This is a genomic window from Bradyrhizobium sp. Unk1, assembly GCF_059512345.1.
Genome location: NZ_JCAMOP010000003.1, coordinates 280,086 through 337,178, shown reverse-complemented (window position 1 = coordinate 337,178; position 57,093 = coordinate 280,086). Strand labels below are relative to the sequence as shown.

Genomic DNA, 57,093 nt, shown 5'->3' with positions numbered 1-57,093 from the left:
CTGCTGCCGAAGGGCACGGTGCTGATCACAGGCTCGGTCCGCGCCCCCGACCTGCCGCGGGGCACGCCGATCACGCGCGCCTACAACTCGATCTACGTGATCGATCACGACGGCAGCGTGCTCTCGGTCTACGACAAGCTGCACCTCGTGCCGTTCGGCGAATTCCTGCCCTACCAGGACCTGATGGAGAAGCTCGGCTTCGAGCAACTCACGCGCGTGCGCGGCGGCTTCATTCCCGGCAGCGTGCGACATGCGCTAGCGGTGCCCGGCGCGCCGCCCGCGCTGCCGCTGATCTGCTACGAAGCAATTTTTCCAGGCGAGGTCGCCGCCCGCAACGAGCGTCCGGGCTGGATCGTGAACCTCACCAATGACGGCTGGTTCGGCATGTCGACCGGCCCCTATCAGCATCTCGAGCAGGCCCGGATGCGTGCGATCGAGCTCGGATTGCCGCTGGTCCGGTCCGCCAATACCGGCGTGTCAGCGGTGATCGATCCGGTGGGACGAACCGTTGCCAGCCTCGGCCTCGGCGTCGAAGGCATTTTGGATGCAAACCTGCCCGCCGCAATTCCGCCGACCGTCTATGCGCGGGTGGGCGACGTGCCCGCAGCCATGCTCGTTGCGCTGGCCGTGATTCTGGCGGTCCGCCGACGTGTTGCCAAACGGCACCCCTGATCACGCTCTCGCCGCCGCCGCGCCCGGAATCCTTTGACAACCGTAGTCCCACGGTTGACAGACTGCACAGGGGTTCCTCATTCTGCACCTGCTGCGAAAGACAGTGGGCGTTGCTAAATTTCTCCGCAATGTTTCCCAATAACAGGGTTTGATTTTGACGATGCTGGCACCGGAGGCATTCTTGTGATTGCGCCGAAGGTGATGTTTGGAGGCTGAGGAAATGTCGAAAGCGCCCAACCCTGTTGACAAATATGTCGGCAGCCGCGTGCGTATGCGCCGCATCATGTTGGGCATGAGCCAGGAAAAGCTCGGTGAAGCTTTGGGCCTGACTTTCCAGCAGATCCAGAAGTACGAGAAGGGCACGAATCGCGTCGGCGCGAGCCGCATCCAGCAGATCGCCGAGATTCTGCAGGTGCCGGTGTCGTTCCTGTTCGAGGGCGGGCCGAGCGGCGTGGCCGGCCCGGATGGCTTCGCCGAAGGCGCCTCGCCTTCCTATGTCTCGGACTTCCTCGCGACCTCCGAAGGTCTCGCCTTGACCAAGGCGTTCACCCGAATCACTGATTCGAAGATGCGCCGCTCGATCGTCGATCTCGTCGAGCAGATCGCCGCCCGCGAAGGTCCCGACAAACGGTGACGCGACGGCTCAATCCGATTTGAGACTGCGCCAAATCTGGCCTATGTCGTCATTTGCGGCCGCGCCCTGATGCGCGTGCTATCAGATGATGCGGTTCAAAGGCACAGATGCGTTCATGACCAAGTCCAATTGGTTCGATTCACAAACTATTCTCGATGGCATCCGCCGCTGGGTGGAGATCGAGACGCCGACGGACACACCTGAACAGGTCAACAAGCTGATCTCCGTGGTCGCGGAGCAATACCGCGATCTGCCGGTTACGCTCGAGCGCGTCGCCGGCGTCGATGGTTGCGGCAATCATCTCGTTGCACGCTCGACCTGGGGCCAGGACCGGCCGGGCATTTTGGTGCTGAGCCACCTCGATACCGTTCATCCCATGGGATTCATCGAGCGCCTGCCGTTCAAGGTCGAAGGCGACAGCGCGTTCGGTCCCGGCATCTACGACATGAAGGGCGGCGCCTATATCGCCCATCACGCCTTTCGCGCGCTCTGCGCCGCCGGCGATCGCTCGCCGCTCGGCATCACCCATTTGTTCACCTCCGACGAGGAGATCGGCAGCCCGACCTCGCGCAAGCTGATCGAGGCGGAAGGGCGCAAGGCCAAATACGTGCTGGTGACTGAGCCCGCGCGCGACGGCGGCAAGATCGTCACCGGGCGCAAGGGCGTCGGACGATTCGAAGTCTTCATCAAGGGTGTACCCGCACATGCCGGCACGCGGCCCCAGGATGGCCGCAGCGCGATCCGCGAGCTTGCCAACGTCATCCTGGCGCTGGAAGCGATGAATGATCTGGCACGCGGCGTTACGGTGAATGTCGGCGTGGCGCGCGGCGGCACGCGCCCCAACGTCACGCCGGAAGAGGCCTATGCCGAAGTCGACCTGCGCGTGCCGAGCTTTGCCGACGCGGAAGAGTTCGTCGGCAAGATCCTCGGGCTGACGTCGAAGACGGATGGCGTCACGGTCAAGGTCACGGGCGGGCTCAACCGTCCACCCTACGAGAAGAGCAACGCAGGCGCCTCGCTGTACGAGCATGCGAAGTCGCTTGCCACCGAGATCGGCTTCGAGTTGATCGACACCCACACCGGCGGCGGCTCGGATGGCAATTTCACCGCCGCGCACACCGCAACGCTCGACGGACTCGGCGTCGACGGCAAGGGCGCACACACCCATTATGAGCAGATCTACGTCTCGTCGCTCGAACCCCGCGCGCGGCTGCTCCATCGCCTGTACCAGACGCTGCGATGAGCGAACGAAAATCAGATCCCGATCGCGATGACAGCGAGCGCGCCTTCTTCGGGCGCCGCAAGGGCCACAAGCTCAGGCAGCACCAGGCCGAGCTGATCGATCATCTGCTGCCGCATCTTTCGCTCGACATCGAGGGTGAGAAGCCGGCGAACGCCAACGATATCTTCGATCACGCGGCCGACGATGTGCGGCTCGAGATCGGCTTCGGCGGCGGCGAGCATCTTGCGGCCGAGGCCCAGAACTTCGCCACGACCGGCTTCATCGGCTGCGAGCCCTATGTCAACGGCATGGCAAAAATCCTCGCACAGATCGAGGCCGCCAACATCGGCAACATCCGCCTGTTCGCGGGCGATGCCACCGAGCTCCTGGCCTGGCTGCCGCCGGCATCGCTGTCGCGGATCGACCTGATCCATCCCGATCCCTGGCCGAAGCGGCGGCACTGGAAGCGGCGCTTCGTCCAGGACCGGACCATCGCCGCGATGGCACGCGTGCTGAGGGCGGGCGGCGAATTCCGTTTCGTGTGCGATATCGACGATTATTGCGCGTGGACGCTGATGCATCTGGCGCGATCGACGGATTTTCAGTGGCTCGCCGAATGCGCCGACGATTTCCGTCGGCCATGGGACGGCTACACCATGACGCGCTACGGCCGGAAGGCCACGCGCGAAGGGCGCAAGACGACGTATCTGCGGTTCAGGCGGCGCTAGATCGTCTGCCGGTTGCGCCAGAATTTCACGACGCGCTCGGCCGTTGACGGCATCAGGCGCGTGAAGTTCACGCGCGCCTGCTCGAGATCGGCATCGGCCGGCGTGCGATGCGGGCCGTACCACATCAGGATCAGCGCGCGCACCGTGGGCCAGCCGAGATTGAGCATGCGACCCAGGATCAGGATCGGATCGTAGCGGTCGCCCGCGACCAGGCGATCGAGGATCGAGAGGCGGACGCCGGACATCGCCGCAAGCGAGGCGATCGATTCCTCGTATTTGAGCGCCTTGGCGAAGCCGAGCAGTGCGCTCTCGCCGAGATGACCCTCGCGATGCAAGGTCAGCACCGTGCGCTGTGCAGCCGAGAAATCGCGGCGCGGCCCCGGCGGCAGCGCGGCCTCCTCGATCGCCGCCATGGCGTGCTTGATCTCGACCTGGCGCACGGGATTGACCACGCTCGAGAGGCGGCGGCGGATGACGTCGAGCGTGCCGTCGAGCAGCTGTTTCAGGTGCTCGCCCGAGAGATCGTTGCGCTGGCCGATCCTGAGCGTCAGCACGCCGTCCTGCGACGCACGCTTGATCAGCTCGGAATAGCTGCCTTGCGAGAACACCGCGCCGGCATTGCCCGCGGCGCGACGCACCACGTCACGATCGCCGCGCTCGACCAGCACGTCGGTGACGGCAACCGACAGCGCGGGGCGCTCGGTCATCGCCAGCAGATGGCCCTGGCCCTTCAGCCGCGCGATCTCGACGAGAGCGGCGTCGTCGAGCACCGGCGAGCGGCGCAACACCGGGCCCGCCACCATGATCTCGTTTTCGCGCGCGAGCTGGCTCACCAGATGCGGCGGCGCATTGTTCAGGCGCGAGAAGCGCTCGGCGAGGTCAACCCGCGAGGTAAGCTCGGCATGCGGAACGAGGTCGATCAACAGATTGTCGAAGAGATCGACGAGATCGGGACGGAGCTTCTCGGCGTCCTGGAAGAACAGCTGGGCGATGGCGCGCGCGATCTCGCCGCGACGCCGGGGGTCGCCGCGTTTGACGATATCGTCCAGTCCGGGAATGAGCGACGTGGCAGCGGTCATGAAAACGCAACTCGTACAGGGCACGCCGCGGGTGCGCCCTTGGTCCAAGCCGCCCCACAATCAGGGAATTTAGGCCTCCTAGATGAAGGAAGCGTTGCGCGGGGGGCCACAGGCCGGGCGCAAAAAGCCTCGTCTTTCCCGCGATGGGCCTTGTCCGGGAGGACGGAAAGGGCTATATCAGCGCCAATTCATCTTCTCATACGATCCGCGTAGTGAGAGTGGGCCCGAAAGGACCCGCTCTTTTTTATTACCTGAACGCGGCTTGGTGGAAGATATGCGGCCCGGCGAGCTGCCGGGATAAAGGGTTCCGAAACAGGCTCTGCAACCGAACCTGTTCAAGTCTTTAACCAAGCCTTAACCATCGAGCGCCTTGACCCCTGATATGACCGAACCGAACACTGGTTCCACGGATGCCGAGTTGCTGGCCGAGCCGAGGCTCGTGGTCGAGCCGGGCGTGGCGGCACGTGTGTCCGCGGTCGCAGGTCCGGTGCTCGAGGGCATGGGCTACCGCCTGGTGCGGATCCGCATTTCCGGCGAGGCCGGCTGCACCGTGCAGATCATGGCCGAGCGGCCGGACGGCTCGATGCAGCTCGAGGATTGCGAGGCGATCTCGCGGGCGCTGTCGCCGGTGCTCGATGTCGCCGACCCCATCGATCGCGCTTACCGGCTGGAAATCTCCTCGCCGGGGATCGACCGCCCGCTGGTGCGCCGGTCGGATTTCGAACGCTATTCCGGCCATCTGGTGAAGATCGACATGGCGGTCGCCCATGAGGGGCGGAAGCGGTTCCGTGGCGTGCTTGGTACCGTCGAGGGCGACCGCGTGCATCTGCACCGCGACGACGCCAAGGCGGCCGACGCTGCCGACGTTCTCCTGACGATGGAAGATATCGGCGAGGCACGTCTGGTGCTGACCGATGAGCTGATCGCGGAATCTATGCGCCGCGGCAAGGCCGAGGAGCGCCAGATGCGCCGCGATCTCGGCATCGAGCCGCCGGCTGCACCGCACGCGGAAATCAGTGCGAAGATCACCAAGAACACCAAGCCGCAAAAAAAGAAGCCGGCACCGACCAATACGAAGAAGCACCGCCTGGCCGCCGAACGCGCGCGACGGGGCGAGATCGAGCCTGACGAAGGAGACTAGCCATGGCAGTCAGCGCCAATCGACTTGAATTGCTCCAGATCGCCGATGCCGTTGCGCGCGAGAAATCGATCGACCGCGGCATCGTCATCGCGGCGATGGAAGACGCCATCGCCAAGGCGGCACGGGCACGTTACGGCAGCGAGACTGACGTTCATGCCGAGATCGACCCGAAGAAGGGCGAGCTGCGGCTGTCGCGCCACATGCTGGTGGTCGAGAAGGTCGAAAATCATTCCAACCAGATCTCGCTGGTGGATGCCCAGCGCGCCAATCCCGGCGCCCAGGTCGGTGACACCATCGCCGATACGCTGCCGCCGCTGGAATATGGCCGCATCGCCGCGCAATCGGCCAAGCAGGTGATCGTGCAGAAGGTGCGCGAGGCCGAGCGCGACCGGCAATATCAGGAATTCAAGGACCGCATCGGCGACATCGTCAACGGCGTCGTCAAGCGCGTCGAATATGGCAGCGTGATCGTCGACCTCGGCCGCGGTGAAGCCATCATCCGCCGCGACGAGATGCTGCCGCGCGAAGTGTTCCGCAACGGCGACCGCGTCCGCGCCTACATCTTCGACGTCCGCCGCGAGACCCGCGGCCCGCAGATCTTCCTCTCCCGCACTCATCCGCAATTCATGGCGAAGCTGTTCGCGCAGGAAGTGCCGGAAATCTATGACGGCATCGTCGAGATCAAGGCGGTGGCCCGCGATCCCGGCTCGCGCGCGAAAATCGGCGTGATTTCCCGCGATTCCTCGGTCGATCCGGTCGGCGCCTGTGTCGGTATGCGCGGCTCGCGCGTGCAGGCGGTGGTGAACGAGCTGCAGGGCGAGAAGATCGACATCATTCCGTGGTCGCCCGACATCGCGACCTTCGTGGTCAACGCGCTGGCGCCGGCCGAAGTCTCCAAGGTCGTCATCGACGAAGACCGCGAGCGCATCGAGGTCGTCGTACCCGACACCAACAACCAGCTCTCGCTGGCGATCGGCCGCCGCGGCCAGAACGTGCGTCTGGCCTCGCAGCTCACCGGCTGGGACATCGACATCCTGACCGAGCAGGAGGAATCGGAGCGCCGCCAGGCCGACTTCGAGAACTCCACCCGCGTCTTCATGGAATCGCTCAATGTCGACGAAGTGGTCGGCCAATTGCTGGCGTCCGAAGGCTTCACCTCGGTCGAGGAACTCGCGATGGTGGACCTGAAGGAACTCGCCGGCATCGAAGGCTTCGACGAGGAGACCGCGCAGGAGCTCCAGAACCGTGCCCGCGAATATCTCGAGCAGCAGGAGGCCGAGATCGAGGCCAAGCGCAAGGAGCTCGGTGTCGAGGACGCCGTCAAGGACGTGCCCGGCGTCACCTCCAAGATGCTGGTCAAGTTCGGCGAGAACGACATCAAGACGGTCGAGGATCTCGCCGGCTGCGCCACCGACGATCTGGTCGGCTGGACCGAGCGCAAGGAAGGCGGCGAGCAGACCAAATATCCGGGTGCGCTCGACGGTATCGAGATCTCCCGTGACGATGCCGAAGCCATGATCATGCAGGCCCGCGTCAAGGCCGGCTGGATCACCGAAGCCGATCTCGCCAAGCCGGCCGAGGAGGCCGAGGCGACCGAAGATCAGCCGGCTTAAGGACGAAGGAGAATGTCGCCCGGATGCTCGCAGATACCGACCACGATCTCGACCATGGACCGCGGACCGAAAGGTCCGCGACCATGCGGATGTGCGCGGTCAGTCGCGAGGTCCGGCCGATCGACGAGCTGATCCGCTTCGTCATTTCGCCGCAAGGCGACATAGTTCCCGATCTCAAGCGCAAGCTGCCCGGACGCGGCATGTGGGTCACCGCCTCGCGCGAGGTGGTTGCGGAAGCCGTGCGGCGTCACCAATTTAGCAAGGCCTTCAAGCGCGAGCTGCGCACTCCCCAGACGCTTCCCGCCGACATCGAGGCGCTCCTGGTTCGGAGTGTGACGGAAGCCCTTGGGATTGCCGCCAAGGCGGGCCAGATTGTGGCTGGCTTCGGCAAGGTCGAAAGCGCCCTGCGGGAAGGCACGGCCGAGGTCCTGATCCATGCCAGCGACGGGGCCGCGGACGGAATCCGCAAATTGGACATGCTGGCACGTCAAAATGACGGAAATCGCGGTGCCAAGCCGCAGATTCCCGTCGTCACTGCGCTGAAATCGATAGAATTGGATTTGGCACTTACCCGGTCAAATGTGATACATGCTGCCCTGCTCGCGGGCCCGGCGAGCAAGTCATTCCTGTCACGTAGCCAGATGCTGGTCCGATACCGGATGGCGGACGCTGACAAGACTGCTGAAAAGCCCGGCCAGGATTTCTGAGAGACAACGACCACCCGATAGGACGGTGCGGCAACGCACAACACTGATAAATCAGGATTAGGACTGCTGAATGGTTGATACCAAGACCCCTGACGACAAGAAGCTGAGCGTTCCGAGCAAGACGCTATCGCTCAAGCCGCGCGTCGAAACGGGCACTGTGCGCCAGAGCTTCAGCCATGGCCGCAGCAAGCAGGTCGTGGTCGAGAAGCGCGGCAAGCGCCGTATCGACGGCAGCCCTGAGCCGCAGGCACCCACCGTTGTTGCAAAGCCGGCGCCAGCTGCACCTGCGCCCACCCCTTCACGCCCGGCGCCGCCGCCGCGCAATGCCGGCTCCGGCGTGGTGCTGCGCACGCTGACCGAGGACGAACGTTCCGCCCGCGCCAGTGCGCTGGCCGATGCCAAGGTGCGCGAAGTCGAAGAACGCCGCCATGCCGAGGAAGAGGCCCAGCGCCGCGCTGTCCGCGAAGCCGCCGAGCGCGCCGACCGCGAGGCCGCCGAATCTCGCCGCAAGGCCGAGGAAGAGCGCCACCGTCACGAAGAGGAAGCCAAGCGCAAGGCCGAAACCGAGGCCAAGAAGCGTTTTGGCGAAGGCGAGCAGCCCGCGTCAGCCGCGCGCCCTGCAACTGCCGCCCCGGCCGCTCCCGCGCCGCGTCCTGGCGCGCCCGCAGCGCGCCCCGGCACCACCACGACCACAGCACGCCCGGGAACAACGACCGCGCGCCCTGGAACGACCACCGCGAGGCCGGGAGGCGGCCCGTTGGGTCGCGCTCCCGCGGTCGCGGCCGGACCGGACGAGGACGATGGTCCGCGTCAGATCCGTCGCGGTCCCGGCGGCGCCGCGCGTCCCGTGGTAGCCCCCAAGCCCACCCACAAGCCCGGCCCGCAGAAGGAGCGCGGCCGCCTGACCGTCGTGACCGCATTCAATGCCGACGACGTGCGCGAGCGCTCGATTGCCTCGTTCCGCCGCCGGACCCAGCGCCTGAAGGGCCATGCCGCGAACGAGCCGAAGGAAAAGCTCATCCGCGAGGTGGTCATTCCGGAAGCGATCACGATCCAGGAGCTCGCCAACCGCATGGCCGAGCGCGCGGTCGACGTCATCCGCATGCTGATGAAGCAGGGCGCGATGCACAAGATCACCGACGTGATCGACGCCGACACCGCGCAGCTGATCGCGGAAGAACTGGGTCACACCGTCAAGCGCGTTGCCGCGTCGGACGTCGAAGAGGGTCTGTTCGACCAGGTCGACGATTCCACCGACACCGAGACGCGTTCGCCGGTGGTGACCGTGATGGGTCACGTCGACCACGGCAAGACCTCGCTGCTCGACGCGCTCCGCCATGCCAACGTCGTCTCCGGCGAGGCCGGCGGCATCACCCAGCATATCGGCGCCTATCAGGTGCTGTCGCCCGAAAGCGGCAAGAAGATCACCTTCATCGACACGCCCGGCCACGCCGCGTTCACCGCGATGCGCGCCCGCGGCGCCAAGGTGACCGACATCGTCGTGCTGGTGGTTGCTGCCGATGACGGCGTCATGCCGCAGACGATCGAAGCCATCAACCACGCCAAGGCGGCGCGGGTGCCGATCATCGTTGCCATCAACAAGATCGACAAGCCCGATGCGAAGCCCGAGCGCGTGCGCACCGAGCTGCTCCAGCACGAGGTGCAGGTGGAATCTTTCGGCGGCGAAGTCGTCGACGTCGAAGTGTCCGCCAAGAACAAGACCAATCTCGACAAGCTGCTCGAGATGATCGCGCTCCAGGCCGACATCCTCGACCTCAAGACCAATTCGGATCGCCCGGCCGAAGGCACCGTGATCGAAGCCAAGCTCGATCGCGGCCGTGGCCCGGTGGCGACCGTGCTGGTCCAGCGCGGCACGCTCCGTGTCGGCGACATCATCGTCGCCGGCGCCGAGATGGGCCGCGTCCGCGCGCTGATCTCGGATCAGGGCGAGACGGTGCAGGAGGCAGGTCCTTCGGTGCCGGTCGAGGTGCTCGGCTTCAACGGTCCGCCGGAGGCCGGCGATCGTCTCGCGGTGGTCGAGAACGAAGCCCGCGCCCGCCAGGTCACCAGCTACCGCGCGCACCAGAAGCGCGAGAACGCGGCTGCCTCGATCTCCGGCATGCGCGGCTCGCTCGAGCAGATGATGTCGCAATTGAAGACGGCGGGCCGCAAGGAATTCCCGCTGATCATCAAGGCCGACGTGCAAGGCTCGCTGGAAGCGATCCTCGGCTCGCTGGAGAAGCTCGGCACCGACGAAGTCGCAGCCCGCATCCTGCATGCCGGCGTCGGCGGCATCTCGGAATCGGACGTGACGCTCGCGGAAGGCTTCAACGCCGCGATCATCGGCTTCTCGGTTCGTGCCAACAAGGAGGCGGCTGCGGCCGCCAAGCGCAACGGCATCGAGATCCGCTACTACAACATCATCTACGACCTCGTGGACGACGTGAAGAAGGCGATGAGCGGCCTGCTCGCGCCGACCCTGCGCGAAACCATGCTGGGCAATGCCGCGATCCTGGAGATCTTCAACATCTCCAAGGTCGGCAAGGTCGCCGGCTGCCGCGTCACCGACGGCACCGTGGAACGCGGCGCCAATGTGCGCCTGATCCGCGACAACGTCGTCGTGCACGAAGGCAAGCTGTCGACGCTGAAGCGCTTCAAGGACGAAGTGAAGGAAGTGCAGTCCGGTCAGGAATGCGGCATGGCCTTCGAGAACTATCACGACATGCGTGCCGGTGACGTGATCGAGTGTTATCGCGTGGAGACGATCCAGCGCTCCCTGTAAGTCCAAATCTTACCGAAGCGCCCGGATCTTTTTGAGCTGAAATTGCGGGAGTGCGATGGCCGGATTTATTCCGGCCATCGCACCGCATTCGTTTCAACAGGACAAATGACAATGCTCGTGTCCCAAACGCGGGCACGACGAGGTGATTTTCAACCATGCCCCGCCACCATCAGAAGAAAAGTTCCGCGCCGGGCGGCTCGCAACGCCAGTTGCGTGTCGGCGAGCAGGTTCGCCACGCGATGGCCGAGATTCTGGCGCAAGGCAATGTGCATGATGATGACCTCGAAGGTCACATCATCACCGTGCCGGAGGTGCGGATGTCGCCCGACCTGAAGCTCGCGACAGTCTATGTGATGCCGCTCGGTGGCCGCGACACCGAGGTCGTCATCGCTGCGCTCGAGCGCAACAAGAAGTTTCTGCGCGGCGAAGTCGCGCATCGCGTTAACCTGAAATTTGCACCTGATCTTCGCTTCCGCGTCGACGAACGATTCGACGAAGCGGAACGGATCGAGAAGCTTTTGCGAACACCTGCGGTGCAGAAGGACCTGGAACAGGATCCGGATTCGGATCGGGAAGAAGAGTGATGACGATGGACCCGGCTCACGGCACGATCGGCGGCGAAGAGACCGATCAGCGCGACGTGCAGAAAAATAATTTTGCGGATCTCGGCGGCGATCCCCAGCCGCATCAGGAGCCGCGCCGCGTCAACAACGATCCCCGCGCCAACAAGCAGAAGGGCAACCAGCCGCGCCGCGACCGCCGCGACGTCCATGGCTGGGTCGTGCTCGACAAGCCGATCGGCATGACCTCGACGCAAGCCGTCGCCGTGCTCAAGCGCCTGTTCAACGCCAAGCGCGCGGGACACGCCGGCACGCTCGACCCGCTCGCCTCCGGCGGCCTGCCGATCGCGCTCGGCGAGGCCACCAAGACGGTTCCCTTCGTGATGGACGGCCGCAAGCGCTACCAGTTCACCGTGTGCTGGGGCGAGGAGCGCGACACCGATGATATCGAGGGCCGGGTCACCGCGACCTCCGACCAGCGCCCGACCCGGGAGGCCATCCTGGCCCTGCTGCCCCGCTTCACCGGGGTGATCGAGCAGATCCCGCCGCGCTATTCCGCGATCAAGGTCCAGGGCGAGCGCGCCTACGACCTCGCCCGCGACGGCGAGGTCGTGGAACTGGCCCCCCGTCCGGTCGAGATTCACCATTTAACCCTTGTGGATCAACCGGATAACGACCGGGCGGTGTTCGAGGCGGAGTGCGGCAAGGGTACCTATGTCCGGGCGCTGGCCCGCGATATGGGCCGGATTCTCGGCACTTACGGCCATATCTGCGCGCTGCGGCGGACCCTGGTCGGCCCATTTGACGAGAACGACATGATTCCGCTGGATCAGTTGGAGGCTTTATGCGATAGAGCCGCGTCCGGCGAGGGCAGCCTCGCCGACGCGCTTATGCCCGTTGAGACCGCGCTGGACGACATCCCGGCACTGGCCGTCACTCGGGCTGATGCGGCAAGGCTCCATCGGGGCCAGGCCGTTTTATTGCGCGGACGGGATGCGCCCACTAGTAGCGGCACAGTCTATGTCACGGTGGCAGGCCGTCTATTGGCGCTTGCTGAAGTCGGCAACGGCGAAATCATCCCCAAGCGTGTGTTCAACCTGACCGGTCTGACTGCCAGCACCGGTCGCAACGAGAGAAATTGACGATGTCGATTGCCGCAGAACGCAAAGCGGAAGTCATCAAGACGAATGCCAACAAGGCCGGCGACACCGGCTCGCCGGAGGTTCAGGTCGCGATCCTGTCGGAACGCATCAACAACCTCACCAACCATTTCAAGACCCACGTGAAGGACAACCATTCGCGTCGCGGCCTCTTGAAGCTGGTTTCGACCCGCCGCTCGCTGCTCGACTACCTCAAGAAGAGGGACGAGGCGCGTTACAAGGCGCTGCTCGAGAAGCACAACATTCGTCGTTAAGTGTTCCTGCGCGCGCCACTGGCGCGCGTTTTCGTGCGCGGTTTCGAGCGAAAGCGTTTGTTTAAAGGTTTTTGATCGAGGCTGCGTGCGCGTCGGGTGCGAGCCCAAAGCGCGATAAGAATCGCACTTTGGATTGTTGTTTGAGCATGATCTTTTCGGAAAACCGCTTTGCACTTTTCCGGATCATGGTCGAGTGACGGCTAGCATCCGGGGCACGATGGGCGAGGACCGAAAATCCGGTGTTCGCGTTCGTGCCGACTGACAGTCCAGCAGCAATCCGGCGGCTGGGCACAACGGGCAAGGCGCCCGTATGACCCGAAAGGATGGACGCCATCCGAAATCCGAAAACCATGGCAGGATCGCAGGACGCTGATCGCCCGCTTCGATCAACGTCCCGCAATCTTGCGCATGGTTTTTGTTTTTCGGGCCGTCCTTCTTTCGAGAACCCATGAAAGAAGACCTCTATGTTCAATAAGCATTCAGTCGAGATCGACTGGGGTGGACGCCCTCTCAAGCTCGAAACCGGCAAGATCGCGCGTCAGGCCGACGGCGCCGTCGTCGCCACCTATGGCGAGACCGTGGTGCTCGCCACCGTCGTCGCGGCGAAGGCGCCGCGCGAAGGCGTCGACTTCCTGCCGCTGACGGTCGACTACCAGGAGAAGACCTACGCAGCCGGCCGCATTCCCGGCGGCTATTTCAAGCGCGAGGGTCGTCCGACCGAGAAGGAGACGCTGGTCTCCCGGCTGATCGACCGTCCGATCCGTCCGCTGTTCGTCGACGGCTGGCGCAACGAGACCCAGGTGATCGTCACCGTGCTGTCGCACGACATGGAGAACGACCCTGACATCGTGGCGCTGGTGGCCTCATCGGCCGCGCTGACCCTGTCCGGCGCGCCCTTCAAGGGCCCGATCGGCGCAGCGCGCGTCGGCTTCGCCAATGACGAGTTCATTCTCAACCCGACGCTCGACGAGATGGTCGATACCCAGCTCGACCTCGTCGTCGCCGGCACGGCCGACGCCGTGCTGATGGTGGAATCGGAAGCCAAGGAGCTCAACGAGGACATCATGCTCGGCGCCGTGATGTTCGGTCACCGCCATTTCCAGCCGGTGATCAACGCCATCATCGAGCTCGCCGAGAAGGCCGCCAAGGAGCCGCGCGAAGTCACGGTGATCGACAATTCGGCGCTCGAGAAGGAAATGCTCGGCCTCGTCGAGCAGGAGCTCCGCGCCGCCTACGCCATTCCGGTCAAGCAGGATCGCTACGCCGCGGTCGGCAAGGTCAAGGAAAAGGTGATCGCCCATTACTTCCCCGAAGGGCAGGAACCGAAATACGACAAGCTGCGCGTCTCCGGCGTGTTCAAGGAGCTGGAAGCCAAGATCGTTCGCTGGAACATCCTCGACACCGGCAAGCGCATCGACGGCCGCGATAGCAAGACCGTGCGCAACATCGTCGCCGAAGTCGGCGTGCTGCCCCGCGCCCACGGCTCGGCGCTGTTCACCCGCGGCGAGACCCAGGCGCTGGTCGTGACCACGCTCGGCACCGGCGAGGACGAGCAGTATATCGACGCGCTGTCCGGAACGTACAAAGAGACGTTCCTGCTGCACTACAACTTCCCTCCCTACTCGGTCGGTGAGACCGGTCGCCTCGGCGGCACCAAGCGTCGCGAGATCGGCCACGGCAAGCTGGCCTGGCGCGCGATCCACCCGGTGCTGCCGCCGCATCACGAATTCCCCTACACCACGCGCGTGGTGTCGGAGGTCACCGAGTCGAACGGCTCGTCCTCGATGGCTTCGGTCTGCGGCGCGTCGCTCGCGCTGATGGATGCCGGCGTGCCGTTGAAGCGGCCGACCGCGGGTATCGCGATGGGCCTGATCCTCGAAGACAAGCGCTTCGCGGTTCTCTCGGATATCCTCGGTGACGAGGATCATCTCGGCGACATGGACTTCAAGGTGGCCGGCACGGAAGCGGGCATCACCTCGCTCCAGATGGACATCAAGATCGAGGGCATCACCGAAGAGATCATGAAGGTGGCGCTCGGTCAGGCCAAGGATGGTCGTATCCACATCCTCGGCGAAATGGCCAAGGCGCTCACCAACGCCCGCGCCGAGCTCGGCGAATACGCGCCGCGCATCGAGACCTTCAAGATCGCCACCGACAAGATCCGCGAAGTGATCGGCACCGGCGGCAAGGTGATCCGCGAGATCGTCGAGAAGACCGGTGCCAAGGTCAACATCGAGGACGACGGCACCGTGAAGGTCGCCTCCAGCGACGGCGAGGCGATGAAGGCCGCGATCAAGTGGATCAAGTCGATCGCGTCCGATCCGGAAGTCGGCCAGATCTATGACGGCACCGTCGTCAAGGTGATGGAGTTCGGCGCCTTCGTGAACTTCTTCGGCTCCAAGGACGGTCTCGTCCACATCAGCCAGCTCGCTTCGGCGCGCGTGCAGAAGACCTCCGACGTCGTCAAGGAAGGCGACAAGGTCAAGGTCAAGCTGCTCGGCTTTGACGATCGCGGCAAGACCCGGCTGTCGATGAAGGTGGTCGACCAGACCACCGGCGAAGACCTCGAAGGCAAGGGCGGCGACGGCGAGAAGGCCCCGCGCGAAGCCGCCGGCGAGTAATCGACCCGCACATCAGAAACACGAAGGGCGGCCTCTCGGCCGCCCTTTTTGTTTGTCGCTTGCTTAGACCCTTGGATCAGGCCGCGAGGTCGTAGCGGTCGAGGTTCATCACCTTGGTCCAGGCCTTGGCGAAGTCCTGCACGAACTGCTGCTTGGCGTCCGACGAGGCATAGACCTCGGCGAAGGCGCGGAGCTGCGAATGCGCACCGAAGATCAGATCGGCGCGCGTGCCGGTCCACTTCACCGCGTTGGTCTTGCGGTCGCGGGCCTCGTAGGTGCCGTCAGCCGCCGGCGTCCACTGCGCGCTCATGTCGAGCAGGTTGATGAAGAAGTCGTTGCTCAGCGTTCCGACCTTCGAGGTCAAGACGCCGTGCTTCGAACCGCCCGCATTGGCGCCGAGCACACGCAGACCGCCGACGAGCGCGGTCAGCTCGGGACCGGAGAGCTTCAACAGCTGCGCGCGATCGACGAGGGCTTCTTCCTGGTGCAGGAACTGATGCCGCTTGCCGATATAGTTGCGGAAGCCATCGGCCCGCGGCTCGAGCGGCGCGAAGGACTCCGCGTCGGTCTGCTCCTGCGAGGCATCCATGCGACCCGGCGTGAAGCCAAGCTTCACGTCCACGCCGGCATCCTTCGCAGCCTTCTCGACCGCGGCAGAACCGCCGAGGACGATGAGGTCGGCGAGCGAGACCTTCTTCGCACCGGCCGATGCGTTGAAGTCCTTCTGGATCGCTTCGAGCTTGCCGAGGACCTTGGAGAGCTGAGCCGGCTGGTTCACCTCCCAATCCTTCTGCGGGGCAAGACGGATGCGCGCGCCGTTGGCACCACCGCGCTTGTCCGAGCCGCGGAACGTCGAGGCCGACGCCCAGGCGGTCGAGACCAGCTCGGAGACCGAGAGGCCCGAAGCCAGGATCTTGGTCTTGAGTGCGGCGATGTCCTGGTCGCCGACCAGCTCGTGGTCGACCTTCGGAATCGGATCCTGCCATATCAGCGTTTCCTTCGGCACCAGCGGGCCGAGATAGCGCTGGATCGGACCCATGTCGCGATGGGTGAGCTTGAACCAGGCGCGGGCAAAGGCGTCCGCGAACTGATCCGGGTTTTCCAGGAAGCGACGCGAGATCTTCTCGTAGGCCGGATCGAGGCGCAGCGAGAGGTCGGTCGTCAGCATCGTCGGCCGGTGCTTCTTCGACTTGTCGAAGGCATCGGGAATGATCGCGTCGGCACCCTTGGCCGTCCACTGATTCGCGCCGCCCGGGCTCTTCGTCAGCTCCCATTCGTACTTGAACAGGTTCTCGAAGAAGTTGTTGCTCCACTTCGTCGGCGTCGTCGTCCAGGTCACCTCGAGACCGCTGGTGATGGAATCGCCCGCCAGGCCCGAAGCGTGCTTGCTCTTCCAGCCGAGGCCCTGATCCTCGAGCGCGCCCGCTTCCGGCTCCGGACCGACCAGCGACGGATCGCCCGCGCCGTGGGTCTTGCCGAAGGTATGGCCGCCGGCGATCAGTGCGACGGTTTCCTCGTCGTTCATCGCCATGCGGGCGAACGTCTCGCGGATGTCCTTTGCCGCGGCGACCGGGTCAGGCTTGCCGTTCGGGCCTTCCGGATTGACGTAGATGAGGCCCATCTGCACCGCGCCCAGCGGTTCGGCGAGCTGGCGCTCGCCGCTGTAGCGCTCGTCGCCCAGCCACGTGCCTTCAGGACCCCAATAGAGCTCCTCCGGCTCCCACACGTCGGCGCGGCCGCCCGCGAAACCGAAGGTCTTGAAGCCCATCGATTCCAGCGCGACGTTGCCGGCGAGCACCATCAGGTCGGCCCAGGAGATCTTGCGGCCGTATTTCTGCTTGATCGGCCAGAGCAGACGGCGTGCCTTGTCGAGGTTGGCGTTGTCGGGCCAGCTGTTGAGCGGCGCGAAACGCTGCTGACCGGCGCCGGCGCCACCGCGGCCGTCCGTGGTGCGATAGGTGCCCGCGCTGTGCCAGGCCATGCGGATCATGAGGCCGCCATAGTGGCCGAAATCGGCGGGCCACCATTCCTGCGAGTCCGTCATCAGAGCCGTCAGGTCCTTGATGACGGCATTCAGGTCGAGCGACTTGAATTCCTTGGCATAGTCGAACTCCTTGCCCATCGGGTCGGACAGGGTGGAATTCTTATGCAGCATCTCGATGCTGAGCTGGGTCGGCCACCAGTCGCGGTTCACGCGCGTGGGTTTTCCGCCCGAAAACGGGCACTTCGAAGTGTCATCCATGAATACCTCCTCTGGTGGCGTCGAACTCGCGCCTTTGACCAGGTAGAATTACTCTAGGCTTCGCATTCGATCAGGGGAAGTTGACTTTAATGATCGCTGCGATAGGATTTTCTGATGGCCAACGTGACGATGCGCCAGCTCAGATATTTCGACGCGCTGGCGCGTCACGGCCATTTCGGCCGCGCCGCGGAGGCAAGCTCGATCTCCCAGCCGGCCCTGTCGATGCAGATCAAGGAACTGGAGGAGGCGCTCGGTGGCCTGCTGCTGGAGCGCAGCGCCCGTCAGGTGGCGCTGACCCGGTTCGGCGAGGAGCTCGCACCGCGCGTCCGCGACATCCTGCGCTCGGTCGATGAGCTCGGCGATTTCGCGCGCGCCTCGCAGGACCGCTTTGCGGGCCGGCTGCGGATCGGCATGATCCCGACGATCGCGCCCTATCTGCTGCCGAAGATCACCAAGAATCTGACGCGCATGCATCCGGAGCTCGACATCCGCGTGCGCGAGACGATGACGCCGCGGCTGATCCAGGAACTGGTGGAAGGCCGGCTCGACACTGCCATCGTTGCACTGCCGGTGTCCGAGCCTTCGCTCACCGAAGTCGCGCTGTTCGACGAAAAATTCCTGCTGGTGCGGCCGGGCTCCGACGAAGGCACGCCGGTGCCATCGCGCGAGATGATGCGCGAGATGCGGCTGCTGCTGCTCGAAGAGGGGCACTGCTTCCGCGATCAGGCGCTGTCGTTCTGCAACATGCAATCGGCGCCGCCGCGCGAGATGCTGGATGCGAATTCGCTCTCGACGCTGGTCCAGATGGTCAGCGCCGGCATCGGCGTCACCTTGATCCCGGAAATGGCCGTGCCGGTCGAGACGCGCTCCGCTTCCGTCTCGCTGTCGCGCTTCCGCGACCCCGAGCCCTCGCGCACCATCGGCATGGTCTGGCGCAAGACCAGCCCGCTGGCGCGCCAGCTTCTGCAAATCTCCGAAGTGGTGTGCCTGTCGGCCGGCAAGGTGCGCGCACGACCATCCGTGCGCAGTCAGCGTGACTGAAGCCTCGATGTCGCATCCCGTCATCCGCCCCGCCCGCACTGAGGAATATGACGAGGTCGGCCGCGTCTGGATGGAAAGCTGGGTCTCGACCGGCCTCGCCGAGGCGAGTGAATTCCTGCTGGCAAATCTGCGCGCACGCATCAGGCGCGAGGTCGGGAACGGCTGGAGCCTGTTCGTCGCCGACGACAACGGCACGATCGCTGCGATGCTGGCGCTGCATCTGCCAAAACTCTATCTCGACATGCTTTTCGTCGGGCCCGCCTACCAAGGGCAGTCGCTCGGACGACAATTGCTCGCCTTCACGCGCACGCACATGCCAGATGAAATGTACCTGCGCTGCGTCCGTGAAAACGAAAAAGCCTGGCGCTGGTACGAGCGCGAAGGTTTCGTGTTCGAGAAGGAAGAGATCGAGCCGTCGAATGGGTTTATGATGAAGTATTATCGGTGGAGGCGGCCGCGGCTCACCGGATAGACGGCGACCTTCGGGTGCAGCTTGCGGTTGTCATGATCCCAACCTAGTGTGGCATGTCCGATGACCTCATGTCCCATGACCTCCTGCCGCTGATCCCCTGGAATCCATGTTTCGATTTGCTGCCTCAGTGCTCGTCCTGCTGCCCTTTCTGGCTCCGGCAGCAGCGCAAACCCCTCCCGCAACCACCGCATCCCCCGCTCAGACCGCGACACCGGCAAAACCGGCGGCCAAGAAGGCAGCGAAGCCTAAGGCGCCAGCCAAGCCTGCGGAGCCGGCGACTGCCGGTCCTTGCGGCGTCGGCGTGATTGCGGGGACCGGGGACATCTTCGTCGTCCAGAAGATCGGTCTGACCGTGTTCGGCAACGACTATGCAGAAATCCCGGTATCCTGGGGCCTTGACGATCTCGTCTTTGCGCGGGCGCGGGCCGCCGCAGGCAACACGCCGGTGCGACGGATCACTTACGCCAAGGGCGCACTCGATTCCTACTACCACCCCAAATCCGGCCTGTTCCGCAATCAGCGCGAGGAATTGTCGAACCTGATCCGGCAAGTCGCGGGCAATGCCGGTTGCGAGCGCTATCTCGTCGTCATGCGCAGCGAAGGACAGCTTGACGGGACCAATCAGTCGCTCAGCGGCGTCGGCATCTTCAGCCGGGGTGTCGGTCTCATCTCCTACGCGTATGTCTTCTCCTATATCGGCGTGACGTGGGTCGACGGCCGCACCTTCGAAATCATGAAGGGCCCCGCCGTGACGTTCGAAGGTGTCATGAAGCATATGGCAGACAACTTCGTTTCGAACGAGCTTTTGCAGAAGGTGGACAAGTCCATGTTTCCGGAGACGGCCGCGGACTCCGCCAACAACACCACCCTGCGCGACACCACCCGCGACTTTCTGACAAAGCGACTGGACAAGATCCTACCGCCGTATTTCGCGCAGTGAAGCGAGGTGAACAGCTACGACGACCCGCATATCCCGCGCCGCTCTGATTGAAGGCGTTCGGTCAACCCGCAGACGGATTTCGCATTGACCAAGATGTCGGTTAACGAAAGCGGCATCCTCCCAGACGTAGTGCGTTGCGAATTCGGAGCAGACACGCAATGAATAGGCTCTCCCCGCGCCTCCCACCGATGAAAGGTCCGCTGCCATGATCAAGCTCCATTGGTCGCCACGCTCGCGCTCGTTCACGACGCTCTGGCTGATGGAAGAGAGCGGCCTGCCCTATGAGCGCGTGCTGACCGACATCTCGACCGGTGCGCAGAAGGCGCCGGATTATTTGAAGGTTAATCCGATGGGCAAGGTGCCGGCGCTCAGCGACGGCGATGCCGCGCTCGGCGAAGCCGCTGCGATCTGCGCCTACATCGCCGACCGCTATCCCGAAGCGAAGCTCGCGCCCGCGGTGACCGATCCGCGTCGTGCGCGCTATTTGCAATGGCTGTTCTTTTCGCCAGGCTGCATCGAGCCTGCCATCATCCAGATCTTCACCAAGATCGAGATCCCGACCTCGACCGCGGCCTGGGGCAGCGCCACGCAGGTCTTCGACGTGCTGGAAGCTGCACTCGCGAAGGGGCCGTGGATCCTCGGCGAGGAATTTTCCGCCGCCGACGTCACGATCGGCTCCGGCCTGAACTTCGCGGTGCGGCTGTTCAAGATGGTGCCGTCGCGCCCAGCCTTCGATGCCTATCTCGCGCGCTGCATGGCGCGACCGGCGTTCCAGCGCGCGGAGCTGATCGCAGCGGGTTAGGGCAAGCTGAGAACTTGTAGGGTGGGCAAAGCGGAGCGTGCCCACCATTCGTCTCGCAACTGTTGAGAGATGGTGGGCACGTCGCTTGCGCTCCTTTGCCGACCCTACGGAGTCGTGTCTATTCCGTCTTCAAATCGTCCGGCCTTGGCATCAGGACGATGTTGTAGCCGGAATCGACATAGTGGATTTCGCCGGTCACGCCGCCGGAGAGATCCGACAGCAGATACAGCGCCGAACCGCCGAGCTCGTCGAGCGTGACGCCGCGGCGGAGCGGCGAATGTTTTTGCATGAAGCCGAACATCGCGCGTGCCTCGCCGATGCCCGAGCCGGCGAGCGTACGGATGGGGCCTGCGGAGATCGCGTTGACGCGGATGCCGCGCGGTCCGAAATCGGAGGCGAGGTAGCGCACGGAGGCCTCCAGCGCCGCCTTGGCCACGCCCATCACGTTGTAGTTCGGCATCGCGCGCTCCGAGGCGCCGAAGGTCAGCGTGATCATGCTGCCGCCCTCCGTCATCAGCTCGGCGGCGCGTTTTGCGACCTCCGTGAACGAGAAACAGGAGATCACCATGGTGCGCGAAAAATTCTCGCGGCTGGTGTCGGCGTAGCGGCCCTTCAGCTCGTTCTTGTCGGCAAAGCCGATGGCGTGGATGACGAAATCGAGCTTGCCCCATTTCTCGCGCAGCACGGCGAAGGTCGCATCAACGCTGGCGATGTCCTCGACGTCGCAAGGCAGCACCAATTCCACGCCGAGAGACTCCGCCAGCGGCTTGACGCGCTTGCCCAGCGCCTCGCCCTGGAAGGTGAAGGCAAGCTCGGCACCGTGGGCATGCAACGTCTTCGCCATGCCCCAGGCGATCGAATGATCATTGGCGATGCCCATGATCAGACCGCGCTTGCCCTTCATCAGTCCTTCCATTGCAGCCGTCGCTCCTATTCTCGACGTCATCGCCCGCCTTGTGCGCCTTGCGCACTGGGGCGGGCGATCCAGTATTCCGAAACAGTCATGATAATCGCAGGGCCGCGGCGTACTGGATACCCCGCCCCCGTGCGCAATTGCGCACTAGGCGGGGCATGACAGCATGCTGGGCTCACACATCCAGCCGGCTGAACACCAGCGTGGCGTTGGTGCCGCCGAAGCCGAAGGAGTTCGACAGCACGGTGCCGATCTTGACGTTGTCAATGCGCTTGCGCACGATCGGCATGTCGGCGAACACGGGATCGAGCTCCTGGATGTGAGCGCTCTCGCAGATGAAGCCGTTGTTCATCATGAGCAGCGAGTAGATCGCCTCCTGCACACCGGTCGCACCGAGCGAATGGCCGGTCAGCGCCTTGGTCGCCGAGATCGGCGGGCACTTCTCGCCGGCACCGAACACGCGACGCAGCGCGTCGATCTCCGGCGGATCGCCGGCCGGCGTCGAGGTCGCGTGCGGATTGATGTAATCGACCCTGGTCTTCACCGTCGACATCGCCATGCGCATGCAGCGCTCGGCGCCTTCACCGGAGGGCGCCACCATGTCGTAGCCGTCCGACGTCGCGCCGTAGCCGACGATCTCGCCGTAAATGCGCGCGCCGCGCGCCTTGGCATGTTCGAGCTCTTCCAGCACCAGCACGCCGGCACCGCCGGCAATCACGAAGCCGTCGCGGTTGACGTCATAGGGACGCGAGGCGGTGGCGGGCGTATCGTTGTATTTCGAGGACATCGCGCCCATGGCGTCGAACAGCACCGAGAGCGACCAGTCCAGTTCCTCGCAGCCGCCGGCGAAGATGACGTCCTGCTTGCCGATCTGGATCGTCTCATAGGCGTTGCCGACGCAATGGTTCGACGTCGCGCAGGCCGAGGAGATCGAATAGTTCACGCCCTTGATCTTGAACCAGGTCGCAAGCGTCGCCGAGGCCGTGGACGACATCGCCTTCGGCACTGCAAACGGTCCGACGCGCTTCGGTCCCTTGGTGCGGGTGATGTCGGCGGATTCGACGATGGTGCGGGCGGACGGGCCGCCGGACCCCATGATGATGCCGGTGCGGATGTTGGAGACTTCGTCAGGCGACAGACCGGAGTCCTGGATCGCCTGCTCCATCGCGATGTGATTCCAGCCGGCGCCCTGGCCGAGGAAGCGCATCGCACGCCGGTCGACGACCGTCGCAGGATCGATCGTCGGCGCACCTTGCACCTGCGAACGAAAACCGAGTTCGGCATATTTCTCAGCCCGCGAAATGCCCGACTTCGCCTCGTGGAGGCTCGCAAGCACTTCCTGGGTGTTGTTTCCGATCGACGAGACGATACCCATCCCGGTGACCACAACCCGCCTCATGACAGCCTCGCCTTAATCGTTGTCTTCGTGGTGATGCGCTCAGCTCAGGTTCGTGCCCTGCTTGAACAGGCCGACCTTCAGATCCTTCGCGCGATAAATAATCTGGTCATCGACCGAAAGCCACCCGTCGGCGATGCCGAGCACGAGCTTTGAACGCATCACGCGTTTGATATCGACGTTGTACACAACCTTGCGGGCCTCAGGCAGCACCTGGCCGCTGAACTTTAATTCGTTCAGGCCCAGCGCGCGGCCGCGACCTTCACCCCCGGTCCAGCCCAGAAAAAAGCCGACCATCTGCCACAGCGCATCGAGACCGAGGCAGCCGGGCATGACGGCATCGTTCTTGAAGTGGCAGCCGAAGAACCAGAGGTCGGGCTTCACGTCGAGCTCGGCCCGCACCACTCCCTTGCCGAACTCGCCGCCATTGTCGCTGATATCCGTGATGCGGTCGAACATGAGCATCGGCGGCAGCGGCAGCTGGGCATTGCCCGGGCCGAACATCTCGCCGCGGCCACATGCCAGCAGATCTTCGTATTCGTAACCGTTGCGCCTGTTCAGCATGCGGAAGCCTCTGTTCTAACCCCGATTGAGCGGCGTTTCTGGCGAAAATGGGCCCCGTTTCGTTCGGAAAGCCGCGCCAATTACCGTCGTCAGGCGCGACTGCCACAAGCCAGGATGGACTGCGGGCCGGGCCTCAATGCCCGGCTGCGCCATAATCGGCCAAGCGGAACCGCGGGCTCTCTAACACAGGCATTTCAGGTGGCAAAGCAATCTCATGAAGGTAAAGTGACGACGTGTTCGCCCGGTTCCACTTCTCATTAGAACCTCTCTAGTTGCGAGAAACTTGCATCTGCATCTATCTGTCCATATATTGCATGCAGATGCAGTGTCCACGCGTGCCCGAAATCTGGAAATGAGCGAGAATCCCGCGCCCCATCACGACGACGACGTCCATTCCGCCGCCCTCCTGTCCGGCCGCCAGCCGGCCTTGACCGGCTGCCCGTGGCACGACGTCAACGAAATGCTCCAGTCCGCGGGGCTTCGTCCGACGCGCCAGCGCATGGCGCTCGGCTGGCTCCTGTTCGGCAAGGGTGCTCGCCACCTCACGGCTGAAATGCTCTATGAGGAGGCGACGCTGGCCAAGGTGCCGGTGTCGCTCGCGACCGTCTACAACACGCTGAACCAGCTGACCGATGCCGGCCTGCTGCGTCAGGTCAGCGTCGACGGCACCAAGACCTATTTCGACACCAACGTCACCACCCACCACCATTATTACCTCGAGAACAGCCACGAGCTGGTCGATATCGAGGATCCGCATCTGGCGCTGTCCAAGATGCCGGAGGTGCCCGAGGGTTACGAGATCGCGCGCATCGACATGGTCGTGCGCCTGCGCAAGAAGCGCTGAGTTTCAGTTCTAAACTGCTGATTTAGTCGTCATGGCCGGGCTTGTCCCGGCCATCCACGTTTTGGGGCTGGCGAGAAGTACGTGGATGCCCGGGACATAGGCGAGCGGAAGCGACGCCGTCCTTCGGACGGCTATGCCCGGGCATGACGCCGGAGCAAATAGCTCGCTTCTATCGCGTCAATTCACCTGCTCGTCCGAATAGACGCCCCAGAGGCGCTCCTGCTGGATCCAGCCGTCAAAACCGTTGCCGGTGACACGGCACCAGTTTGCAGTGCACTTCTTGACCTGCGTGACGACGCCGGCCTGGAGCTTGGCCGCAACCGCACTGTCGATATCGGCGCGGTCGTAGATCGGCGCCAGGTCGTCCTTGTGCTTCATGGTGACGACCGCGGTGCGGCGGCCCGACAGCAGCGAATGATAGACCCAGCCCTCGGCGCCTTCGGAATCGCGCACCCGGCGCCAGTTCTCGAACTCGGCGGTGATTTCGACCGGCAGGCCGGAGCGGGTGTAAACCCAGGCCACATCATTGTCCTTGGTCGGGCCGGCGCGGACATTCACGTGATCCGATTTGAGGCTGACATAACGCGGCACCGGGAGGCCGCTCGCGGTCTGGGGGGTGGTGTCCTTCGCTGAGTGACCGGGGCTGACCGACGCGCTCAACCAGGTGCAAACGAGCGCCATCACCGAACAAAAACGCCCCAACGCCATCAACCCGTCTCCTGTCGAGGACCCCGCCGAGCCGGGCCCTCACCCAAAATTCCAAACTTGCCGCGCAAGCCCCCTCTCTCGTGTTCCCGAAGCCTTGACCCTGGTTCTTGTCTTGGCCCGGCCTTCTGCTAGAGAGGACGGACACGTGAACAACCAGTTTGCCCCGATTTTCCGGTCGGAAATGTCGGGAGAGCTTGAAGGAAGCGCCGGGGACGACACGGCAAAGGCAGTGTCGAACAACCGGGTTAATGAGGCCTCAACGGCCGGCCTTTGGCGACAGAGGCGGCTTGCGGCGCCTCATGAGGGCATGACATGTCGGTGAAGAAAAAGCCCCTCGTGGTGGTGACGCGCAAGCTGCCGGACTCGATCGAGACCCGGATGCGCGAGCTATTCGACGCGCGGATCAATCTCGAGGACACGCCGATGTCGGCCGAGCAGATCGCCGAGGCCGCGCGTACCGCCGACGTGCTGGTTCCGACCGTCACCGACCACATCACCGCCGACATCGTCAACCAGCCCGACTGCAAGCTCCGCCTGATCGCCAATTTCGGCAACGGCGTCGACAATATCGATGTCGAGGCCGCGCATGCCCGCGGCATCACCGTCACCAACACGCCAAAGGTTCTGACCGAAGACACCGCCGACATGACCATGGCGCTGATCCTGGCCGTGCCGCGCCGGATGATCGAAGGCGCCTCGATCCTGACCGAAGGAAAGCCCTGGCCCGGCTGGTCCCCGACCTGGATGCTCGGCCACCGCATCGGCGGCAAGCGTCTCGGCATCATCGGCATGGGCCGCATCGGCCAGGCGGTCGCGCGCCGCGCCCGCGCCTTCGGCCTCCAGATCCACTACCACAATCGCCGCCCCGTGGCGCCGAAGATCGCCGAAGAGTTAGGGGCGACCTATTGGGAGAGCCTCGACCAGATGCTGGCGCGGATGGACATCATCTCGGTGAACTGTCCGCACACGCCGGCGACCTATCATCTGCTGTCGGCGCGGCGGCTGAAGCTGATCCGCAAGGACGCCTACATCGTCAACACCGCGCGCGGCGAGGTCACCGACGAGGACACGCTGATCAAGCTGATCGAAGGCGGCGAGATCGGCGGCGCCGGCCTCGACGTCTACGAGCACGAGCCCGCAGTCAATCCAAAGCTGGTGCGGCTCGCCAAGGCCGGCAAGGTGGCGCTGCTGCCGCATATGGGCTCGGCAACGATCGAGGGCCGCGTCGAGATGGGCGAGAAGGTGATCATCAACATCCGCACCTTCCTCGACGCGCACAAGCCGCCGGACCGCGTGCTGCCGAGCATGCTCTAGAGGCGCGGCGCGCTAGCGCCGCACTCATACGCGGCAAAGATCGTCTTGATCCCAAAGTGGCCGTAATGCCTTGCGGTCGACCAAATATGGTTTGCCCGCTGAACCGTGTCGTAAGCTGGCGACGTTTCACAAAATTGACGAGACGCCGGTACCATGGACTTCGATAAGGCAGCAGCGCTTGCAAGCGCTTGGGTGGACATTCTTTGCGAGGGACAGGCGTGCATTGTGCGTGAACTCACAATCGCGAAGCCATACGGCTGGGTATTCTTCTATGAATCCAGAGAATTCCTCGATGATGGCAATCCTTCAGCGGTGCTCGTCGGGAACGCTCCGATCATTGTGAACAGGAACACGTCTGAGCTGCGCGTAACGGGAACGGCCAAGCCGCTGGAGCACTATTTGACGGAGTACGAGAAGACGCTCCCTCCAATATGGCTTCAACAAACGCCGCAACTTCCAACTTGGTGAGCACACGCAAAGCTAGAGGAAAGGTATAGCGTACAATCGCTCGGCCCAGCGCCGACATGCTGGCCATATCGGCTTCAAAGTCGCCTTCTAAGAGCAACGCGGACGGTGAATTTACCCCGCTATTCGCGGTGGATGCTCAGGTCGTCGAACACAGGCCCATCGCCATTGAGCGGATTGGCCGGATCGCGCGCGTAGCGCAGCGTTTCGAAGCGCATCGCGCGCGCATCGATCATCAGGAGGCGGCCGACCAGGCCGTCGCCGAAGCCGACGATCTCGCGGATCGCCTCCAGCGCCATCATCGAGCCCATCACGCCAGCAAGCGCGCCCATGACGCCGGCCTCGGCGCAGGCCGGCACGGTGCCGGGCGGCGGCGCTTCCGGAAACAGGCAGCGATAGGTCGGATTGAACACGCCCTGCTCGTTCTTCTCATGCGCGCGGATGGTGGTGAGCGAGCCGTCGAAGGTGCCGAGCGCCGCCGTGATCAGCGGCCGCTTCGCGAAGAAGCAGGCGTCCGAGGCCAGATAACGCGTCGAGAAATTGTCGGAGCCGTCGAGCACGAGATCGTAGTCTCCGATCATGCTCAGCGCATTGTCGGCATTGAGCCAGGTGGCATGGCCGACGAAGCGGACATGCGGATTGAGCGCGGAGATCCGCTCGGCCGCGCTCTCGACCTTGTGTCGGCCGATATCGGGCGTCGTATGGATCACCTGGCGCTGGAGGTTTGACAGCGAGACCACGTCGTCATCGACCACGCCGAGCGTGCCGACGCCGGCGGCCGCCAGATACATCAGCGCGGGCGCGCCGAGCCCGCCGGCGCCGATCACCAGCACGGAGGCCCGCTTCAGCGCAGCCTGGCCCGGCCCGCCGACATCGCGCAGCACGATATGCCGGGCATAGCGTTCGAGTTCGTCCGGGCTCAGCATCGTCGTCCTTCGTTCTCTCAAACCCTCATGGTGAGGAGCGCGGAACGCGCGTCTCGAACCATGAAGGCACCGATCTCGCCTGCGGCCATCCTTCGAGACGCGGCCTTCGGCCGCTCCTCAGGATGAGGGCCTGAGTTCGTGGCCCCTACACCAACTGAACCACCCCAACATTGTTCGCGACCAACGAGATGTGCTTCAATGGCAGCACGTTCAATGGGCTGGCTGGATTTGTCATGAGATCGATGCTTGCGGCAACACTGATGTTTGCGGCTGCCACAGGCGCGAGCGCCCAGATGACGACGTCAGAGGTCCCCGGCACCAAGCCGAAGCCGGTCCAGACCGTGCCGATCCGGCCTCCCGCACTGCAGACGCCGTCGGCCACGGCTGATGCGATGGCGCAGGCGGAACGGCTGTCGCTCCAGTCCGACCTCGCCTGGGTCGGCCAATATAACGGCGCCATCACCGGTGACGTCAGCGCGCGCATGGTCGAGGCGATCAAGGAATATCAGAAGGCCAAGGGTGGCAAGCCGACCGGCGTGCTCAATCCGCAGGAGCGCGCCGCGCTCGCCGAGACCGCGCGGCGCAAGCAGGAGAGCGTCGGCTGGAAGATCGTGATGGAGCCGGCCAGCGGCGCCCGGCTCGGCATCCCCGGCAAATTGGTGCCGCAGCAGGCGACCGATGCCAACGGCTCGAAATGGACGTCGCCGACCGGCACGGTGCAGGTGCTGCTGAGCCGCCGCAAGGAAGCCAATCCGACCACGGCGAAACTCGCCGAGCTGGAGAAGGAACCGTCTGGGCGCAAGGTCGACTACACCGTGGTGAAGCCCGACTTCTTCGTGCTGTCGGGATTGCAGGGCCTCAAGAAATTCTACGTGCGAGGCACCTTTAAGGGCGACGAAGTCCGCACCATGACGATCCTCTACGACCAGGCGACCGAGAACACCGTCGAGCCGGTCGTGATCGCGATGTCGAGCGCGTTCAATGCATTTCCGACGGGACCGCAGGCCGGGCCGCCGCCGCGCAAGACCGTCGAATATGGCACCGGCATCGTCGTCAGCGACGATGGTGCGATTGTCACGGACCGCCTCGTCACCGATAGCTGTCTTGCGATCACCATTGCCGGCTATGGCAGCGCCGACCGTCTCGCCGAGGACAAGGAGCACGATCTCGCGTTGCTGCACATCTACGGCGCGCGCGGCCTGAAGCCGCTCAGCCTCACCGGCGGCACAGCGAAGACGAGCGTCGATGTCATCGGCATCGCCGATCCGCAGAGCCAGGGCGGTGCGGCCAGTGTATCAAGCCTCAAGGGCGCGCTGGCGCCGGTCACCAGCAGCGACTCGGCACTGTCGCCGCCACCGGCGGTCGGCTTCTCCGGTAGCCCGGCCATCGACGGCGACGGAAAATTCGCGGGCGTCGCGCTGTTGAAGCCGGCGATGGTCGCGGGCCCTGCGACATCGGTGCCGGCGTCGCAGGCGGTGATGGTGTCTGCAGAGACGGTGCGTGATTTCCTGAAGGCGAACGGTGTCACGGCGAACGGCACGTCGACGGACGCGAAGGCGGCGGTCGTTCGCGTGATCTGCGTGCGGAAGTAACAATCAGTTCAACCTGAACCGCACACCGCTGCGCGCGAGGCCGCCGGAGATCCCGACCGGCGTGCCATCCGCGCGCCAGCAGGCGGCGCCGGTCATGGTGCCGTCGTCGTGGAAGGCAATGCCGTTCATGCCGCCCGCCACGGTCGCAACGGGCTGGACCTTGTGGCCGAGACCCGCAAGCTTCGCGCGCACGGCCTCCGGCACCTTCTGCTCGACTTCGAGCGCGTTGCCTTCGGTCCAGATGCGCGGCGCCTCGACCGCTTCCTGCAGGCTCATGCCGTGGTCGATCAGATTGACCAGCGCCTGCATCGCGCTGGGGAAGATGCGTTTTCCCCCGGGCAGGCCGAGCGCGTAGCGGAGCTTGCCGCCGCTCAGCGCCATCATCGGCGACATCGAGGTGGTGACGCGCTTGCCCGGCGCCAGCGACAGCGCGTGGCCGGGACGCGGATCGAACAGGTTCATGTAGTTGTTGGCGATGGCGCCCAGGCCCGGAATCATGATCTTGGCGCCGAACAGATTGTTGATGGTCTGCGTGGTCGCGACGACGTTGCCGAACGCATCCGCGGCGGTCATGTGCGTGGTGTGCGCGCCTTCGAGCTGCGAGACGCCGGCGCCCCAGGCCTGCGCCCGCGCCGGATCGATGGCGCGGCGGCGTTGCTCGGCATAGGCCTTCGACGTCAGCCGCTCCACGGGGACGCCGACATAATCCGGATCGCCACTGGCCGCGGCGCGATCGGCAAAGGCGATCTTCAGGACTTCGGCGAGATAGTGGATCGTCTCCGGCGTGCCGAAGCCGAGGCCTCCGATGTCATAGCCCTCGAGAATGTTCAGCATCTGCGCGATGTGCACGCCCGAGGCCGCGGGCGGCGGCGGGCCAAGGATGGTCCAGCCGCGATAGTCGGCGCGGATCGGCTGCCGTTCGACGGTCTTGTAGCCGCTGAGATCGTTGCGGCGGATGAAGCCGCCGGCCTTTTCCATGTAGTCGACGAGGATGTCACCGAGCGGCCCCTCGTAGAGGGCCTTTTCGCCGTGGTCAGCGATGGTGCGGAGCGTCTCGGCATATTCGGCCTGCACCACGCGTTCGCCGACCTTGAGCGGCTCGCCATCAGGCAAATAGATCGCCGCGATCGACTTGTCCTTGCGCATCCCGGCGGCGCTCTCGCTGATGCATTCGTGCAAATACGGCGTCGCCGCATAGCCGCGCGCGGCATGCTTGATCGCGGGCTGCATCACGTCGCCGAGCGACATGGTGCCGAAGCGGCGCAGCGTCTCGCACCAGGCTTTCAGCGAGCCCGGCGTGGCGACCGCCTTCGGGCCGTTGAGGTTCTCGTTGCCGACGGTGTCGAACACGTCATGCGCCGAGCCGGGCCTGGAGGTGTAGGTGGTGTCGCGCACCGCCGCAGGCACGGTGCTCTGCCCGTCGATGAAGCGGTGGCTGCCGTCGGCCAGACGTATATGCGCCATGCCGCCGCCGATGATGCCGACCATCATCGGCTCGACCACGGTCAGCGTGAACAGAGTCGCGATCGCGGCGTCGATGGCGTTACCGCCCGCCGCCAGCACCTCGGCGCCGGCGCTGGAGGCCAGCGGATGGTTGCTGACCACCATGCCGCGGCTCGAGACCGCCGGCATCTTCTGACATTCAAAGATCGTTGCCGTCCGGTCGCGCCAGTTTCCGCCCATGCCGCCTGCCCTTTTTATTTGCGGCGGCAAGCACATCATACGCGCGATGACGGGTCCAGTATTGGTACGGATTAGCTGGCATTCCCGATTCTGCCATCATCATTAGCGTTGATTCGGACATCCGCGGTCCCCTTTGGATCGGGCAGGGCACGTCCTGAGCGAGTAGCGCTCAGCATCGAGAAGCGATGCACGTTCGCGTGGCGTTACCCAGAGACCCCAGGCATTCCAGAGGATTCAACTTTCCATGCACACGATCGTACTGGCCACCCAAAAGGGTGGCAGTGGCAAGAGCACGCTTGCCATCGGCCTCGCGCTGGCGGCCAAGCAGGCCGGCTTCACCGTCCGCCTGATCGAAACCGACCCGCAGGGTACACTGTCCAACTGGCTGCGTCGCCGCCACGCTGACGATCTCGTCGTCGAGCCGATCTATCACGCGGCCGACATCGCGCCGCGCCTGAAGATGCTGGCCGACAGCGGCCTGCAGCTTGCGATCGTCGACACCGCGGCCGGCCTCAGCGCCGCGACCACCGCTGCGATCCGCCATTCCGACCTCTGCCTGATTCCGGCCCGCCCGAGCGTCGCCGACATCGAGGCGACCGTCTCGACGCTCAGCGTCGCGCGCGCCTGGAAGCGGCCCTACAGCTTCGTGCTGAACCAGGCGCCGATCCGCGGCCAGCGCATCGACAACGCCGCCAACACGCTCGCCGAGGAAGCCGCCCTCGATCTCGCCGAGGTGCTCGCACGCCCGTTGATCGTGATGCGCAACGACCATCAGGACTCGCTCGCGAGCGGCCTCGCCGTCAGCGAATTCGCGCCGAACGGCAAGTCGGCGGACGAGATCCGCGGCCTCTGGCGCTGGATCGAGACCCGGCTCGAGCTCGAAGCCACGACCAATGTCCTGATCGACCAGGTCATCTCGGTCGCGGACGGGATGCTGCATGCCGCCGCCGAGCACGCGGCGGACGAGACCACGACACTGGCGTCCTGAGCGGGGCGATCGCTCCGACGCCAGGCGGGCTCTTCACTTATCCGGTCGAAGCGCCCAAGCGACGAAGCAGTCCGGCCACCAGCCCGACCGGATTGCTTCGCTTCGCGTTTTTTGATGACCCTTGTAGCCCGGATGGAGCGAAGCGAAATCCGGGAAAGTCTCTCTGCAGAAAGTCTGGACCCGGATTGCGCTACGCTCCATCCGGGCTACGGGCCTTCGCGTTTTTCAGGCTTCGACCTTCACACTCACTTCTGACATTTCTGACACCAGAAGGTGGAGCGCCCGTTCTGGGTGAATCGCTTCACGGTGCCGCCGCACCCTGGCGTCTTGCAGGTCTCGCCCTCGCGGTCATAGACCTTGAAGGAGTGCTGGAAATAGCCGAGCTCGCCCGAGGTCTGGCGATGGTCGCGCAAGCTGGAGCCGCCGGCCCTGATCGCGTCGTTGAGCACGGTGTGAATGGCACCCACCAACCGCTTCGCATGATCGGTCGGCTCGCCGCCGCCGACACCCTTGCGACCCTTGGTCGCGAGTGTCGCAGCAATGCGGCGCGGCGACAGATGCGAGCGATGCAGCGCTTCGCAGACATAGATGTTGCCAAGCCCCGCGACCACGCGCTGGTCGAGCAGCGCGGCCTTCAGGCTCGTCGTCTTGCCCTCGCACGACCGCGCCAGCATCGCCGCGTCGAATTCGTTGCCGAGCGGCTCGGGACCGAGATCGCGCAGCAGTGGCTCGTCCTCGAGCGCGTTGCGCGCGATCACTTTCATGTAACCGAAGCGGCGCGGGTCGTTGAACACGATGTCGGCGCCGGAGGACATCCGAAACAGCACATGGTCGTGCGTGGAGTCCTTGGCCCGCGGGTAGTGAAACTCGCCCGGCACGGCCCTGTTGTCCGGCTTGATGACACGGAACGAGCCCGACATGCCCAGATGCATCAGCAGCACATCGCCGGAGGCGAGATCGGCCATGAGATATTTTGCACGGCGGCCAAGCCCCGTGACGACCTGCCCCTGGAGCCGGGCCACGAAATCGGGCTGGAAGGGAAAGCGCAGATCCGGCCTGCGGGCCTCCGCGACGAGGATTTTCGCACCCTCCATGACGGGCTGAAGGCCGCGGCGGACGGTCTCGACTTCGGGCAATTCAGGCATGGTCAGGCATTCACCTTATGAGGGCGGTGTGATAGCGCCATTGCGGCGGCCGCGCTATGGTCCGCCCAGTGGAGTAGAGTAATGGATCGGCCGGGCGAAACCACGCATTTTGGCTTCAGGGACGTTCCCTTGGGGGACAAGCAGACGCTGGTGAACGATGTGTTTCACAGCGTGGCGTCGCGCTATGACTTGATGAACGACCTGATGTCCGGTGGCCTGCACCGGGTCTGGAAGGACATCATGATCAACGCGCTCAACCCGCCGCGGGGTGACCGGCCGTTCGCGCTGCTCGACGTTGCCGGCGGCACCGGCGACATCTCGTTCCGCGCTGCCAAGGCGGCAGGTCCCGGCTTCCATGCCACGGTCTGCGACATCAACGCCGAGATGCTGGCCGTGGGCCGCGAGCGTGCTGCGAAGCGGCATCTCGAGACCCAGGTCGATTTCGTCGAGGGCAATGCCGAAGCGCTCGCCTTCGCCGACCGCAGCTTTGACGCATATACGATCGCTTTCGGCATTCGCAATGTGCCGCGGATCGACCTGGCGCTGCGCGAGGCCTATCGCGTGCTGAGGCCCGGCAGCCGCTTCCTGTGCCTGGAATTCTCCACCGTCGAAATGCCCGGGCTCGACCGGATCTATGACCTGTTCTCGTTCAAGGTGATCCCGCCGCTCGGCCGCATGGTCACGGGCGACGCCGAGTCCTACCAGTATCTCGTCGAATCGATCCGCAAGTTTCCGAAACCCAACGCCTTCGCCGACATGATCCGCGACGCCAGCTTCGCCCGCGTCGGCTGGCAGACATTGTCCGGCGGCATCGTCGCGCTGCATTCGGGCTGGCGTTTGTGATTTCTTCCATTACCCACATTTCGCGCCTGATCCGCGCCGCGTTCGTGTTTGCGCGCGAGGGCGTGTTCGGTTCCGTCGATCCGACCCTGGTGCCGCCGCCAGGGCAACTCGCGCTGAAGCTTGCGCGCCTCGTGGAACGGCGCGGTCCAAAGCACGGACCACGGCTGACGCGCGCGCTGACCCGGATGGGCCCAGCCTATCTCAAGCTCGGGCAGTTTCTGGCCACGCGTCCCGACGTCGTCGGCGTCGTCATGGCGCGTGATCTGGAAAGCCTCCAGGATCGCTTGCCGCCGTTTTCGCAAGCCGAAGCGGAAGCCGCGATCGCGAGCTCGCTGGAGCGTCCGCTCAAGGACGTGTTCGCGAGCCTCGGCCCGCCGGTCGCGGCAGCCTCGATCGCGCAGGTGCATCGCGGCGAAGTCTTGCGCGACGGCATCCGCAAGCCGGTCGCCGTAAAAGTGCTGCGGCCCAACGTGGCCTCGCGATTCCGCCGCGATCTCTCCGATTTCTTCTACGTCGCGCACAAGGCTGAGACCTATTCGAGCGAGGCGCGGCGTTTGCGACTTATCGAAGTCATCAACACCATGTCGCGCTCGGTCGCGATGGAGATGGACCTGCGGCTGGAAGCGGCGGCAATGTCGGAGATGGCGGAGAACACAGGCGACGATCCTGATTTTCGCGTGCCGACCGTCGACTGGGACCGCACCACGCACAATGTGCTGACGATGGAATGGATCGACGGCATCGCGCTGAACGATCACAAGCGCCTGCAAGAGGCGCAGGTCGACCTGCCCGATCTCGGCCGCAAGGTGATCCAGAGCTTTCTGCGCCACGCGCTGCGCGACGGGTTCTTCCACGCCGACATGCATCCGGGCAATCTGTTCCTCGATGACGCCGGCCGTCTGGTCGCGGTCGATTTCGGCATCATGGGCCGGCTCGGGATGAAGGAGCGGCGTTTCCTCGCCGAAATCCTGCTCGGCTTCATCACCCGCAACTATCGCCGCGTCGCAGAAGTGCATTTCGAGGCGGGCTATGTGCCGGCGCATCACTCGGTCGAGAATTTTGCGCAGGCCATCCGCGCGATTGGCGAGCCCATTCACAACCGGACGGCCGAAGAGATCTCGATGGCGCGGCTGCTGACGCTGCTGCTCGAGGTCACCGGCCTGTTCGACATGACGACGCGACCCGAGCTGATCCTGCTTCAGAAAACCATGGTCGTCGTCGAAGGCGTGGCGCGCGGCTTCAATCCCAAGCTCGACATCTGGAAGGTCGCCGACCCCGTGGTGCGCGAATGGATCGAACGCAATCTCGGACCGATCGGCCGGGTGCAGGGCGCGCTGTCCGGCACCGGCGAGCTCGCCCGCGTGCTGATGCGCCTGCCCGACATCGCGCAGCGCTCCGTCGTGGTGCTCGAGCAATTGGAGACCATGACGCGGGAGGGCCTGCGGCTGTCGCCGGAGAGCATCGCGGCGATGGGCCGCAGCGAGGGCCGCAAGAACCGGTGGCGCACCGTGGCGCTCTGGATCATTGCCGCCACCTTCATCGGAATCCTGATCGCCGTCCGGAATCTTTGATTGCACTGCAATCACGGAAACGATAGCATCGCTATCATTCCGTGCTGGAGGGGCGTCATGGCAAGCCTGACCATCCGCAAGCTCGACGAGGGCATCAAAACCTATTTGCGCCTGCGCTCGGCCAGGAACCGCAGGTCGGTCGAGGAAGAGGTCCGGGTCATCCTCGGCGAGCTGATCGAGGGCCGCGAGGAGCCGCTGACGCCGTTTGCGCTGCCGCCGGCCCAATCCACCACCTCCACGCCGCAACGGACCGGCGCCGTTCCCGAGGCGAGCGTTACCCTGATCATCGGCGGCGGTATCGCGGCATATAAGTCGCTCGACCTGATCCGTCGGCTCAAGGAACGCCGGATCGAGGTCCGTTGCGTATTGACCAAGGCGGCGCAGCAATTCGTCACGCCGCTGGCCGTGAGCGCGCTGTCGCATGAGCGCGTCTACACTGACCTGTTCGACCCGCAGAGCGAGTTCGACGCCGGTCACATCCGTCTGGCACGCGACTGCGACCTGATTGTCGTCGCGCCCGCGACTGCCGACCTCCTGGCGAAGATGGCCAATGGCCATGCCGACGATCTCGCCAGCGCCATCCTGCTCGCGACCAACCGCAAGGTTCTGCTGGCGCCGGCGATGAATCCGCTGATGTGGAACAACGCGGCGACGCGGCGCAACGTCACGCAGCTTCAGCGTGACGGCGTTGCGCTGATCGGCCCGAATTCCGGCGAGATGGCCGAGGCGGGCGAGGCCGGGATCGGCCGCATGTCCGAGGCGATCGAGATCGCCACTGCCGCCGAGCGCCTGCTGCGGCCGCCGGTGCCGCGACCGCTCGCCGGCAAGCGCGTGCTGATCACCGCAGGTCCCACGCACGAGCCGATCGACCCGGTGCGCTACATCGCCAACCGCTCCTCCGGCAAGCAGGGCTTCGCCATCGCCGCCGCCGCGCAGGCTGCCGGCGCCGAGGTGGTTTTGGTCAGCGGCCCGGTCGATCTCGGCGATCCCCCGGGCGTGACGGTGAAGCGTGTAGAGTCGGCCCGGCAGATGCTGGAGCAGGTGCAGGCGGCACTTCCCGCCGACATCGCGATCTTCGCGGCCGCGGTCGCCGACTGGCGGGTCGCCAGTGAGGGCGGGCAGAAGCTGAAGAAGACCTCAGCCGGCATGCCGCCGCTTCAGCTGGTCGAGAATCCCGACATCCTCGCCACGATCTCGAAGCTGACCGACCGGCGCCCGCCGCTGGTGATCGGCTTTGCCGCCGAGACCGAGCACCTCATCGACAACGCCAAGTCCAAGCTGGCCCGCAAGGGCTGCGACTGGATCGTCGCCAACGACGTCTCACCGGCGACCGGCGTGATGGGCGGCGACCGCAACACCGTGCATCTGATCAGTCGCAAGAATGGTGAGGAGGACGGCGAGATCGCAGTTGATTCCTGGCCGGTGATGACCAAGGAACAGGTCGCCATCGAGCTGGTCGCGCATGTCGCAAAGAGCGTGACCGACAAATCCCGGGAGCCGGCATCTTGAGCACGAAAGTCACGGTCGAACTGCAGCAACTGGCCCACGCCGAAGGCCTTCCGCTGCCGGCCTATCAGACCTCCGAAGCCGCCGGCCTCGACCTGATGGCCGCAGTTTCCGACAGCGAGCCGCTGACGCTCGCCGCCGGCCAATATGCGCTGGTGCCGACGGGTCTCGCGATCGCGCTGCCGCCCGGCCACGAGGCGCAGGTGCGGCCGCGCTCGGGCCTTGCCGCCAAGCACGGCGTCACCGTGCTGAACTCGCCCGGCACGATCGATGCGGACTATCGCGGCGAGATCAAGGTGATCCTGATCAACCACGGCACGGCGCCCTTCGTGGTCAGGCGCGGCGAGCGCATCGCGCAGATGGTGATCGCGCCGGTGGTGCAGGCCGCGCTGGTTCCCGTGGCGACATTGTCTGCGACCGATCGCGGCGCCGGCGGCTTCGGCTCGACCGGCCGCTAACGCACGGCAACTCCAGCCGAATCACCGCAGAACCACGTGAACCGGGAACCGCGCGCCCGGCATTTTTGTGGGACCGCCGCTGCGTTCACGATCTGGACTCTTACCGCTGGAGTCACGGTGAGGGTATTGTCGTTTGATTCGCGCGCGACGGGGGTCGTCGCGCGCAAATCCGTGCGGTCTTGGGGCAACTATGTCAGGCGTGATCGTGTCGATGCGTCGGACGCTGTTGTCGTGCACATCGTTGGCGCGCAACGGCCTGTTGGGAGGCGCTCTCGCGGCGCTGCTGCCGGCTGCGCCGGCTGAGGCTGCCGACCTCGTCGACACACTTTCCATAATGCTGGACTTCAACCGGCAGGAACTCGCGGTGCTGGCCACCGCGCTCGCGCTGCTCGGCTTCTCGGTCGTGGCCGCGATCCTGTTGATGCGCACGCGCGTGCGCACGGCGAACAACGAGGCGCGGCTGCGCGCGCGGATCGGCGAACTGCAACTCCAGTCCGATCGCTTCGGCGCGCTGCTGTTCGCCGAGCCGCAGATCCTGATCTCCTGGCCGGCCGGCGACAATCGCGCGCAGATTTCCGGCGACATCTCCATGGTGCTACCGCGCGATTCCTCCCCCCAGCGCGTCCTGGCGTTCGGAACGTGGCTGCCGCCAGAACCCGCGCTCCAAATGGATCACGCGGTCGATGCGCTACGTGACCGCGGCGACGGGTTCCAGCTGACGCTGACCACCGCGCACGGCCACACGCTGGAGGCCATCGGCCGCGCCATCGGCGGCCAGGCCATCGTCAGGATTCGCGAACTCTCCGGACTCCGGCGCGATTTGGCCGAGACCAATCTGCGTTACAAGGCCCTCGCCGACGAGACCGAGATGCTGCGCGGCTTTGCCGCCGCCGCACCCTGGCCGATCTGGGCCAAGGCCGAGAACGGCGCGCTGACCTACGCCAATCCGGCCTATGTGCGCGCGACCGAGGCAAGCAGCGTCACCGACGCCCAGCAGCGCAAGCTCGAGCTGCTCGACAGTGCCGACCGGACCGCGATGGACCGGGGCCTGAAGGACGCGGCCAGTTTCACCTCGCGGCTGCCGATCGTGATCGGCGGCGAGCGGCGCATCTACGACGTGCGCGCGGTCAATGTCGGCAGCGGCAATGTCGGCGTCGCCATCGATGCCAGCGAGGCGGATACGCTGAGCTCGGCGCTGGTGCGGATGGCGGAAGCGCATCGGCGCACGCTGGACCAGCTCTCCTCCGGCGTTGCCGTGTTCGACGGCCACCGCCGGCTCGCCTTCTACAACGATTCCTACCGCCGGCTGTGGGACCTCGACCGCACCTTCCTAGACGCCGACCCAGACGATTCAAGCGTACTCGACCAGCTCCGCGCTGCGCGCAAATTGCCGGAGCAGCCGGACTTCCGTGCCTGGAAGGCCAAGCTGCACGAGGCCTATCGCGCGGTCGAGACCGCCAAGGACACCTGGTACCTGCCCGACGGCCGCGCGCTCTCCGTCGTCACCACGCCGAATCCGGAAGGCGGCGTCACCTATCTGTTCGACGACGTCACCGAAAGCCTCGAGCTCGCCCGCCGCTTCGACGGCATGATCCGCGTCCAGCGCGAGACGCTGGACAGCCTCGCCGAGGGCGTCGCGGTGTTCGGCAGCAACGGCAGGGCGCAGCTGTTCAACCCGGCCTTCGTCCGGATGTGGAAGCTGTCGAGCGACGCCATGCGCGACGAGCCGCACATCCAGACGGTCGAAGGCTGGTGCCATCAGCTGTTCGACGACCCGCAAGTCTGGCGGCAGATCCGCGAGGCCGTCACCTCGATCGAGAGCCGCGCCGACGTGCCGCTGAAGCTCGAGCGCAAGGACGGCAGCGTGCTCGACGGCATGATCCGTCCGCTGCATGACGGCGCCACCATGCTGACGTTCCAGGACATCACCGACACCGAGAATGTCGAGCGTGCGCTGCGCGAGCGCAACGAGGCATTGGAGGCCGCGGACCAGATGAAGGTGGATTTCGTCCACCACGTCTCCTACGAGCTGCGCTCGCCGCTCACCACCATCATCGGATTCGCACATTTCCTCAGCGATCCCTCGACCGGGCCGCTGACGCCGAAACAGGCCGAATATCTCGACTACGTCACCAAATCCACCAACGCCCTGCTGGCGCTGACCAACAACATCCTGGATCTCGCCACGATCGACGCCGGCGCCATGAAGCTGGAACTCGGCCCGGTCGACGTCAGCAAGGCCATCGAGCTCGCCGCCGAGGGCATCCAGGACCGCCTCGCCACCGATCGCATCCGCCTCAAGGTCGAGATCGCGCCCGACATCGGCAGCTTCGTCGGCGACGAGAAGCGCGTGGTGCAGGTGCTCTATAACCTCCTCGCCAACGCAGTCGGGTTTTCTCCACAGGATTCCACCGTCGGCATCAGCGCGCGCCGCACCGAACGCAGCGTGGTCTTCACTGTGACAGATTCCGGGCCTGGAATACCTGCCGACATGAAGGACAAGGTGTTCAACTGGTTTGAAAGCCGCTCGCAGGGGTCGCGTCATCGCGGCGCCGGGCTCGGCCTGTCGCTGGTGCGCTCCTTCGTCGAGCTGCATGGCGGCAAGGTGCGGGTGGATTCGATCGTGGGCAGGGGCACGGTCGTGATCTGCGACTTCCCGACCGACCAGGCGGCGCATCGCGACGCCGCCGAATGACTGAACCGACCACATTCTCCGTCGCGCTTGTCAACGAGACGGCCACCGCACAATTGATGGCCGACCTCGCGTTGCTGGTCGGCCCCGGCGACGTCATCACCCTCACCGGCGATCTCGGCGCGGGCAAGACTGCGGCTGCGCGCGCCATGATCCGCTATCTCGCCGGCGACGAGGCGCTGGAAGTCCCGAGCCCGACCTTCACGCTGGTGCAGGGTTACGAGCTGCCGCCGTTTCCGGCGATGCATGCCGATCTCTACCGCGTCGAGGACGAGAGCGAGCTGGAGGAGATCGGCCTGTCGCCGCTTCCCGATGCCACGCTCGTCCTGATCGAATGGCCGGAACGCGCACCGTCGGCGATGCCGGAAGACCGCATCGACATCGCGCTGACGCACCGGCCGGCGCTGGGCTCGAATGCGCGCGCCGCCGACATCACGGGTTACGGCAAGGCCGCCGCGCAAGTCGCGCGGCTGAAGGCGCTGCGGGAATTCCTCGAGGCATCCGGCTACATGGATGCAACGCGCAAGCGCATGCCCGGCGATGCCTCGACCCGCTCCTATGCGCGACTGCTGCGCGACGACGAGATCGTCATCCTCATGAACTTTCCGCAGCGGCCCGACGGCGCTGCGATGTACAACGGAAAATCCTACAGCGCGGCGGTGCATCTCGCCGAGAACGTAAAGCCCTTCGTCGCCATCGACGAGGGCCTGCGCGCGCAAGGCATCTCCGCGCCCGCGATCCATCATTCCGATCTCGACCACGGCTTCCTGATCACCGAAGATTTCGGCAGCGAAGGCGTGATCGAAGGCGATCCGCCGCGCCCGATTCCCGAGCGCTACGAGACCGCAACCGACGTGCTGGCCGCGCTGCATCGCACGACGCTGCCGGAAACACTGCCGCTGGCGAGCCAGACCTACGCTATTCCGGTGTTCGACACCGAAGCACTCTTGATCGAAATCGGGTTGATGCCGGAATGGTATCTGCCCGACCGCAATGCGCCGCTGAGCGACGAGAAGCGCGCGGAGTTTTTCGCAATGTGGCGCGAGCTGCTGAGGAAGCCGCTGGCCGCGCCGAGGACGTGGATCATCCGCGACTTCCACTCGCCCAATCTGATCTGGCTCGGGATGCGCACCGGTATCGAACGCGTCGGTGTGATCGACTTCCAGGACACCGTGCTCGGACCGCAATCCTACGACGTGGTGTCGCTGCTCCAGGACGCCCGCATCGATGTCCCTGAGAACATCGAGCTGACGCTGCTGTCGCGCTACATCAAGGCGCGGCGCGCGAGCGATGCGAGCTTCGATGCGGCGGGCTTTGCGGAACTCTACGCGATCATGTCGGCGCAGCGGAACACGCGCCTGCTCGGCACCTTCGCCCGCCTCAACCGCCGCGACGGTAAGCCGCATTATCTGCGCCACCAGCCGCGGATCTGGACCTACCTCCAGCGCTCGCTGGCACATCCCGCGCTGGTTCACCTGCGCGACTGGTATCTCGCCAACGTCCCGCCGCCCCAAGGGACGTCCCAAGGGGCGTCCCAAGAGCCGTCCGAAGAGCAGCCTGAAGGGCAGCCCCAAGCCTGATTCGCGGCCCGATTTACCGCCTGTTAGCCGTCGCATCGGTATCATCGCCCGCAGGCAGCCGGACAAGGACGGGGCTGGAGCAAGGGCAGATGGCGGTCAAGACGGACCATCGTGGCAACAGCCGGGTTGTTTTCGAGCGCGGGATCCCGGCCCAGATGATGGGGATCGACGGCACCTGGCGGCGCGAGTGCACCATGGAGGACGTCTCCGAGAGTGGCGCCAAGCTGACCATCGACGGCTCGGTCGAAGGCCTGCATCTGAAGGAATTTTTTCTCCTGCTGTCGTCCACCGGACTTGCGTACCGGCGCTGTGAGCTGGCGTGGGTCAATGGCGACCAGATCGGCGTCAATTTTCTCAAGCTCGGCGACAAGAAGAAAAAGGCGCGATCCACACCCGTCGGGGCGTGAGGGCAACACCCGTCGCACAACCGTCACGGCAGGTGGTTAAGGCGGTTAAGACGCGGTGCGGCCAATTGCGGTCCGTGTTAGGATTGCTGCGTACGCGAACTTCAAAAGTTCTTAAGTCCAGGATTCCGGGAAAGACGAGTCTGAGAAAGCGAACGATGTCCGTCAAGCCGACCAAAGCCATGGTGCTCGCCGCGGGGTTCGGGCTGCGCATGCGTCCGTTGACGGAGAAGATGCCGAAGCCGCTCGTGCCGGTGGCCGGCCAGCCGCTGCTGGACCACGTGCTCGACAAGCTCGGCGACGCCGGCGTGACCGAGGCGATCGTCAATGTGCACTATCTGCCGGACCAGATCATCAACCACACCGCATCCCGCCAGCATCCGCGCGTAACCATCTCGGACGAGCGCGACCAGGTACTCGGCACCGGTGGTGGCGTGGTCAAGGCGCTGCCGCTGCTCGGCGACGCGCCGTTCTTCCATGTCAATTCCGACACGCTGTGGATCGACGGCGTGCGCTCGAACCTGGCGCGGCTTGCGGAAAACTTCGACCCTGAGCGCATGGACATCCTGCTCTTGATGGCGCCGACAGCGACCAGCATCGGCTATAGCGGCCGCGGCGATTACGGCATGCTGCCCGACGGTGCCCTGCGCAAGCGCAAGGAAAAAGAGGTCGTTCCGTTCGTCTATGCCGGCGCGGCGATCCTGTCGCCGACGATCTTCGAAGGCGCGCCGCAGGGCGAGTTCTCGCTGACAAAAATGTTCGACCGCGCCAACGAGCAGGAGCGCCTGTTCGGCCTCCGCCTCGACGGCGTCTGGATGCATGTCGGCACGCCCGATGCCGTGCACGCGGCGGAAGAGGCGTTCCTGGAGAGCGTGGCGTAAGGCTGCTCCAATCACAGTGCCGTAGGGTGGACAAAGGCGCCCTTGCGCCGTGCCCACCATCTCTCTCGATCGCAAAAATGCGCGGGCACGCTCGCTTTGCCCACCCTACGGCACCGGCGCCAACCTCGCGAACAGCGGGGAAAGACCCCGCCGCGCCCCATGACCATTTGAATCCGCGTCCCTATATTGGCGCCTGATTCCCGAATCAGGCAGCCCATGCGCGTTTTCAGCGTTCCCATCTCAGTTCCGTTCCTGCGCACGGTCGTCTCGAGCCTGCTCAACGGCCGGCTGGTCGACGGCTTCGAGGCGCGCAAGGAACCGGCGCGGCTTGCGGATGCCACGCTGTACCTGCCGACAAGGCGCGCCATGCGCGTCGTGCGCGAGATCTTTCTCGACGAGATGGCGGCCGATGCGGTGGTCCTGCCGCGCATCGTCGCGCTCGGCGACATCGACGAGGACGAGCTCGCGTTCGCCGACGAGGGCGAGCAGTTCTCCGGCGCAGCGCCGCTCGACATTCCGCCACGGCTTGGCGAGCTCGAACGGCGGCTGACGCTGGCGCAGCTCGTGGCGGCCTGGGCCAAGGGCCCGGTGCTGTCCCCGCTGGTGGTCGGCGGCCCCGCCTCGACGCTGGCGCTGGCCGGCGACCTCGCACGCCTGATCGACGACATGGTGACGCGCGGCGTCGACTGGAGCGCGCTCGACGGCCTGGTGCCTGATATGCTCGACCGCTACTGGCAGCACTCGCTCGAATTCCTGCGCATCGCGCGCATTGCCTGGCCCGGTCATCTCGCGGAGATCAACCGGATCGAGCCCGCAGCGCGGCGCGATCTCCTGATTGCGGCGGAAGCAAAACGGCTGACCGCACATCCCCATGGCCCGGTGATCGCGGCCGGCTCGACCGGATCGATGCCGGCCACCGCAAAATTCCTGCACGCGGTCGCATCGCTGCCGCATGGCGCCGTCGTGCTGCCGGGCCTCGACACCGATCTCGACGACGACGCCTGGCGTACCATCGGCGGCGTTCGTGACTCGCTCGGCAAGTTCGCGGAGCATCCGGCGTCGAACCATCCGCAATATGCCATGCATGCGCTGCTGGACCGCCTTGGCATCAAGCGCAGCGACGTCGACATCCTCCAGCCGCCGGCAGAAGGCGGACGCGATCTGCTCGCATCGGAATCGATGCGTCCGTCGGCCAAGACGGAAGTCTGGCACGACCGGTTGAAGCAGCCTGACGTCGCCGCGAAGATCGCGGGCGGCATGACAAACCTCGCGGTCGTCGAAGCCCCCAATCCTGAAATGGAAGCGCTTGCGATCGCCATTGCGATGCGCGAGGCGCGCCATCTCGACAAATCGGCGGCGCTGGTGACGCCGGACCGCGCGCTGGCGCGGCGGGTGATGGCCGCGCTGACGCGATGGGATCTCGCGTTCGACGATTCCGGCGGCGACGTGCTGATGGAAACATCCGCCGGCGTTTTTGCGCGTCTGGCATCGGAAGCGGCGACCAAGGGATTGGAGCCGCCGACGCTGCTGGCGATGCTGAAGCATCCGCTATGCCGGCTTGGCCGGCTGCCTGGTGGATGGAAGGCGGCGATCGAGGGCCTCGAGCTTGCGGTCCTGCGCGGCACGCGGCCGCCCGCGGGCACCGCGGGGCTGCTGCGCGAATTCAATCGTTTCCGCGAGGAACTGGCAAAGCTGTGGCGCAGCGAGGTCTCCGCGCTGCACCGTGCGGAGCCGCGTGCGCGTCTGAAGGCGGAGGACCTCGATGGCATCCAGGCGCTGATCGATGCCCTGCAGAAGTCGTTGGCGCCGATCGAGAGTCTCGCGTCATCGAAACCGTACGACTTCGCCGAGCTCGCGCACCGCCATCGCGAGATCATGATCGAGCTGTCGCGCGACGAGCAGGGCATCCCGCTCGCCTTCGAGGAGCGCGAGGGCCTCGCACTCGCCAACGCCTTCGACGACCTCCTGCGCGGCGGCACCACCAGCGGATTGATGGTGACGCTGCCTGACTACGCCGACGTCTTCCAGACCGCGTTCGGCGATCGCGCGGTGCGGCGGCGGGACAGACCCGGCGCGCGGCTGCAGATCTACGGCCCGCTGGAATCGCGCCTGATGCAGGCGGACCGGATCATCATCGGCGGCCTGATCGAGGGCGTCTGGCCGCCGGCGCCGCGCATCGATCCCTGGCTCAGCCGGCCGATGCGGCACGAGCTTGGCTTAGATTTGCCGGAGCGCCGCATCGGCCTCTCCGCACACGATTTTGCGCAACTGCTCGGCGGCGACGAGGTCATCCTGACCCATTCCGCGAAGGCCGGCGGCGCACCGGCGGTCGCCTCGCGCTTCCTGCACCGGTTAGAGGCGGTCGCAGGCGACGAGCTCTGGAAGACGGCCATCCGCACGGGCGAAAAATACGTGCAGTTTGCGGGCGCGCTGGACCAGCCCGACGAGGTCAAGCCGGTCAAGCAGCCCGAGCCGCGGCCGCCGCGCGCGACGCGGCCGCTGAAGATGTCGGTCACCGCGATCGAGGACTGGCTGCGCGATCCCTACACGATCTACGCAAAGCACATTTTGCGGCTCGACGCGCTCGACCCCGTCGACATGCCGCTGTCGGCCGCCGACCGTGGCTCGGCGATCCACGATGCGCTCGGCGAGTTCACGGAAAGCTATGCCACGCGCCTGCCCGACGATCCCGCGCGCGTGCTGCGCGCGATCGGCGAAAAGTATTTTGCGCCGCTGATGGAGCGCCCCGAAGCGCGGGCGCTATGGTGGCCGCGCTTCCAGCGCATCGCGCGCTGGTTCGGTGAATGGGAGACGGTACGCCGCGACGTGATCGAGGTCATCACGGCGGAGACGCGGGGCGAGATCTCGATCAGGCTCGACCACGACCGCAGCTTCCAGCTCTCCGCCCGCGCCGACCGCATCGAGCGGCGCCAGGGCGGCAGCTATGCCATCCTCGACTACAAGACCGGGCAGCCGCCGACCGGCAAGCAGGTCCGCATGGGCCTGTCGCCGCAGCTCACCCTCGAAGCGGCGATCCTGCGCGAGGGCGGATTTCCAGACATCGACGCGGGTTCGTCCGTCAGCCAGCTCGTCTATGTGCGCCTGAGCGGCAACAATCCGCCGGGCGAGGAGCGCATCCTCGAGCTCAAGTATAGGCAAGGCGACGAGCCGCAGCCGCCTGACACGGCCGCCGCCGAAGCACGGGCCAAGCTCGAGGCGCTGATCCGCGCCTTCGAGGACGAGAATCAGGCGTATACCTCGCTGAACCTGCCGATGTGGACCAACCGCTACGGCACCTATGACGACCTCGCCCGGATCAAGGAATGGTCCGCGGCCGGCGGCCTGGGGATCGAGGAATGGTGAAGCTGCCGCGTCCCATTCCCGACGAGGTGCGTGCGCGGCAGGCGCGCGCGTCCGATCCGACCGCGTCGGCGTTCGTGTCGGCCAATGCCGGCTCTGGCAAGACCCATGTGCTGGTGCAGCGGGTGATCCGCCTGCTGCTGTCGGCCGTGCCGCCGGAAAAGATTCTCTGCATCACCTTCACCAAGGCCGCCGCCGCGAACATGGCCGAGCGCGTGTTCACGACGCTCGGTCATTGGGTGACGCTGGACGACAACGCGCTCGACGCGGCGATTAAGGCGGTCGGCATCCCACATCCCGATCGAAAACTACGCCGCGAAGCACGAAAGCTTTTCGCCTGCGCGCTGGAGACGCCGGGCGGATTGAAGGTGCAGACCATCCACGCGCTCTGCACCCGGCTGCTCCAGCAATTTCCGTTCGAGGCCAATGTTCCCGCGCGCTTTGCCGTGATCGACGAGCGCGACCAGACCGACATGATGGAGCGCGCCAATCTGAAGGTGCTGCTGGAAGCCGCGCGCGATCCGGAGACCGTCACTGGCCGCGCGCTGCTGACCGCGATGGCGAGCGCGGCCGACGTCACTTTCAAGGAGGTCGTGCGCGAGGCCTGTCTCAGCCGCGATCATTTCATGGCCTGGACCGACGAGGCCGGCAACGCCGGGGCAGCTGCTGAGCAGATGGCGGCGGTGCTGGGCGTGGAGGCGAGCGATCGGATCGAGGACGTCGAGACGGAAATTCTCGACGGTCCATTCCTGCCGCGGTCGCGCTGGGACGACATCGCCTTCGCGCTGGAGGACGGCAGCAAGTCCGACAACGACCAGGCCAGCCGGCTCCGCGAGGCCAAGGTGTTTTCCGGCGCCGCGCAGGTCGATGCCTATCTCGGCGTCTTCCTCACCGACGAAAAACTGCCGCGCAAGGCGGTGCTGACCAAGAAGTTTGGCGATCACAACCCATCTGTCGCCCGGCTGTTCGAGAACGAGGTGCAGCGCCTCAGCGGATTGATCGAGAAGCGCCGCGCGGTGACCATGCGCGACCGCACCGCGGCGCTGCTGCACATCGCGACCGCGGCCGCGGCGAACTACCGCCGCGAGAAGCAGGAGCGCGGGCTGCTCGACTACGACGACCTCATCGACAAGACGCTGGCGATGCTGAACCGCGTCGCTTCAGGCTGGGTGCATTACAAGCTCGACCGTGGCGTCGATCACGTCCTGATCGACGAAGCCCAGGACACAAGCCCGCGGCAATGGGATATCGTCGCGCACATCATTTCCGAGTTCACGGCGGGCGAAGGCGCACGCGAAGGACTGAACCGCACGGTCTTCGCCGTCGGCGACGAGAAGCAGTCGATCTTCTCGTTCCAGGGCGCCGACCCGCGCGAATTCGACGCGCGCAAGCGAGAGTTGGACCGTAAATTCACCTCGGCTGGACTGAAATTCGATCCAGTCGCCTTTACCTATTCGTTCCGGTCCGGCGCGGAAATCCTGCATTCCGTCGACCATGTGTTTCGCGAACCGGCGATCTACAAAAGCATTCACTCGATCGACATCGGCCACCCGCTGCACAATGCGCTCAGTGATGCCGGTCCGAGCGTCGTCGAGCTCTGGGATCTGGCCGTCGCCGACGACAGGCAGGAGATCGAGGGTTGGCGCGCGCCATTCGACGGCGTCGCTGCCACCAGCCCCGAAGTCAAGCTCGCGCGCCGCATCCAGACCGAGATCAAACGGCTGGTCGAGAGCGGCACGCTGACCGGGCACGAAGGTGAGCGCCGGCCGCTGCGTTATGGCGACATGCTGATCCTGGTGCGCCGGCGCGGCAATGCGTTCGACGCCGTGATCCAGGCGCTGAAGCACGCCAATGTTCCGGTCGCCGGCGCCGACCGGCTGAAGCTCACCGAGCACATCGCGATCATCGACCTGATGAACCTTGCGGACGCGCTGCTGCTGCCGCAGGACGATCTTGCGCTCGCGGTTGCGCTGAAGAGCCCGCTGTTCGGGCTCGATGACGACGACCTGTTTCAGTTGGCCCACGGCCGTAAGGGATCGCTGCGCCGCGCGCTTGCCGAACATGCAGCCACAAGCGAGACGTTCGCCACGGCACTGCGGCGGCTTGAAGCCTGCGAGGCGCGGTCGCGCGACGAGACTCCGTTCGCCTTCTACGCCTGGCTGCTCGGCGGCGACGGCGGACGCGCGCGCATCCTGCGTCGGCTCGGCCATGAGGCCAACGACGCGCTCGACGAGTTTCTGGAGCTGGCGCTGAATTACGAGCGCAAGGCACCGGCCTCGCTGCAAGGCTTCATGGCCTGGCTGCGCTCGGCCGATACCGAGGTGAAGCGCGACATGGAGATCTCGCGCGACGAGGTGCGGGTCATGACGGTGCACGGCGCCAAGGGCCTGGAAGCCTCCGTCGTGTTCATGGTCGACACGACATCATCGCCCGCGGACTCGCAGCGGGTCCGGCTGATCCACGTGCCGCGCGGCAATGGCAGCGAGGTCGTGGTCTGGGCCGGGCGCAAGGCCGATGATCCCAAGCCCGTCGCCGACGCACGCAAGGCCTTGATCGAGGAGACCGAGGACGAGTATCGCCGCCTGCTCTATGTCGCGATGACGCGCGCGGCCGATCGGCTGATCGTCGGCGGCTGCATGCCCGGCAACATGAAGACGGTGCGCAAGCTGAGCTGGTACGACCTCATCGACACCGGGCTCACCGGCTCGGGCCTGGACAAGCAGACGATCGAGACGCCGCTCGGTAAGGTGACCCGATTCGCCCGGCCGGAGGATGTCACGGCGCTCGGCACGCCTGCGATGTCGGTGGACCAGAGGGTCGCATTGCCGGCCTGGCTGCGGACACCGGTACCGCGCGAGACCGTCGATGACGACCCCGTGCGCCCTTCCGGCCAGTCGACCGAGGAAGGCCGTAGCGTGCGATCAGGCGAATCGGTGCAGTCGCGCGCGCTGGCGCTGCAACGCGGCACGCTGGTGCACCGGCTGCTGCAGTCCCTGCCCGACATCGCCACTGAGCGTCGGCGCGAGGCCGCGCTTGGCTTCATGGCACGCAACGCGCCCGACTGGACGACGGCCGACCGGACCGCGCTGGCCGACAAGGTGCTCGCCCTGATCGCCGAACCGCGCTTTGCCCCGGTGTTTGCCACCGGCAGCCGTGCCGAGGTCTCGATCGTCGGCCGATTGGACCGGCCTGGGCGGCCGCCAGCGCTGGTGTCGGGGCAGATCGACCGGCTGGTCGTTCGTCCGGACGAGGTTCTGATCGTGGATTTCAAGACCAACCAGGCGGCGCCCAAAAGCGCCGCGGAGGCGCCCGCCGCCTATGTCCGGCAGCTTGCGCTGTACCGGGCGGTGCTGGCGCGGCTTTATCCCCAAAAGCCGATCAGGGCCGTCTTGCTCTGGACCGAGGCCCTTGAATATATGGAGATTTCAGCCCCCGCGCTGGACGCGGCGCTGGCATCCCTTCATCTCAGTGTGAGCGTCCTTGACCCGGCAAGGGGCCGTTCATAGGTTGACGCCATGATCCCAAGCGCGATTCCCATGCGCGCCGATTCTTTCAACCGAGTGAGGTACTCCAATGGCCGTTAGCAAGGTTTCCGACGCCGATTTCGAAGCCGAAGTGCTCAAGGCGAACGGCCCCGTGGTCGTCGATTTCTGGGCCGAATGGTGCGGCCCTTGCCGCATGATCGCACCCGCGCTCGACGAGATCGCCGGCGCGATGGGCGACAAGGTCAAGATCGTGAAGCTCAACGTCGACGAGAGCCCGAAGACCGCGTCGAAATACGGCGTGATGTCGATCCCGACGCTGATGATCTTCAAGGGCGGCGAGATGGCCTCCCGCCAGGTCGGCGCGGCGCCGAAGGCGAAGCTGCAGCAGTGGATCACGTCCGCGGTCTGATCCGCCGCGCGTGTAACCGAGAATTCTTCAACGGCCGGCTACACGCCGGCCGTTTTATTTTTGCTCGACGGCAATCATGCCGATCTCGTTTCGGCGAGTTTGGCGAGACTGGCGAGAACATCGGGAAAGTCCGACGCGACAGCCGGACCGATCTCGGACGCTTGCGGTCCTCGCGCGTCGACGGCGTAAACGATCCGCGTGCGCTTCGGTCCAAGAGAATCGACAAGAGCTTCGATGCGATGGGCGACCTTGATGACGAGGTCGCCGACTCGCGTTTCGTCGATGAAGCACGCGTTCTCGCGGACCTCGATCAGCTGCGAGCGCAGCGCCTCCTCGCCGGGAGGCTTCATCGTGAACCAGGTCCCGGCCGCAAATGGCCCGTCAATGTCGATCTGCTCGATACCTGCGTTCCAGGTTTTCCAACCCGGCACGTCGCGGAGAATGCTCCAGATCGTCTCCGGGGCTGCCGATGTCTCGATAGCATATTCGTGTCGCCAGACATCTCCGTCATCCATGGCGCGCTCCCTCTTTGTTATGTACGCCGATAATGAGCGCGCTTCTCAAGAAGTCCAACCGTAGCCCGGATGGAGCGTAGCGTAATCCGGGGCGGCCGTCGCTTATGGCAAGATTCCCGGATTGCGCTTCGCTCCATCCGGGCTACAGAGCCGTCTGCTTGATCCAACCGGTCGCCAGCGCATTTGCCAGTTCCGGCTGATTGTTGCGGCGCGCGAGCGCGGCCATCGGCTCATGATCGTAAGCGATCTGGCGGAACGTCACCTGCCAAACACCGTCAACGAGCTCAAGAATCGCGTAGCGCGCGTGCGGCGTGCCGGCTTCGACGACATGCGGGAATGGATGCACGTCGCGATAGCCGGGGCTGCCGACGCTGCCGGGATTGACGATCAGCCGGCCGTCGCGCAACCGCACCGCGCGGGCGAGATGCGTGTGCGCGCAGAGGATCAGCGATTGCGTGATGCCTTGCGCGAACTGCTCGATGCGGTCGAGCGGCGATAACGCCACCGTGCCGTCGGGATGCACGGTATCGAGCCAATAGACTTCATCGTCATCGGGCGTCGCGTGGCAAAGGAAGACCTGCTCACGAAACACCCGCGTCATCGGCTGCGCGCGCAGCCAGTCGAGTTGCGCGGCATTGAGCGCTGCATGGGCCGGACGGTCCCATGAGCCCATCTTTTCCGGCGGGCGGTCGAGCAGATAGCGGTCGTGATTGCCGAGCACCTGCACGGCGTCGAGCTGCATCAGGATCTCGATGGTCCGGCGCGCATCGAGCGGGCCGCTCAGCATGTCGCCGAGATTGACAATGTCGGCGATGCCCTGCGCGCGGATGTCGGCGAGCACCGCCTCCAGCGCGAGATGGTTTCCGTGGACGTCGGCAATCGCGGCGAAGCGCATTGAGATTCCTGTAGGCCGGATGGAGCGAAGCGTAATCCGGGGCCTTGATCGTTTGTGGCGCGATTCCCGGATTGCGCTTCGCTCCATCCGGGCTACGCAACCTCTATGCAGGAGGCGTGCCGTTGATGCCCAGCACGTGGCCGGCGAGATAAAGCGAACCGGTGATCAGGATGCGCGGCGGCACCTCGTAGGCGAGCTTCGCCAAGCCACGCAGTGCGGCTTCGATGCCGGGCGCGGTCTCGACCCGCATGCCGAGGCTGCGCGCGGCATCCGCGAGGCGGTCGACCGGCATCGCATTCTCGGTGTCGGGGATCGGCACCGCGATGATGTGACGGGTCAGGCCGGCGAAATTGGCGAGAAAACCTTCCGCGTCCTTGTTGGCCATCATGCCCGCGATCACGACCAGCGGCCGCGAGACCCGCTCTTCGAGATCGCCGAGCGCGGCCGCCGCGACGCGCCCGCCTTCGGCATTGTGGCCGCCGTCGAGCCAGATATCCGAGCCCTGCGGTCCGAGCGCGAGCAGCTCGCCCGAGGTGATGCGCTGCATCCGCGCCGGCCATTCGGCGCCGACGATGCCCGCCTCGAAGGCCGCCTGGTTGACCTTGAAACTCGGGATCGCGCGCAGCGTCGCGATCGCAAGGCCGGCATTGTCGAACTGGTGGCGGCCGAACAGGCGCGGCGCCGCCAGATCCATCAGGCCGCGATCGTCGGAATAGACCAGACGCCCGTGCTCGACATTGACGTGCCAGCTCTCGCCCGCGGCAAACAGCGGCGCGCGCATGCGCCTAGCCTGCGCCTCGATCACCGCCATCGCCTCGCCCGTCTGCTCGGCGCAAACCACGGGCACGCCGCGCTTGATGATCGCCGCCTTCTCGCCGGCGATGGAGGTCAGCGTATCGCCGAGAAACTCCATGTGGTCCATGCTGACAGGCGTGATCACGCACGCCGCCGGCGTGTCGATCACATTGGTCGAATCGAGCCGGCCGCCGAGGCCGACTTCGAGCAGCACGACATCGGCCGGGTTCTGCGCGAACAGATGGAAGGCAGCCGCGGTCTTCAGCTCGAACACGGTCGCGGCTTCGCCGGCATTGACCCGCTCGACCTCTTCCAGCGCCGCGCGCAATTCGTCGTCGCCGACGAGCACCCCGCTGCCGACGCGGCCGAGACGGAAGCATTCGTTGATGCGGACGAGATAGGGCGAGGTGTAGGCATGGACACGCAGGCCGGCGGCCTCCAGCGTCGCGCGCAGATAAGCGAGCGTCGAGCCCTTGCCGTTGGTGCCGGCGATATGAATCACCGGCGGTAGCTTGCGTTCAGGGTGGCCAAGCCGCTCGAGCAGGCGGTGCATCCGCTCCAGCCCGAGATCGATGCGCTTCTGATGCAGGGCCGACAGCCGCCCGATCAATTCACCGAGCGGCGGCTTTGCGCTGTCAGAGGACGCGTTCACGCGTGCGGCGCGGCCGGCGCGGTCTCGGCGGCCGAGACGATCTGCGCCGGACTGACCACCGGCTGCACCGATTTCGATGCGCCTTCCTGCGCCGGCGCCTTGGTCAGCAGGCGGCAGAGCCGCGCCAGGGTCGGGCGCAGCTCGTGACGATGCACGACCATGTCGACCATGCCATGATCCTTCAGATATTCGGCGCGCTGGAAGCCTTCCGGCAATTTCTCGCGGATGGTCTGCTCAATCACGCGCGCGCCGGCAAAACCGATCAGCGCACCGGGCTCGGCGATCTGGACGTCACCCAGCATCGCATAGGACGCGGTGACGCCGCCGGTGGTCGGGTTGGTCAGCACGACGATGTAGGGCTGTTTCGCCTCGCGCAGCATCTGCACCGCGACGGTGGTGCGCGGCATCTGCATCAGCGACAGGATGCCTTCCTGCATGCGCGCGCCGCCGCTCGCGGCGAACACGATGAACGGCGATTTCTTCTCGACCGCGAGCTCGAGCCCGCGCACGATGGCTTCGCCCGCGGCCATGCCGAGCGAGCCGCCCATGAAATCGAAATCCTGCACGGCGACGACGATGGCGGCGCCTTCGAGCTTGCCGTAGCCGACCTTGATCGCGTCGTTGAGGTTAGTTCGCGCGCGGGCATCCTTGATGCGGTCGACGTATTTCTTCTCGTCACGGAACTTGAGCGGATCGGGCGTGACGTCGGGCAGCGCGACGTCGTACCAGGTCTCGTTGTCGAAGATCGACTTCAGACGCGCCACCGCGCCCATGCGCATGTGGTAGTTCGAGCCGGGGATGACGAACTGGTTGGCCTCGACGTCCTTGTAGAACACGAGCTGCCCGGAATCCGGGCACTTGATCCACAGATTCTCCGGCGTCTCCCGCCGCAGCATGTTGCGGATCTTCGGCCGGACCACATTGGTAAGCCAGTTCATGGTTTGCTCCGATGTGCGAGCCCCGCGGAAGGGCCGCCTGAAGGGATATATGGCGGCCGGGCCCCTGCCCGGCAAGCCGCCGTGTTCGCCCGCCCCAGAAGCGGAATTATGGCCTACTCCGCCGCCTGTTTCGCGCCCTTGACGCCCTGGGCCAGGGCCGCGGTCAGCTCGGCTACCGCGTTAACGGTTTTGGCGGTCGCCCGGCCCTCGGCGTCGAGGCTGTTCTTGAGCGCGTCGACCAACGCGGTGCCGACCACCGAACCATCGGCCTTCTCGGCAATGGCGCGCGCCGCCTCCGGCGTGCGGATGCCAAAACCAACGCAGATCGGCAGCTTGGTATGCCGCTTGATGCGCGCGACAGCTTCACCGACGGCATTCGCGTCCGCCGCCGCGGCACCGGTGATACCGGCGATAGAGACGTAGTAGACAAAGCCTGATGTGTTCGCGAGCACCGCGGGCAGGCGCTTGTCGTCGGTGGTCGGGGTCGCGAGGCGAATGAAGTTCAGGCCCGCCTTCAGCGCGGGAATGCAGAGCTCGTCGTCTTCCTCCGGCGGCAAATCGACGATGATCAGGCCGTCAACGCCTGATGTCTTGGCATCGGCCAAGAACTTGTCGACGCCGTAAATGTAGATCGGATTGTAGTAGCCCATCAGCACCAGCGGCGTGACGTTGTCGTCCTTGCGGAAGTCGCGCACCAGTTCCAGCGTCTTCTTCAAGGTCATGCCGTTCTTGAGCGCGCGCAGACCTGCCGCCTGAATCGAAGGACCATCGGCCATCGGATCGGTGAAGGGAATGCCGAGTTCGATGACGTCGGCGCCTGCCTTGGGCAGCGCCTTGACGATATCGAGCGACGTCGTGAGATCGGGATCGCCGGCCATCACATAGGTGACGAAGGCCGAGCGGCCTTGCTTCTTCAGTTCGGCAAAACGGGTGTCGATACGCGTGGTCACTTGCTCTTGCCCCTCAGGATGTCGCCGACCTGCGGGACGTCCTTGTCGCCGCGGCCGGAGAGATTGACGACCATCAGGTGATCTCTCGGCCGCTTCGGCGCGAGCTCCATCACCTTGGCGATGGCATGCGCGGGCTCGAGCGCGGGGATGATGCCTTCCAGCCGCGACAGCAACTGGAATGCTGCGAGCGCCTCGTCATCGGTCGCCGAGAGATAGTTGACGCGGCCGATCTCGTGCAGCCAGGAATGCTCGGGGCCGATGCCGGGATAGTCGAGGCCGGCGGAGATCGAATGCGCGTCCTGGATCTGGCCGTCCGCATCCATCAAGAGATAAGTGCGGTTGCCGTGCAGCACGCCGGGACGGCCGCCCGCGATCGAGGCCGCATGCAGTTGCGTGAGCCCATGGCCGGCGGCTTCGACGCCAAAGATTTCGACGGAGGGATCATCGAGGAACGGATGAAACAGGCCCATCGCGTTCGAACCGCCGCCGATGCAGGCGACCAGCGAATCCGGCAGGCGTCCCTCGACCTCCTGCATCTGCGTCTTGGTCTCGTTGCCGATGATCGACTGGAAGTCGCGCACCAGCGTCGGATAGGGATGCGGGCCCGCCACCGTGCCGATGCAATAGAACGTGTTGTGCACGTTGGTGACCCAGTCGCGCAGCGCCTCGTTCATGGCGTCCTTCAGCGTGCGCGTGCCCGACTGCACCGGGACCACGGTTGCGCCCAGCATCTCCATGCGGATGACGTTGGGCTGCTGCCGCTCGACGTCGACGGCGCCCATATAGACCACGCATTCGAGGCCAAAGCGCGCGCACAGCGTCGCGGTGGCGACACCGTGCTGACCGGCGCCGGTCTCGGCGATGATGCGCTTCTTGCCCATGCGCCGTGCCAGCATGATCTGGCCGAGCACGTTGTTCACCTTGTGCGAGCCGGTGTGGTTGAGCTCTTCGCGCTTCAGATAGATTTTTGCGCCGCCGAGATGCTCGGTCAGGCGCTCGGCGAAATAGAGCGGCGAGGGCCGGCCGACATAATTCTTGAGATAGCCGTTCATCTCGGCCTGGAACGCCGGATCGGCCTTGGCCGCCGTGTAGGCCTTCTCCAGATCCAGGATCAGCGGCATCAGGGTTTCGGCGACGAAGCGGCCGCCGAAAATGCCGAAATGCCCGCGCTCGTCGGGACCGCTGCGGTAGGAATTTGGTTTGGCGATGTTCATCGAACGCTCAACTCTTGACTTGCATCTTGGGTGGCGCGCGCGGCGCGAATGAAGGCCTTGATCATCTCGGGATCCTTGACGCCGGAGGCGCTCTCGACACCGGAGGAGACGTCGACGCCGCCGGCGCGCGTGACCCGAAGAGCCTCGGCGACGTTGTGGGCATCAAGTCCGCCCGAGACCATATACGGCAGCTTGAGTTCCAGGTTTTCGAGCAGATGCCAATCGAAGGCCGCGCCGAGGCCGCCCGGACGTGTCGCGTCCTTTGGCGCACGCGCGTCGAACAGGATGCGATCGGCAACCTCTGCGTAGCCAGGCAGCACGGCGAGATCGGCGGCGGTTGCGACCGGCACCGCTTTCATCACCGGACGGCCGAACCGCTGCTTGATGTCGCGCAGGCGCGCGACGCTCTCCTTGCCGTGGAGCTGAAGGATATCCGGCGACAGCGCGTCCATGATGTTGTCGAGCGTGGCGTCATCGGCATCGACCGTGAGCGCGACCTTGATCGCGCGCCGCTTCACCTGGCGGCCGAGGTCGCGGCCAAGCTCCAGAGAGACGTGCCGCGGCGACGGCGGAAAGAACACGAACCCCACCATGTCGGCGCCGGCGTCGAGCGCTGTTTCGAGCGTCTCGCGCGTGGACAGGCCGCAGATTTTGACGAGCAGGGACATGGTCTCAAAGCAGGTGAAGGCCGCGGGTCTGCGGCCGGAAAACCGGGTTTTCGGTTGCGGCCGCTTCTA

Annotated in this window: 50 protein-coding genes (2 of these 50 running past the window's edge); 32 read left to right on the top strand and 18 right to left on the bottom strand. The window is 65.2% G+C overall.

What is annotated here, in order from left to right:
- The 4 genes from lnt to trmB form a co-directional block, all read left to right on the top strand.
- On the top strand, positions 1–672 hold the end of the coding sequence (gene lnt / locus AC5ZFO_RS05745) for an apolipoprotein N-acyltransferase (RefSeq protein WP_282521611.1). 942 nt of this gene lie to the left of the window's left edge; the window shows 672 of its 1,614 coding nt (coding positions 943–1,614); its start codon lies beyond the left edge, outside the window; the stop codon is at positions 670–672.
- A gap of 220 nt (positions 673–892) precedes the next feature.
- A complete protein-coding gene (locus tag AC5ZFO_RS05740) occupies positions 893–1,306 on the top strand; it encodes a helix-turn-helix domain-containing protein (protein WP_008131807.1) in 414 nt (137 codons plus the stop codon).
- Between the two features lie 85 nt (positions 1,307–1,391).
- Entirely contained in the window at positions 1,392–2,549 is a 1,158-nt protein-coding gene (locus tag AC5ZFO_RS05735) for a M20 family metallopeptidase (protein ID WP_496121641.1), read from the top strand.
- Positions 2,546–3,256, top strand: coding sequence for a tRNA (guanosine(46)-N7)-methyltransferase TrmB (gene trmB, locus AC5ZFO_RS05730; RefSeq protein ID WP_282521613.1), 711 nt, complete (start codon positions 2,546–2,548; stop codon positions 3,254–3,256). The genes AC5ZFO_RS05735 and trmB overlap by 4 nt, the downstream gene beginning before the upstream one ends.
- Here trmB and AC5ZFO_RS05725 read toward each other — a convergent pair.
- Entirely contained in the window at positions 3,253–4,335 is a 1,083-nt protein-coding gene (locus AC5ZFO_RS05725) for a DUF2336 domain-containing protein (protein ID WP_282521614.1), read from the bottom strand. The two genes, trmB and AC5ZFO_RS05725, sit on opposite strands and share 4 nt — an antisense overlap.
- A 382-nt stretch (positions 4,336–4,717) precedes the next feature.
- Between AC5ZFO_RS05725 and rimP the strand changes: the two genes are divergently transcribed.
- The 8 genes from rimP (at position 4,718) to pnp (ending at position 15,173) form a co-directional block, all read left to right on the top strand.
- The gene (rimP, locus tag AC5ZFO_RS05720) at positions 4,718–5,476 is read left to right on the top strand and encodes a ribosome maturation factor RimP (protein ID WP_496121639.1); all 759 of its coding nucleotides are present in this window, start codon (positions 4,718–4,720) and stop codon (positions 5,474–5,476) included.
- Positions 5,477–5,478: 2 nt separating this feature from the next.
- On the top strand, positions 5,479–7,089 hold the full coding sequence (gene nusA, locus AC5ZFO_RS05715) for a transcription termination factor NusA (RefSeq protein ID WP_085405048.1): 1,611 nt from the start codon (positions 5,479–5,481) through the stop codon (positions 7,087–7,089).
- A 23-nt stretch (positions 7,090–7,112) separates the two neighbouring features.
- Complete coding sequence (locus AC5ZFO_RS05710) at positions 7,113–7,796, top strand: RNA-binding protein (protein ID WP_282521616.1); 684 nt, start codon at positions 7,113–7,115, stop codon at positions 7,794–7,796.
- A gap of 70 nt (positions 7,797–7,866) precedes the next feature.
- On the top strand, positions 7,867–10,578 hold the full coding sequence (gene infB / locus AC5ZFO_RS05705) for a translation initiation factor IF-2 (protein WP_282521617.1): 2,712 nt from the start codon (positions 7,867–7,869) through the stop codon (positions 10,576–10,578).
- 155 nt (positions 10,579–10,733) lie between these two features.
- On the top strand, positions 10,734–11,162 hold the full coding sequence (rbfA, locus tag AC5ZFO_RS05700) for a 30S ribosome-binding factor RbfA (RefSeq protein WP_014490965.1): 429 nt from the start codon (positions 10,734–10,736) through the stop codon (positions 11,160–11,162).
- Positions 11,162–12,280, top strand: coding sequence for a tRNA pseudouridine(55) synthase TruB (truB, locus tag AC5ZFO_RS05695; RefSeq protein WP_282521618.1), 1,119 nt, complete (start codon positions 11,162–11,164; stop codon positions 12,278–12,280). The genes rbfA and truB overlap by 1 nt, the downstream gene beginning before the upstream one ends.
- A 2-nt stretch (positions 12,281–12,282) precedes the next feature.
- Positions 12,283–12,552 (top strand): 30S ribosomal protein S15, encoded by a 270-nt coding sequence (rpsO, locus tag AC5ZFO_RS05690; RefSeq protein WP_008131787.1) that lies wholly within the window; start codon positions 12,283–12,285, stop codon positions 12,550–12,552.
- Positions 12,553–13,016: 464 nt separating this feature from the next.
- Entirely contained in the window at positions 13,017–15,173 is a 2,157-nt protein-coding gene (pnp, locus tag AC5ZFO_RS05685) for a polyribonucleotide nucleotidyltransferase (RefSeq protein ID WP_282521619.1), read from the top strand.
- A 76-nt stretch (positions 15,174–15,249) separates the two neighbouring features.
- On the opposite strand, the gene katG is transcribed toward pnp, so the two are convergent.
- Entirely contained in the window at positions 15,250–17,415 is a 2,166-nt protein-coding gene (gene katG / locus AC5ZFO_RS05680; RefSeq protein ID WP_282521620.1) for a catalase/peroxidase HPI, read from the bottom strand.
- Between the two features lie 114 nt (positions 17,416–17,529).
- Here katG and AC5ZFO_RS05675 point away from each other — a divergent pair, with 114 nt between their 5' ends.
- The 4 genes from AC5ZFO_RS05675 to AC5ZFO_RS05660 all read left to right on the top strand — a co-directional run bounded on the left by AC5ZFO_RS05675 (position 17,530) and on the right by AC5ZFO_RS05660 (position 20,670).
- Positions 17,530–18,456: a hydrogen peroxide-inducible genes activator gene (locus AC5ZFO_RS05675; RefSeq protein WP_282521621.1), complete on the top strand. Its 927-nt coding sequence runs from the start codon at positions 17,530–17,532 to the stop codon at positions 18,454–18,456.
- Between the two features lie 7 nt (positions 18,457–18,463).
- Positions 18,464–18,928 (top strand): GNAT family N-acetyltransferase, encoded by a 465-nt coding sequence (locus AC5ZFO_RS05670; RefSeq protein WP_282521622.1) that lies wholly within the window; start codon positions 18,464–18,466, stop codon positions 18,926–18,928.
- 106 nt (positions 18,929–19,034) lie between these two features.
- A complete protein-coding gene (locus AC5ZFO_RS05665) occupies positions 19,035–19,868 on the top strand; it encodes a hypothetical protein (protein ID WP_496121635.1) in 834 nt (277 codons plus the stop codon).
- A 205-nt stretch (positions 19,869–20,073) separates the two neighbouring features.
- Complete coding sequence (locus AC5ZFO_RS05660) at positions 20,074–20,670, top strand: glutathione S-transferase family protein (protein ID WP_496121633.1); 597 nt, start codon at positions 20,074–20,076, stop codon at positions 20,668–20,670.
- A 118-nt stretch (positions 20,671–20,788) separates the two neighbouring features.
- Here the strand turns inward: AC5ZFO_RS05660 and fabI are convergent, their stop codons facing one another.
- From fabI to fabA, 3 genes are all read right to left on the bottom strand, one after another.
- On the bottom strand, positions 20,789–21,586 hold the full coding sequence (gene fabI / locus AC5ZFO_RS05655) for an enoyl-ACP reductase FabI (protein WP_282521625.1): 798 nt from the start codon (positions 21,584–21,586) through the stop codon (positions 20,789–20,791).
- A gap of 172 nt (positions 21,587–21,758) precedes the next feature.
- Positions 21,759–22,982: a beta-ketoacyl-ACP synthase I gene (gene fabB, locus AC5ZFO_RS05650; protein WP_282521626.1), complete on the bottom strand. Its 1,224-nt coding sequence runs from the start codon at positions 22,980–22,982 to the stop codon at positions 21,759–21,761.
- Between the two features lie 39 nt (positions 22,983–23,021).
- On the bottom strand, positions 23,022–23,543 hold the full coding sequence (gene fabA, locus AC5ZFO_RS05645; protein WP_282521627.1) for a bifunctional 3-hydroxydecanoyl-ACP dehydratase/trans-2-decenoyl-ACP isomerase: 522 nt from the start codon (positions 23,541–23,543) through the stop codon (positions 23,022–23,024).
- 352 nt (positions 23,544–23,895) lie between these two features.
- On the opposite strand from fabA, the gene irrA reads away from it, so the two are divergent.
- Positions 23,896–24,387: an iron response transcriptional regulator IrrA gene (gene irrA / locus AC5ZFO_RS05640; protein WP_063980150.1), complete on the top strand. Its 492-nt coding sequence runs from the start codon at positions 23,896–23,898 to the stop codon at positions 24,385–24,387.
- Positions 24,388–24,564: 177 nt separating this feature from the next.
- Here the strand turns inward: irrA and AC5ZFO_RS05635 are convergent, their stop codons facing one another.
- Positions 24,565–25,095: an SH3 domain-containing protein gene (locus tag AC5ZFO_RS05635; protein ID WP_282521628.1), complete on the bottom strand. Its 531-nt coding sequence runs from the start codon at positions 25,093–25,095 to the stop codon at positions 24,565–24,567.
- A 312-nt stretch (positions 25,096–25,407) separates the two neighbouring features.
- Between AC5ZFO_RS05635 and AC5ZFO_RS05630 the strand changes: the two genes are divergently transcribed.
- The gene (locus tag AC5ZFO_RS05630; protein WP_014490950.1) at positions 25,408–26,409 is read left to right on the top strand and encodes a 2-hydroxyacid dehydrogenase; all 1,002 of its coding nucleotides are present in this window, start codon (positions 25,408–25,410) and stop codon (positions 26,407–26,409) included.
- Between the two features lie 153 nt (positions 26,410–26,562).
- Positions 26,563–26,877 (top strand): YrhB domain-containing protein, encoded by a 315-nt coding sequence (locus tag AC5ZFO_RS05625; RefSeq protein WP_282521629.1) that lies wholly within the window; start codon positions 26,563–26,565, stop codon positions 26,875–26,877.
- A 119-nt stretch (positions 26,878–26,996) separates the two neighbouring features.
- On the opposite strand, the gene AC5ZFO_RS05620 is transcribed toward AC5ZFO_RS05625, so the two are convergent.
- Entirely contained in the window at positions 26,997–27,800 is an 804-nt protein-coding gene (locus tag AC5ZFO_RS05620) for a HesA/MoeB/ThiF family protein (RefSeq protein WP_282521630.1), read from the bottom strand.
- Between the two features lie 233 nt (positions 27,801–28,033).
- On the opposite strand from AC5ZFO_RS05620, the gene AC5ZFO_RS05615 reads away from it, so the two are divergent.
- Positions 28,034–29,392: a serine protease gene (locus tag AC5ZFO_RS05615; RefSeq protein WP_282521631.1), complete on the top strand. Its 1,359-nt coding sequence runs from the start codon at positions 28,034–28,036 to the stop codon at positions 29,390–29,392.
- Between the two features lie 3 nt (positions 29,393–29,395).
- Here the strand turns inward: AC5ZFO_RS05615 and ggt are convergent, their stop codons facing one another.
- Together ggt and AC5ZFO_RS05605 are read right to left on the bottom strand one after the other, a co-directional pair.
- On the bottom strand, positions 29,396–31,075 hold the full coding sequence (ggt, locus tag AC5ZFO_RS05610; RefSeq protein ID WP_282521632.1) for a gamma-glutamyltransferase: 1,680 nt from the start codon (positions 31,073–31,075) through the stop codon (positions 29,396–29,398).
- Positions 31,035–31,196 (bottom strand): hypothetical protein, encoded by a 162-nt coding sequence (locus tag AC5ZFO_RS05605; protein WP_496121662.1) that lies wholly within the window; start codon positions 31,194–31,196, stop codon positions 31,035–31,037. Before AC5ZFO_RS05605 ends, ggt begins: the two co-directional genes overlap by 41 nt.
- Before the next feature lie 123 nt (positions 31,197–31,319).
- Between AC5ZFO_RS05605 and AC5ZFO_RS05600 the strand changes: the two genes are divergently transcribed.
- Complete coding sequence (locus AC5ZFO_RS05600; RefSeq protein ID WP_282521633.1) at positions 31,320–32,063, top strand: nucleotide-binding protein; 744 nt, start codon at positions 31,320–31,322, stop codon at positions 32,061–32,063.
- A gap of 245 nt (positions 32,064–32,308) precedes the next feature.
- On the opposite strand, the gene mutM is transcribed toward AC5ZFO_RS05600, so the two are convergent.
- Positions 32,309–33,208, bottom strand: coding sequence for a bifunctional DNA-formamidopyrimidine glycosylase/DNA-(apurinic or apyrimidinic site) lyase (gene mutM / locus AC5ZFO_RS05595; RefSeq protein WP_282521634.1), 900 nt, complete (start codon positions 33,206–33,208; stop codon positions 32,309–32,311).
- 81 nt (positions 33,209–33,289) lie between these two features.
- Between mutM and ubiE the strand changes: the two genes are divergently transcribed.
- The 11 genes from ubiE to trxA all read left to right on the top strand — a co-directional run bounded on the left by ubiE (position 33,290) and on the right by trxA (position 50,397).
- Positions 33,290–34,051, top strand: coding sequence for a bifunctional demethylmenaquinone methyltransferase/2-methoxy-6-polyprenyl-1,4-benzoquinol methylase UbiE (gene ubiE, locus AC5ZFO_RS05590; RefSeq protein ID WP_496121629.1), 762 nt, complete (start codon positions 33,290–33,292; stop codon positions 34,049–34,051).
- Positions 34,048–35,622 (top strand): 2-polyprenylphenol 6-hydroxylase, encoded by a 1,575-nt coding sequence (ubiB, locus tag AC5ZFO_RS05585; RefSeq protein ID WP_282521636.1) that lies wholly within the window; start codon positions 34,048–34,050, stop codon positions 35,620–35,622. Before ubiE ends, ubiB begins: the two co-directional genes overlap by 4 nt.
- Positions 35,623–35,679: 57 nt before the next feature.
- Positions 35,680–37,131, top strand: a complete 1,452-nt coding sequence (coaBC, locus tag AC5ZFO_RS05580) for a bifunctional phosphopantothenoylcysteine decarboxylase/phosphopantothenate--cysteine ligase CoaBC (RefSeq protein ID WP_496121627.1) — start codon at positions 35,680–35,682, stop codon at positions 37,129–37,131.
- The gene (gene dut, locus AC5ZFO_RS05575; protein ID WP_282521638.1) at positions 37,128–37,586 is read left to right on the top strand and encodes a dUTP diphosphatase; all 459 of its coding nucleotides are present in this window, start codon (positions 37,128–37,130) and stop codon (positions 37,584–37,586) included. The genes coaBC and dut overlap by 4 nt, the downstream gene beginning before the upstream one ends.
- 190 nt (positions 37,587–37,776) lie before the next feature.
- Positions 37,777–40,281, top strand: coding sequence for a sensor histidine kinase (locus AC5ZFO_RS05570; RefSeq protein WP_282521639.1), 2,505 nt, complete (start codon positions 37,777–37,779; stop codon positions 40,279–40,281).
- Positions 40,278–41,858: a tRNA (adenosine(37)-N6)-threonylcarbamoyltransferase complex ATPase subunit type 1 TsaE gene (gene tsaE / locus AC5ZFO_RS05565; protein WP_282521640.1), complete on the top strand. Its 1,581-nt coding sequence runs from the start codon at positions 40,278–40,280 to the stop codon at positions 41,856–41,858. The genes AC5ZFO_RS05570 and tsaE overlap by 4 nt, the downstream gene beginning before the upstream one ends.
- An 89-nt stretch (positions 41,859–41,947) precedes the next feature.
- Positions 41,948–42,265 (top strand): PilZ domain-containing protein, encoded by a 318-nt coding sequence (locus AC5ZFO_RS05560; RefSeq protein ID WP_282521641.1) that lies wholly within the window; start codon positions 41,948–41,950, stop codon positions 42,263–42,265.
- A 155-nt stretch (positions 42,266–42,420) separates the two neighbouring features.
- A complete protein-coding gene (locus tag AC5ZFO_RS05555) occupies positions 42,421–43,143 on the top strand; it encodes a nucleotidyltransferase family protein (RefSeq protein WP_282521642.1) in 723 nt (240 codons plus the stop codon).
- A gap of 216 nt (positions 43,144–43,359) precedes the next feature.
- Complete coding sequence (addB, locus tag AC5ZFO_RS05550; RefSeq protein WP_496121623.1) at positions 43,360–46,506, top strand: double-strand break repair protein AddB; 3,147 nt, start codon at positions 43,360–43,362, stop codon at positions 46,504–46,506.
- Positions 46,500–50,009: a double-strand break repair helicase AddA gene (gene addA, locus AC5ZFO_RS05545; RefSeq protein WP_496121621.1), complete on the top strand. Its 3,510-nt coding sequence runs from the start codon at positions 46,500–46,502 to the stop codon at positions 50,007–50,009. The genes addB and addA overlap by 7 nt, the downstream gene beginning before the upstream one ends.
- A gap of 67 nt (positions 50,010–50,076) precedes the next feature.
- The gene (gene trxA / locus AC5ZFO_RS05540) at positions 50,077–50,397 is read left to right on the top strand and encodes a thioredoxin (protein WP_008540017.1); all 321 of its coding nucleotides are present in this window, start codon (positions 50,077–50,079) and stop codon (positions 50,395–50,397) included.
- 74 nt (positions 50,398–50,471) lie between these two features.
- Here the strand turns inward: trxA and AC5ZFO_RS05535 are convergent, their stop codons facing one another.
- The 8 genes from AC5ZFO_RS05535 to AC5ZFO_RS05500 form a co-directional block, all read right to left on the bottom strand.
- A complete protein-coding gene (locus AC5ZFO_RS05535; RefSeq protein ID WP_282521645.1) occupies positions 50,472–50,912 on the bottom strand; it encodes an SRPBCC family protein in 441 nt (146 codons plus the stop codon).
- 142 nt (positions 50,913–51,054) lie between these two features.
- Entirely contained in the window at positions 51,055–51,807 is a 753-nt protein-coding gene (locus AC5ZFO_RS05530; protein ID WP_282521646.1) for a metallophosphoesterase family protein, read from the bottom strand.
- Between the two features lie 103 nt (positions 51,808–51,910).
- Entirely contained in the window at positions 51,911–53,254 is a 1,344-nt protein-coding gene (locus AC5ZFO_RS05525; protein WP_282521647.1) for a bifunctional folylpolyglutamate synthase/dihydrofolate synthase, read from the bottom strand.
- Positions 53,251–54,192, bottom strand: coding sequence for an acetyl-CoA carboxylase, carboxyltransferase subunit beta (accD, locus tag AC5ZFO_RS05520; RefSeq protein ID WP_282521648.1), 942 nt, complete (start codon positions 54,190–54,192; stop codon positions 53,251–53,253). Before accD ends, AC5ZFO_RS05525 begins: the two co-directional genes overlap by 4 nt.
- A 113-nt stretch (positions 54,193–54,305) precedes the next feature.
- Positions 54,306–55,142 carry a tryptophan synthase subunit alpha gene (gene trpA / locus AC5ZFO_RS05515; RefSeq protein ID WP_282521649.1) on the bottom strand — a complete coding sequence of 279 codons (837 nt, stop codon included), beginning with the start codon at positions 55,140–55,142 and terminating at the stop codon, positions 54,306–54,308.
- The gene (gene trpB, locus AC5ZFO_RS05510; protein ID WP_028149800.1) at positions 55,139–56,356 is read right to left on the bottom strand and encodes a tryptophan synthase subunit beta; all 1,218 of its coding nucleotides are present in this window, start codon (positions 56,354–56,356) and stop codon (positions 55,139–55,141) included. Before trpB ends, trpA begins: the two co-directional genes overlap by 4 nt.
- Positions 56,353–57,024, bottom strand: coding sequence for a phosphoribosylanthranilate isomerase (locus tag AC5ZFO_RS05505; protein ID WP_282521650.1), 672 nt, complete (start codon positions 57,022–57,024; stop codon positions 56,353–56,355). Before AC5ZFO_RS05505 ends, trpB begins: the two co-directional genes overlap by 4 nt.
- 66 nt (positions 57,025–57,090) lie before the next feature.
- On the bottom strand, positions 57,091–57,093 hold the 3' portion of the coding sequence (locus AC5ZFO_RS05500) for a lipopolysaccharide assembly protein LapA domain-containing protein (RefSeq protein ID WP_282521651.1). It continues 390 nt past the right edge of the window; only the last 3 of its 393 coding nucleotides appear in the window; the start codon falls outside the window, past its right edge — the gene reads right to left on this strand; its stop codon occupies positions 57,091–57,093.

What these genes read in the sequence shown, in the direction of transcription:
- AC5ZFO_RS05740 (WP_008131807.1), top strand. Translation starts at nt 893, where the DNA reads ATGTCGAAAGCGCCCAACCCTGTTGACAAATATGTCGGCAGCCGCGTG.
- AC5ZFO_RS05735 (WP_496121641.1), top strand. Translation starts at nt 1,392, where the DNA reads ATGATGCGGTTCAAAGGCACAGATGCGTTCATGACCAAGTCCAATTGG.
- trmB (WP_282521613.1), top strand. Translation starts at nt 2,546, where the DNA reads ATGAGCGAACGAAAATCAGATCCCGATCGCGATGACAGCGAGCGCGCC.
- AC5ZFO_RS05725 (WP_282521614.1), bottom strand. Translation starts at nt 4,335, where the DNA reads ATGACCGCTGCCACGTCGCTCATTCCCGGACTGGACGATATCGTCAAA.
- rimP (WP_496121639.1), top strand. Translation starts at nt 4,718, where the DNA reads ATGACCGAACCGAACACTGGTTCCACGGATGCCGAGTTGCTGGCCGAG.
- nusA (WP_085405048.1), top strand. Translation starts at nt 5,479, where the DNA reads ATGGCAGTCAGCGCCAATCGACTTGAATTGCTCCAGATCGCCGATGCC.
- AC5ZFO_RS05710 (WP_282521616.1), top strand. Translation starts at nt 7,113, where the DNA reads ATGCTCGCAGATACCGACCACGATCTCGACCATGGACCGCGGACCGAA.
- infB (WP_282521617.1), top strand. Translation starts at nt 7,867, where the DNA reads ATGGTTGATACCAAGACCCCTGACGACAAGAAGCTGAGCGTTCCGAGC.
- rbfA (WP_014490965.1), top strand. Translation starts at nt 10,734, where the DNA reads ATGCCCCGCCACCATCAGAAGAAAAGTTCCGCGCCGGGCGGCTCGCAA.
- truB (WP_282521618.1), top strand. Translation starts at nt 11,162, where the DNA reads ATGACGATGGACCCGGCTCACGGCACGATCGGCGGCGAAGAGACCGAT.
- rpsO (WP_008131787.1), top strand. Translation starts at nt 12,283, where the DNA reads ATGTCGATTGCCGCAGAACGCAAAGCGGAAGTCATCAAGACGAATGCC.
- pnp (WP_282521619.1), top strand. Translation starts at nt 13,017, where the DNA reads ATGTTCAATAAGCATTCAGTCGAGATCGACTGGGGTGGACGCCCTCTC.
- katG (WP_282521620.1), bottom strand. Translation starts at nt 17,415, where the DNA reads ATGGATGACACTTCGAAGTGCCCGTTTTCGGGCGGAAAACCCACGCGC.
- AC5ZFO_RS05675 (WP_282521621.1), top strand. Translation starts at nt 17,530, where the DNA reads ATGGCCAACGTGACGATGCGCCAGCTCAGATATTTCGACGCGCTGGCG.
- AC5ZFO_RS05670 (WP_282521622.1), top strand. Translation starts at nt 18,464, where the DNA reads ATGTCGCATCCCGTCATCCGCCCCGCCCGCACTGAGGAATATGACGAG.
- AC5ZFO_RS05665 (WP_496121635.1), top strand. Translation starts at nt 19,035, where the DNA reads ATGTTTCGATTTGCTGCCTCAGTGCTCGTCCTGCTGCCCTTTCTGGCT.
- AC5ZFO_RS05660 (WP_496121633.1), top strand. Translation starts at nt 20,074, where the DNA reads ATGATCAAGCTCCATTGGTCGCCACGCTCGCGCTCGTTCACGACGCTC.
- fabI (WP_282521625.1), bottom strand. Translation starts at nt 21,586, where the DNA reads ATGGAAGGACTGATGAAGGGCAAGCGCGGTCTGATCATGGGCATCGCC.
- fabB (WP_282521626.1), bottom strand. Translation starts at nt 22,982, where the DNA reads ATGAGGCGGGTTGTGGTCACCGGGATGGGTATCGTCTCGTCGATCGGA.
- fabA (WP_282521627.1), bottom strand. Translation starts at nt 23,543, where the DNA reads ATGCTGAACAGGCGCAACGGTTACGAATACGAAGATCTGCTGGCATGT.
- irrA (WP_063980150.1), top strand. Translation starts at nt 23,896, where the DNA reads ATGAGCGAGAATCCCGCGCCCCATCACGACGACGACGTCCATTCCGCC.
- AC5ZFO_RS05635 (WP_282521628.1), bottom strand. Translation starts at nt 25,095, where the DNA reads ATGGCGTTGGGGCGTTTTTGTTCGGTGATGGCGCTCGTTTGCACCTGG.
- AC5ZFO_RS05630 (WP_014490950.1), top strand. Translation starts at nt 25,408, where the DNA reads ATGTCGGTGAAGAAAAAGCCCCTCGTGGTGGTGACGCGCAAGCTGCCG.
- AC5ZFO_RS05625 (WP_282521629.1), top strand. Translation starts at nt 26,563, where the DNA reads ATGGACTTCGATAAGGCAGCAGCGCTTGCAAGCGCTTGGGTGGACATT.
- AC5ZFO_RS05620 (WP_282521630.1), bottom strand. Translation starts at nt 27,800, where the DNA reads ATGCTGAGCCCGGACGAACTCGAACGCTATGCCCGGCATATCGTGCTG.
- AC5ZFO_RS05615 (WP_282521631.1), top strand. Translation starts at nt 28,034, where the DNA reads ATGAGATCGATGCTTGCGGCAACACTGATGTTTGCGGCTGCCACAGGC.
- ggt (WP_282521632.1), bottom strand. Translation starts at nt 31,075, where the DNA reads ATGGGCGGAAACTGGCGCGACCGGACGGCAACGATCTTTGAATGTCAG.
- AC5ZFO_RS05605 (WP_496121662.1), bottom strand. Translation starts at nt 31,196, where the DNA reads ATGTCCGAATCAACGCTAATGATGATGGCAGAATCGGGAATGCCAGCT.
- AC5ZFO_RS05600 (WP_282521633.1), top strand. Translation starts at nt 31,320, where the DNA reads ATGCACACGATCGTACTGGCCACCCAAAAGGGTGGCAGTGGCAAGAGC.
- mutM (WP_282521634.1), bottom strand. Translation starts at nt 33,208, where the DNA reads ATGCCTGAATTGCCCGAAGTCGAGACCGTCCGCCGCGGCCTTCAGCCC.
- ubiE (WP_496121629.1), top strand. Translation starts at nt 33,290, where the DNA reads ATGGATCGGCCGGGCGAAACCACGCATTTTGGCTTCAGGGACGTTCCC.
- coaBC (WP_496121627.1), top strand. Translation starts at nt 35,680, where the DNA reads ATGGCAAGCCTGACCATCCGCAAGCTCGACGAGGGCATCAAAACCTAT.
- AC5ZFO_RS05570 (WP_282521639.1), top strand. Translation starts at nt 37,777, where the DNA reads ATGTCAGGCGTGATCGTGTCGATGCGTCGGACGCTGTTGTCGTGCACA.
- tsaE (WP_282521640.1), top strand. Translation starts at nt 40,278, where the DNA reads ATGACTGAACCGACCACATTCTCCGTCGCGCTTGTCAACGAGACGGCC.
- AC5ZFO_RS05560 (WP_282521641.1), top strand. Translation starts at nt 41,948, where the DNA reads ATGGCGGTCAAGACGGACCATCGTGGCAACAGCCGGGTTGTTTTCGAG.
- AC5ZFO_RS05555 (WP_282521642.1), top strand. Translation starts at nt 42,421, where the DNA reads ATGTCCGTCAAGCCGACCAAAGCCATGGTGCTCGCCGCGGGGTTCGGG.
- addB (WP_496121623.1), top strand. Translation starts at nt 43,360, where the DNA reads ATGCGCGTTTTCAGCGTTCCCATCTCAGTTCCGTTCCTGCGCACGGTC.
- addA (WP_496121621.1), top strand. Translation starts at nt 46,500, where the DNA reads ATGGTGAAGCTGCCGCGTCCCATTCCCGACGAGGTGCGTGCGCGGCAG.
- trxA (WP_008540017.1), top strand. Translation starts at nt 50,077, where the DNA reads ATGGCCGTTAGCAAGGTTTCCGACGCCGATTTCGAAGCCGAAGTGCTC.
- AC5ZFO_RS05535 (WP_282521645.1), bottom strand. Translation starts at nt 50,912, where the DNA reads ATGGATGACGGAGATGTCTGGCGACACGAATATGCTATCGAGACATCG.
- AC5ZFO_RS05530 (WP_282521646.1), bottom strand. Translation starts at nt 51,807, where the DNA reads ATGCGCTTCGCCGCGATTGCCGACGTCCACGGAAACCATCTCGCGCTG.
- accD (WP_282521648.1), bottom strand. Translation starts at nt 54,192, where the DNA reads ATGAACTGGCTTACCAATGTGGTCCGGCCGAAGATCCGCAACATGCTG.
- trpB (WP_028149800.1), bottom strand. Translation starts at nt 56,356, where the DNA reads ATGAACATCGCCAAACCAAATTCCTACCGCAGCGGTCCCGACGAGCGC.
- AC5ZFO_RS05505 (WP_282521650.1), bottom strand. Translation starts at nt 57,024, where the DNA reads ATGTCCCTGCTCGTCAAAATCTGCGGCCTGTCCACGCGCGAGACGCTC.